The organism is Streptomyces sp. NPDC089919 (genome assembly GCF_040684615.1).
Classification (GTDB): domain Bacteria; phylum Actinomycetota; class Actinomycetes; order Streptomycetales; family Streptomycetaceae; genus Streptomyces.
Genome location: NZ_JBFBGK010000070.1, coordinates 1 through 46,034 on the forward strand (window position 1 = coordinate 1; position 46,034 = coordinate 46,034).

Genomic DNA, 46,034 nt, shown 5'->3' on the forward strand with positions numbered 1-46,034 from the left:
CTCACGCGACTCCGCCTACCAGCTCGACATGTGGCTCGAGCCTCTTGCGGCACTCCCGGACGCGCGCCCCCTGGTCCTGCTGCGCGAACTGCACCGGGCTCACAGCGGTTGGCGGGCTTCTTCCGGTACGCCCATCTCCTCGAAGAGCCGCACCGCGCGGGCACGGCACTCCTCGGCTCTGGCCGCGTCGCCCAGAGCTGCCGAAACCCGCGCGATGCCCGCCAGGGAACGGGCCTTCTCGATGCCGTACTCCGCTGCCATGGCGCGGTCGAGCGCACTCTCGTAGAACTCCAGGGCACGTGCGAGGTCGCCACGCTGCATGTGTACGCCACCCAGGAGCCGTTCCACGAGCATGTGGCGGACGGAGCGCTGCCGGCTCAGCAGTTCCAGCGCCTGTTCCTCGCACCGGACAGCCTGGTCCACTTGTCCGAAGTGCTGCCGTACCGCGGCCATCAGGGCCAGGGACAGCGCGAAGTTGTCAGGGCGCCGGGACTCGTCGAAGAGGGTGAGCGCCTGGGTGAGGTACTTCTCGGCCTCGCCCGGGGCACCGCGTTCCAGATGTGCACCCGCCAGGCAGTTCAGTGCGGAGACTTCGCTGTCCGCGCTGCCGAGCTGCCGGGAGCGGGCGAGGGCCCGTTCGGCCGCCGACACCGCCTCGGGCAGCCTCCCGAGGTAGGAGTACGTGCTGCAGAGCGAGCACAGCACGTTGATCTCAAGCTGTACGACACCGGTCTCCTGGAGCACGGAGACGGCCAGCTCCTGGTAGCGCAGCCCTTCGGCCAGCTGTCCCAAGCAGCTGTGCAGCAGGCCGAGGGCTTCGAGGCAGGCGCCCTCGCCGCTCCGCTCGCCCGCGGCGCGGGCTTGTTCCAATGCCTCCTCGGAGAGGGGGATCGCATCCCTGAAACGCCCCAGTCTCCACAGCGCGGACACCTGGTTGGTGAGGGTCATCCGGAGCGCCACCGGGTCGTTCAGCCGGCGGGCAGCAGCAATGGCGATCTCGCCGATCTTCCGGTACCGCTCCATGTAACTGCGCATGTTGAGGAAGAACATGAGGTTCCGGCCCGTGTAGACGGCGTGCCGGGGCAGGCCCTGGGGAGTGGCCGAGCCGATCGCCGCGGCCAGTGCATCGGCCTCGTGGTCGAACCACGAGGCGGCCTGCTCGGCATCCTTCAGAGGCGGAAGCACCACGTCCCTGCTGGTCAGCCCAGTGTCGTACTGCAGTCGGCCGGGGAACAGCAGGGCACAGGCGGCATCGGACGCCGCGTAGAAGTAGTCCAGCAGCCGTTCCAGCGACTCCCGGTCCTCCGCCGCCGTCTCGGCGTTGCGCAGGCTCTGGGCGAAGCTGCGGACCAGGTCGTGGAAGGCGTAGAAGCCCAGCTCGTGCTGTTGCACCAGGTGCATGTCGAGCAGGTCCTCGAGCAGGTCCTCGGCGTCCCGCGGGTCCGTGCCCAGCAGCGCGCCGGCCGAGTAGACGTCGACCTCCGCGCCCGGATGCAGGCTCAGCAGCCGGAAGGCGCTGCGGTGCTCCTCGTCCATGGCCTGGTACGACAGGCGCAGGGTGGCGGCCACGCTCCGCTCCCCGGAGCTGAGCTCGTCCAGCAGCCGGGTCTCGTCCCGCAGCCGGTCCACCAGGTGCTGCACCGTCCAGCGGGAACGATTGCGCAGCCGGGCGGTGGCGATCCGCAGGGCCAGCGGCAGGTGCCCGCAGAGCACGGCCAGTTCGTCGGCGGCCGCCGGTTCCCGCTCGGTGCGCTCCCGGCCCAGGGTCTCGGTGATCAGGGCCCGGCTGTCGTCGGGGGACATCACCCCCAGCGAGATCCACTCCGCGCCGTCCAGCTCCACCAGCCGCGCCCGGCTGGTGACCAGGACCAGGCAGCCCGGCGAGGCGGGCAGCAGCGGGCGCACCTGGGCGGCGTCCGAGGCGTTGTCGAAGAGCAGCAGCAGCCGTCTGCCGACCAGGGTGGTGCGCCACAGCGCCGCCCGGCCGAAGGCGTCCTCGGGTATCTGGTCACCGGAGACACCGAGGGTGCGCAGCAGGCTGGCCAGGACCGCCCCCGGCTCCAGCGGGTGCTCGCCGGGGGTGTACCCGCGCAGGTCGATGTGGAGCTGGCCGTCCGGGTACTGCACCGCCAGCAGGTGGGAGGCCCGGACCGCGAGGGAGGTCTTGCCGGTGCCGCCCATGCCGTCGACGGCCAGGATCCGGGTACCGGCATCGGCCGCGTCGCCGGCCGTGGCCAGGAGGGCCTTCAGCTCCTGCTCGCGGCCGGTGAAGTCGGTGAGGTCGTACGGGAGGGTGCAGGGGACACCGGCGGTCCCGGATGTTTCACGTGAAACGACGGCGGGTGCCGCGGGTGCGGGGGGAGGCTCAACGGGCGTCCGGGGAGCGGGTGTCGGTGTGGGCGGTCGTGCGTGGGCAGCCTGCGCAGGCCGCGGTCCGGCCAGCTCGGGGCCGTCCCGCAGGATGGCCTCGTAGAGCCCGGACAGTGCCGGGCCCGGGTCCACCCCCAGCTCCTCGACCAGCAACTCCCGTACCCGGCCGAACTCTTCGAGCGCCTCGGCCTGCCGCCCCGAGCGGTACAGGGCCAGCATCAGGTGCCCGCGCAGGGTCTCCCGCAGCGGGTGCGCCGCCACTGACTCGCGTAGATCGCCGATCAGTTCGGCCGCCTGGCCGCGTTCCAGCAGCAGTTCGTAGAGCTGCTCCGCCGCCGCCATCCGGCGCTCTTCCAGGGCGGTGGACGCCGAGCCGATCACCGGGCCGCCGGCACCGGACAGCACGGGGCCCCGCCACAGCTCCAGTGCGGACCTCAACGCGGCCTCGGCGCGATCGGATTGCTCGGCGGCCAGTGCCTCGCGGGCGGCTTGGAGGTGGCGGGTGAAGAGGACCAGGTCGAGTTCGGTGCCCTCGGTGAGCACGGCGCGGTAGCCGGCCCCGTCGGTGACGAGCAGGGCCCGGCCGCCGGGGATGCGCTGGCGGAGGTCGGCGACGGCCTTGCGGATCTGGTGGGAGGCGGTGTCCGGGGGTTCGTCCTCCCAGGCGGCCTCGACCAGGCGGGGCACCGGGACGACCCGCCCCGGCTCGAGCAGCAGCGTGACCAGGACGCGTTCCTGGATCGGGCCGCCCAGCCGCAGTCTGCTGTCGTCCGCCCAGGCTTCCAGTGAACCCAGCACGTTGAACCGCACGCCGGGCCCGTCGCGCTCCGCCATGGTCCCCCACCTGTCGTCGCGTGCAAAACCCCAGGCGGGGGCCTGCCAGGGAAGAGAGTAAAGCTTTGGCCGGATGGGCGGTACTGGATGACTCCAGGCCAATCAGGTCGGGCCACACAGGGCTCGATATCGGCCAGATCGTTCCCGTACGAGCCCCCGGTGGGCGGGTGGGCCGGGCTGCCGGCGGATGCCCGGGCATGGGCCGGGGCCCGGATCCTCCATCAGGATCCGGGCCCCGGGGCTCGGGCGGGACGTGCGGCTCAGGGCACGTCGGGGTGCGGTGTCACTGCTCGTCGGACTCCGCGTGGGCGCCGTTCTGCGGGTTGCCCGAGGCGGCCGGACCGCTGCCGTCCACCGAGCCCAGGGCCGGGTCGGGGACCTCCGTGGCGGCCGGCGGCTCCACCAGCCAGTCCGGGTTCGACTGCTGGTCCCACCACCGCCAGGCGCAGAAGGCACCCCCGGCGAGCAGCCCGATCAGGGCGATGCCCTTGAAGGCGCGCGCCCCCTTGGACCGGCGCTCGTGCTTGCGCACCAGCTTCTCGATCTCCCGGGGGGAGACCTGGCCCTTCAGTGCGGCCAGCGCGGCGACCGAGCGGCTGGCGGCCTCGGCGGCCACCGGCCGGCTCGCGGCCATCGCGCTCTCGAAGCGGGGCGCGGTGTACTCCGCGGCCTGGTGCGCGGCCCGGCGGGTGCCGGCCACGGCCCGGGTCGCGGCCTGGTCCACCTGCGGTGGCAGCGCACCGCGGGCCTGCTGCATGCGGGGGTGGAGGTGCACGTCGTACTGGACGCGCGCCTGCTGGGCGGCGTCCGAGAGCAGCGGAGCCACCCGGACGCGCGCTTCCTGTGTGTAGTGCGCGGCGGCGTCCTTGGCGGTCCCTGCGTACGGCGCCACCACTTCCGCGGCGTGCCGCACGCTGTCCCTGGCCGAACTTCCGGCGGCGCGCACGCTGTCCATGCGGGTCACGAGATCCTCCTCCTCGGTGGCGGACACAGTTCACCTTTCCACCCTTTCCCGGATCATGCCCGCCATAGCGGCCCGCGTCATGCGCGCAGCGGCATCCGGGTGTCCGCTCCCGGCTTTTATCCACCCCTTGGCCCGACCGTGCGAGGATCGGAGGACGTCAGCGAGGACTATGGAAGGCAGATTCGTGGCCGAGAAGCTTTACGCCACCCTCAGGACCAACCGTGGCGACATCGAGATCCTGCTCCTTCCGGATTTCGCGCCCAAGACGGTCCGCAACTTCGTCGAGCTCGCCCAGGGCGAGCGGGAGTGGGTGAACCCGGAAACGGGCGCGAAGAGCACGGCCCCCCTCTATGACGGCACCGTCTTCCACCGCGTGATCAGCGGTTTCATGATCCAGGGCGGCGACCCGCTGGGCAACGGCACCGGCGGTCCCGGCTACACCTTCGCCGACGAGTTCCACCCGGACCTGAACTTCACCAAGCCCTACCTGCTGGCCATGGCCAACGCCGGCCCGGGGACCAACGGCTCCCAGTTCTTCATCACGGTCGCCCCCACCGCGTGGCTGACCCGCAAGCACAGCATCTTCGGCGAGGTCGTCGACGAGGCCAGCCGCAAGGTGGTCGACGCGATCGCGGGCAGCCAGACCAACCCGCGCACCGAGCGTCCCGTCGAGGACGTCGTGATCGAGTCGGTCGTCGTCGAGAAGCGCTGAGCCCGGAATCCGGAGGGGGACGACCGATGGACACCCAGCGGCTGCCGCACTGCTACCGCCATCCCGATCGCGAGACGGGGGTCCGCTGCACCCGCTGCGAGCGGCCGATCTGCCCGGAGTGCATGGTCGACGCCTCGGTCGGCTTCCAGTGCCCGGAGTGCGTGCGCACCGGCTCGGGCACCGGGCACCCGGCCGCGGCCAACCAGCCGCGCACGGTCGGCGGCGGCCCGGTGGCCACCGGCGACCGGGCCCTGGTCACGAAGATCCTCATCGGGCTGAACGTCGCGATGTTCATCGCGGTGTACGCGGCCGGGGGCGACGCCCTCGACAACGCCGTGGTCAACCGGCTGGCGATGCTCGGCCAGGCCGTCGAGTACTGGGGCGCGCCCTCCGAGGGCGTGGCGGCCGGTGAGTGGTACCGCCTGCTGACCTCGATGTTCCTGCACCAGCAGATCTGGCACATCGGCTTCAACATGCTCAGCCTGTGGTTCCTGGGCCCGCCGCTGGAGCAGGCCCTGGGCCGGGCCCGCTACCTGGCGCTCTACCTGATCTCCGGGCTGGCCGGCAGCGCGCTGGTCTACCTGCTGGTCGAGCCGAACGTCCAGACGCTCGGCGCCTCCGGCGCGATCTACGGCCTCTTCGGTGCCACCGCCGTCTTCATGCGGCGGATGCGCGCGGACATGCGGCCGGTGATCGCCCTGCTGGTGATCAACCTGGTGATCACCTTCGGCTGGGGCGGCATCTCCTGGCAGGCCCACATCGGCGGCCTGGTCGCCGGCGTGGTCATCGCCATAGGGATGGTGCACGCCCCCCGGCAGCACCGCGCGCTGGTCCAGTGGGGGAGCTGTGCACTGGTCCTTCTGGCCGTGTGCGTGACCGTGCTGCTGAGGACCGCCGCGCTCACCTGAGCAGGACTTGTCCACAGTCCGTGGTGGATCTTGTGCACCATGTGGAAAGTGCCCCGAGGACCAAGAAGACCCAGGTCGGCGGCCGGATCAATCACACCGGCGTCAACCTGGGTCCAAGTTATCCACAGATCTTCTGTCTTTTCCTCAGGTGTGGATAGCGCTGTGGATAACTCTGGTGAGAGCTTGACTTACTTCCACTGGGTGGATACGCCGAAGCCCGCCGCGATGAAGCCGAAACCGACCACGATGTTCCAGTTGCCCAGGGCCTCGACCGGCAGCCGGGTATCGGTCACGTAGAAGGTGACGATCCACGCCAGACCGATGAGGAACATGGCCAGCATCACCGGGGCGACCCAGCTGCGGTTGCCCAGCTTGATGACCTGCGCCTGCTTGGCGGCGGGCGGCGGCGTGTAGTCGGCCTTCTTGCGGATACGTGACTTCGGCACGAGGGTCTCTCCTGTCGATGCGCTGGGGACGAGCCTCCCCCGGGCGTCCGTTAGCGTAGTGGGTCAGGGGCGCTGAAGGAGAAGGGTACGTTGACCAATTCCCGGGGCCACAAGCCGGTCCGGCTGCTGACGGCGGCCGTCTTCGCCCTCGCCGGGCTGATCTTCGTCACCAGCTTCAACACGTCCAAGGGTACGAACATCCGCACGGACACCTCGCTGCTCAAGCTTTCGGACCTGATCCACGAGCGCAGCCAGGACAACGCGGACCTCGAAGAGCGCACCGCGACCGTCCGCCGCCAGGTCGACGCCCTCGCCGAGCGCGACGACGGCAGCACCTCCGCGGAGGACGCCAAGCTCCAGGCCCTCCAGCGGGCCGCCGGCACCGACCCGCTCTCCGGACCGGCCGTCACCGTCACCCTCAACGACGCCCCGCCCGGCGCCACCGCCCGCATCCCCAACGTCCCCGAGCCCCAGCCCAACGACCTGGTCATCCACCAGCAGGACCTCCAGGCCGTGGTGAACGCCCTGTGGCAGGGCGGCGCCAAGGGCATCCGGGTCATGGACCAGCGGCTGATCTCCACCAGCGCGGTGCGTTGCGTGGGCAACACCCTGATCCTCCAGGGCCGGGTCTACTCGCCCCCGTACAAGGTCACCGCCGTCGGCGAGGTCGGCGCCCTGCGCCGGGCGCTGACCGCCTCGCCCGCGATCCAGAACTACCAGCTCTACGTCAACGCCTACGGGCTGGGCTGGAAAGTCGAGGACCACAAGGCGCTGACTCTGGACGGCTATTCCGGCACAGTGGACCTCCACTATGCGAAGCCCGTGGCGTGACCTCGACGGACCGGCCGTCCTGCGGCTGACCATCAGGACGTTCAGCGAGCTGTGCCTGACCGTGGGCACCCTGATCGTCCTCTTCGTCGCATACCTGCTCTTCTGGACCGGGGTGAAGGCCGACCGGGCCATGGACGACGAGATCGACCGGCTCCGGGCCCGCTGGCGGGCCGCCCCGGCCGCGGCCCCCGCCCCCGCTCCGGAGACGGCGCCCGACACCCTCCCCGCCGGCCGCGCCTTCGCCGAGATCTACATCCCCCGGCTCGGCGCCGACTGGCGCAAACCCGTCCTCGAAGGCACCGGCACCGACGTCCTCAAGAGGGGCCTGGGGCACTACGCGGGCACCGCCCCGCCCGGCGGCACCGGCAACTTCGCCGTGGCCGGCCACCGCCGCACCTACGGCGACCCCCTCAAGGACTTCCCCCGGCTGCGGCCCGGCGACACCGTCCTGGTCGGTGACGGCCGCACCTGGTACACGTACACGATCCGGAACCGGCCGCTGCGCACCCTGCCGGACGACGTGCACGTCCTGGACCCCGTCCCGGCGAAGTCCGGCTTCACCGCACCGGGCCGCTACCTGACCCTCACCACCTGCGATCCCGAGTGGGGCCACAGCCACCGTCTCATCGTCTGGGCGGAACTCACCGACACCCGCTCCGCGGGGCACCCCAGCGCTTAATCTGTTCCCGGACACGGAACGGAAGGGACGGCATGTACGGCTGGATCTGGCGCCATCTGCCGGGAAACGCGTGGGTACGCGCGCTGATCTCCCTGGTCCTCGTCCTCGCGGTGGTCTTCGTGCTCTTCCAGTACGTCTTCCCCTGGGCCGAGCCGCTGCTCCCGTTCAACGATGTGACCGTCGACGAAGGATTGAGGACCACCGGGTGAGCGCGCGCATTCTGGTCGTGGACAACTACGACAGCTTCGTTTTCAACCTGGTCCAGTACCTGTACCAGCTCGGCGCCGAGTGCGAGGTGCTGCGCAACGACGAGGTCGCCCTCGGCCACGCCCAGGACGGCTTCGACGGCGTCCTGCTCTCCCCCGGCCCGGGCACCCCCGAGGAGGCCGGGGTCTGCGTGGACATGGTCCGGCACTGCGCCGACACCGGCGTCCCGGTCTTCGGCGTCTGCCTGGGCATGCAGTCCATGGCCGTCGCGTACGGCGGGGTGGTCGGCCGCGCTCCCGAGCTGCTGCACGGCAAGACCTCGCCGGTCAGCCACCAGGGCACCGGCGTCTTCCGGGGCCTGCCCTCGCCCTTCACCGCCACCCGCTACCACTCCCTCGCCGCCGAGCCGCAGACCCTCCCCGAGGTCCTGGAGGTCACCGCGCGCACCGAGGACGGGATCATCATGGGCCTGCGGCACCGCGAACACCTCGTCGAGGGCGTGCAGTTCCACCCCGAGTCGGTGCTCACCGAGTGGGGCCACCGGATGCTCGCCAACTGGCTCACCGACTGCGGGGACGCCGGCGCCGTCGAGCGGTCCGCGGGACTCGCCCCGGTGGTGGGCAAGGCCGTCGCATGACGGCCGTCGCGCCGCCCGTGCCCACCGGGGGCCGGGCCGCGCGGCGCAGGGCCGCGGAGGAAGCCGCCCGCCGGGAGCGCCGCAGGCGCCGGGGCGGCCCCCTGGTGGTGGCGAGCCGCGCGGCCGGGGAGCTGTTCATCACCCTCGGCGTGCTCATGCTGCTCTTCGTCACCTACCAGCTCTGGTACACCAACGTGCTGGCCGGGCGGCTGGCCGACGAGCGGGCCGGCAAGCTCCAGAAGGGCTGGGAGCAGGCCGGACCGGCCCCCGCCCCCACCGCCTTCGAACCCGGCCAGGGCTTCGCGATCATGTACATCCCGAAGCTGGACGTGGTCGTGCCGATCGCCCAGGGCACCGGCAAGCAGAAGGTGCTCGACAAGGGCATGGTCGGCCACTACTCCGACGGCCCGCTGGCCTCGGCCATGCCCGGCGACGAGCAGGGCAACTTCGCCCTCGCCGGCCACCGCAACACCCACGGCGAACCCTTCCGGTACATCAACCGGCTGGTCCCCGGCGACCCGATCGTCGTCGAGACCCGGGACGCCTACTACACGTACCGGATGACGAGCCTGCTGCCGCAGACCTCGCCCGCCAACGTCGCGGTGATCAAACCGGTGCCGGCCGGCTCCGGCTTCACCGGACCCGGCCGCTACATCACCCTGACCACCTGCACCCCCGAGTTCACCAGCACCTACCGGATGGTGGTCTGGGGCAAGATGGTCGACGAACGCCCGCGCAGCAAGGGCGTCCCGCCCGCGCTGGCCGGCCTCCGCTCCTAGACGGGCCCGGCCGTCCCCGACGGCCACGAGACGAACGAGGAAACCGAACGCGGTGTCACGAGCCCGGAACCGGATCGCCGGCGCGCTCAGCGTCCTCGGCGAACTGCTGATCACCACGGGCCTGGTGCTGGGCCTCTTCGTCGTCTACTCGCTGTGGTGGACCAACGTGCTGGCCGACCGCTCGGCCGCCGAGCGCGGCGACCAGGTCCGCAAGACCTGGCGCAGCACCCCCGCCGCGGCCGGCCCCGGCGCCCTCGACACCCGCGACGGCATCGGCTTCCTGCACGTCCCCGCCATGGGCGGCGGCGAGGTGCTGGTCAAGCGCGGCACCTCCGCCGACGTCCTCGACGACGGCGTGGCCGGCTACTACACGGACCCGGTCGCCTCCGCGCTGCCCTGGGACAAGAGCGGCAACTTCACCCTGGCCGCCCACCGCGACGGCCACGGCGCCCGCTTCCACAACATCCACAAGCTGCGCACCGGCGACGCGATCGTCTTCGAGACCCGCGACACCTGGTACGTCTACCGGGTCTACGCCGAGCTGAAGCAGACCTCGAAGTACGACACGGGCGTGCTGGCCGCGGTACCCGCCGAGTCCGGCAAGACCGTCCCCGGCCGCTACATCACGCTCACCACCTGCACGCCGATGTACACCTCGAAGTACCGCTACATCGTCTGGGGGCAGCTGCTGCGCACCGAAAAGGTCGACGCACGGCGCACCCTCCCCGCCGAACTGCGCTGACGGCCCCCGTCAGGGGCCCTGGACGGCCCGGAGAACGCCCAGGGGCCCCGGCAGGACCCGTGAGGGTCAGCCGGGGCCCCTGGGGCTCCTGAGGTCAGTGGCGGCGGCCGCTCAGGCCCCCGAAGATCCCGCCGTTGTTGTTCCCGCCCTGCTGCTGACCCCCGTCGACCGTGGTCACGTTCACCACGGTGCCGGCCGGGACCTGCTGGCCGGCCTGCGGGTCGGTCGTCAGGACCAGGGCGTTGTCGTCCTGCGGGCCCTGGAGGACCGTGCCGAAGGACAGGTTGTTCTGCTGGAGGATCGTCCGCGCCTCGGCGACGGTCTTGCCGAGCAGCGACGGCACCGGGACGTTCGACGACGCCCGGGCCTTGGCGATCTTCACGTTGACCGTGGAGCCGGGCTCGACCTCGGTGCCGGCCGTCAGGCTCTGCTCGATGATCGTGCCGGCCTCGGCGTCCGACTCGACCTCTTCCTTGGTGCCCAGCTGGAGGTCGGCGTCCGACAGGAGCTGCTTCGCGTCCGAGGGCTTCTTGCCCAGCAGGTCCGGGACCGTGGACTTCTGCGCTTCCTTGGCCACGGTCAGCGTGACCTTGGTGTTGGCCTCGACCGACGAGTCGCCCTTGGGGTCCTGCGCGATCACGGTGCCCGGCTTGCGGTCGGACTCCTCGTTCTTCCGCTCGACCTGGAGGCCCTTGTCCAGCATCGCCTGCTCGGCGTTGTCGAAGGACATGCCGGTCACGTCGGGGACGGAGACCTTCGGGGCGCCGGTGGAGATCACGACGCGGATCGTGTCGCCCTTGGACATGTCGGTGCCCTTGACCGGGTCCTGGCTGCACACCAGGCCCTTGGCCTGGTCCTTGCAGGTGTCTTCCTTGTCCTTGACCACTTCCAGGCCGACGTTGCTCGCGTTGGTGGTGGCGTCCGCGAGGGTCCGGCCGACCAGGTTCGGCGCGCTGACGTCGCCCGCGCCCGACCCGCCGACCAGCGCCTTGCCGATCAGGATCGCGCCGACCAGCACCAGCACCGCGGCCACGACCAGCAGGACCGTGGAGAGGCTGGACTTCTTCTGCCGCCGCCGCGGGCCCCGGTCCTCGTAGCCGTTCAGGTCGTACGCCCGGTCGCCCGGGGGCATCGGGGGCATCATCGCCGTCTGGCCCGGGTCGGTGGTGCGCAGCGCCGTGGTGGGCTGGTCCGGGTAGCCGTAGCCGTTCTGGTCGTAGCCGCCGTAGCCCACCGAGCCCATCGCGGCGGTGGCCGCGACCGGCTGCCCGTCGAGGCAGGCCTCGATGTCGGCGCGCATCTCGTCGGCCGACTGGTAGCGGTAGTCGGGGTCCTTGACCAGGGCCCGCAGGACGATGGCGTCCATCTCGGGCGTGATCTCGGGGTCGAAGTTGCTCGGCGGCTGCGGCTCCTCGCGGACGTGCTGGTACGCCACGGCCACCGGGGAGTCGCCGACGAACGGCGGCCGCACGGTCAGCAGCTCGTACAGCAGGCAGCCGGTGGAGTAGAGGTCGGAGCGCGCGTCCACCTGCTCGCCCTTGGCCTGCTCCGGGGAGAGGTACTGGGCGGTGCCGATGACGGCCGCGGTCTGCGTCATGGTCATGCCGGAGTCGCCCATCGCGCGGGCGATGCCGAAGTCCATGACCTTGACCTGGCCGGTGCGCGTCAGCATGACGTTCGCCGGCTTGATGTCGCGGTGCACGATGCCGGCCCGGTGCGAGTACTCCAGGGCCTGCAGGATGCCGACGGTCATCTCGAGGGTGCGCTCGGGCAGCAGCTTGCGCCCGGAGTGCAGCAGCTCACGCAGCGTGGAACCGTCGACGTACTCCATCACGATGTACGGGATGGAGATGTTGTCGACGTAGTCCTCGCCGGTGTCGTAGACGGCGACGATCGCCGGGTGGTTGAGCGAGGCGGCGGACTGGGCCTCCCGGCGGAACCGGGCCTGGAAGGACGGGTCGCGGGCGAGGTCCGCCCGGAGCGTCTTCACGGCCACGGTGCGGCCGAGCCGGGTGTCCTGGGCGAGATAGACCTCGGCCATGCCACCACGGCCGAGCACCGAGCCCAGCTCGTACCGGCCGCCGAGGCGACGCGGCTCTTCCATAGCTACTACCAGCCCTCTCCGTCAGTCCCGACCGCACCCGTGTGTGGTCCGGCGGTGTGCTGTTCGCGCAAAGGCTACCGGCCGCGGCCGGGGAAGCCGCCCGCAGCGGCAGGCCGATACCCGACCGGTACCGTCCGCACCGCCCGGCCCGGTGGGTGACCTCCGTCACGTCCGGGCCGGCCCGGGCGTCATCCCTGGCTCTTGAGCACCGCCTGCATCACGGCTCGGGCGATCGGTCCGGCCAGGCCGCCACCGGTGATGTCCTCGCGGTTCACGCCCGAGGCGTCCTCGACGACCACGGCCACCGCCACCGGCGAGCCCTTGTCGGTCTTCGCGTACGAGATGAACCAGGCGTAGGGGCGCTTGGCGTTGTGCTCGCCGTGCTGGGCGGTACCGGTCTTGCCGCCGACCGTCACGCCGTCGATCTTGGCACTGCCACCGGTGCCGTTCTCGACGACGTTGACCATCATCTCCTGGACCTTCTGGGCGTTCTCGGCGGAGAGCGGGCGGCTCATCTCCGAGGGCTCGGTCTTCTCCAGGACGTCCAGGTTCGGCGCGGTGAGCTGGTCGACCATGTACGGCTTCATCAGCTTGCCGTCGTTGGCCACGGCGGCCGCGACCATGGCCATCTGCAGCGGGGTGGCGGCGGTGTTGAACTGGCCGATGGACGAAAGGGCGTTGCCGCCGCGGTCCATCTCCTTGTCGTAGACGCTGGCGTACGCGCGGACCGGGGTGTCGATCTTCTCGTTGTTGAAGCCGAACTTCTCCGCGGTCTCCAGCATCTTGTCGCGGGTGACCTTGTCGCCCATGTTCGCGAACACGGAGTTGCAGGAGACCTCGAGCGCCTTCATCAGGCTGGCGTGCTCGCAGCCGCTGGCGTGGTTGACCATCGGCTTGGTCGACAGCGGCAGGATGTACGGCTCGGGGGTGTCGGTCGGCGCGTTGACGTCCGTGACCACGCCGTGCTCCAGCGCCGCCGAGGCGGTGACCACCTTGAACGTCGAACCGGGCGGGTAGGTCTCCCGCAGGGCGCGGTTGACCAGCGCCTTGTCCTTGCTGTCCTTCAGCGACACCCAGGCCTTCTCGTCGGCCTTGGAGTTGCCGGCGAAGGAGGACGGGTCGTAGGACGGGGTGCTGACCAGCGCCAGGATCTTGCCGGTGCGCGGGTCCAGCGCGGCCACCGCGCCCTTCTTCTCGCCCAGCCCCTTGAAGGCGGCCAGCTGCGCGGCGCGGTTCAGGGTGGTGACGACGTTGCCGCCCTGCTTCTTCGCGCCGGTGAACATCCCGATGGTGCGGTCGAAGAAGAGCCGGTCGTCGCTGCCGGTCAGGATGCCGTCCTCGAGCTTCTCCAGCTGCGTGGAGCCGAAGGCCTGCGAGGCGAAGCCGGTGACCGGCGCCCACATCGGGCCGTCGAGGTAGGTCCGCTTGTACTTGTAGTCGCTGCCGTTGGTGACGGCCGAGCCGGTGATGGCCTTGTCGCCGACGATGATGTTGCCGCGCTCGGAGGCGTACTGGGCGATCTGGACCCGCCGGTTCTCCTTGCGGGTGCTCAGGTCCTCGGCCTGCACGTACTGGAGCCAGTTGGCGCGCAGCAGCAGGGTCAGGACCAGCAGGCCGCAGAAGATCGCGATGCGACGCAGGGGCTTGTTCATGACGGACGGACCACCTGGGTCAGCTCGGCGTCGGGGGACGGGGCGGGGGCCGGGGCCGGGCGGCGCGCGGTGTCGCTGATGCGGATCAGGATGCCGATCAGGGCCCAGTTGGCGATGACCGAGGAGCCGCCGTTCGCCAGGAACGGCATGGTCATGCCGGTGAGCGGGATCAGGCCCATGACGCCGCCGGCGACCACGAACACCTGGATCGCGAACGCGCCGGTCAGGCCGATCGCGAACATCTTGCCGAAGGGGTCCCGGGAGGCCAGTGCGGTGCGCGCGCCCCGCTCGATGATGAGCGCGTACAGCAGCAGGAAGGCCATCACACCGGCGAGCCCGAGCTCCTCGCCGACGGTGGTGAAGATGAAGTCGGAGTTGGCCGCGAAGAGGATCAGGTCCGAGTGGCCCTGGCCCCAGCCGGTGCCCAGCACGCCGCCGGAGCCGAAGGACATCACGGCCTGGCCGACCTGCTCGCAGGCGCCCGAGGTGGTGTAGCAGGAGAACGGGTCCAGGAAGGCGTTGACGCGGGCCTCGACGTGAGAGGACACGGAGGCCACGCCGACCGCGCCGACCGCCGACATCAGCAGGCCGATGACGATCCAGCTGGTCCGCTCGGTGGCCACGTACAGCATGATCACGAACATGCCGAAGAACAGCAGGGAGGTACCGAGGTCGGTCTCGAAGATGAGGATCAGCAGGCTCATCGCCCAGATCATCAGGATCGGTCCCAGGTCCCGGCCGCGCGGCAGGTACAGGCCCATGAAGCGGCGGCTGGCCAGCGCCAGCGCGTCCCGCTTGACCATCAGGTAGCCGGCGAAGAAGACCGCGATCACGATCTTCGCGAACTCACCGGGCTGGATGGAGAAGCCGCCGACCGAGATCCAGATCTTCGCGCCGAAGACGTCGGCGCCCAGGCCCGGGACCATCGGCAGGAGCAGCAGGACCAGCGCCGCGGCGCCGGAGATGTACGTGAACCGCTGGAGGGCGCGGTGGTCCTTGAGGACCAGCAGCACCACGACGAAGAGCGTGATGCCCACCGCCGTGTAGAAGAGCTGGTTGGGTGCCGCCGGGGAGAAGCCGCCCCAGGACCGCTTCGCCAGGTTCTGCAGCCGCTCCGACTGGTCCAGGCGCCAGATCAGCACCAGGCCCAGGCCGTTGAGCAGGGTGGCCAGCGGCAGCAGCAGCGGGTCCGCGTACTTGGCGTAGCGGCGGACGACGATGTGCCCGATGCCGGCCAGCAGCCCGAGGCCCAGGCCGTACGCGAGCATGCCGGGCGGCAGCTTGCCGTTGATGGCCAGGCCCACGTTGGCGTACGCGAAAACCGGGATGACCACGGCGAACGCGAGCAGCAGGAGCTCGGTGTTGCGCCGGCTCGGCAGCTCGATGGCGCCGATGGTGGTCGTGTTGGTGACAACGCTCATGGTGTGACGGGCCCCCTGCGCCCGCTTACTGCGACTGCTAGCTGCTGCACTGGCCGACGAGCTTCTGCTCGTCCTCGCTCAGCGTCGGACCGGGCGACGGCGTCGGGCCCTTCTGGACCACGGTGGGGGAGGTCGCCGGCGGCTTCTTCGCCGCCTCGGCCTGCTCCCGCTCCTCCTGCTTGCGGCAGGCGGAGGCCTGGAGAGCCAGGTCCTTGATCTTCGCGTCGGCCTTGCCCCGGTCGCCCGCGCTGATCGTGTCGCGGACCAGCTTCTGCTTGAAGTCGGGCAGGTACTTGAGTTCGATCTCGGGGTGGTCCTTCTCGACCTTCGAGAGCTTGATCCAGGCCAGGTCCTGGCTGATGCCCCGGTACAGCGCCACGTGGTCGTCGTTGACACCGACGTAGTACTGGGTCTGGGTCCAGCGCCAGCCGCCGTAGAGGCCGCCGCCGATCACGCCGAGCGCCAGCAGCAAGATCACGGACCGCTTGGCCCACTTCGCCCCACCGCGGCGGCGGGGCTTGAACTCGTCCTCGTAGCCGTCCGCGTCGCCGTACTCGCCGAAGGAGCCGTACTGCTCCGGGACCGCGCCGTAGCCCGGCGCCTCGCCGGACCCGGGCGGGCCGAAGCTGCCCGGCGCCGGCGGCGGGGCCTGCCGGCCCAGCCCGGAGGCGCGGCCGGCCGGGGTCTGCATGGCGCCGCCGTCGAACAGCTGGTGCTGCGTCTCGGCGACCGCGCCGACCACCACGGGGGTGTCGTTGAACTGGGCGGCCAGGGTGTCGCCGGTGTCGTTGTCCAGGACGTCCGCGACGATGCAGGTGATGTTGTCGGGACCGCCGCCGCGCAGCGCGAGCTGGATCAGCTCCTGCACCGTCTCGTGCGGGCCCTGGTACCCGGCAAGGGTCTCCTCCAGGGTCTGGTGGGAGACCACGCCGGAGAGGCCGTCGGAGCAGATCAGGTACCGGTCGCCGGCCCGCACCTCGCGGATCGACAGGTCGGGCTCGACGTGCTCGCCACTGCCCAGCGCGCGCATCAGCAGGGAGCGCTGCGGGTGGGTGGTGGCCTCCTCCTCGGTGATCCGGCCCTCGTCCACGAGCCGCTGCACCCAGGTGTGGTCCTGCGTGATCTGCGTCAGGACGCCGTCGCGCAGCAGGTACGCGCGGCTGTCGCCGACGTGCACCAGGCCCAGCCGCTGGCCGGTCCACAGGAGCGCGGTGAGGGTGGTGCCCATGCCCTCGAGCTGGGGGTCCTCCTCGACCATGACGCGGAGCTGGTCGTTGGCCCGCTGCACGGCCAGGCCGAGCGCGGTGAGGATGTCGGAGCCGGGCACGTCGTCGTCGAGCTGCACGAGGGTGGAGATCACCTCGGAGCTGGCGACCTCGCCGGCGGCCTGGCCGCCCATGCCGTCGGCGATCGCGAGGAGCCGGGGACCGGCGTAGCCGGAGTCCTCGTTGCCCTCGCGGATCATGCCCTTGTGCGAACCGGCGGCGAACCGCAGGGACAGACTCATGCGCACCTGCCCACTCGACACGTCCTCCGGGTACAACCGGTCTCGAGCCACACTGCCCACCCTCCGGTCGGGAGCGCGCTCGGGTCCGCTGTCGGGACCGCCGCGGCTCGCTCGCTCCGCTCGCTCATTCTCGTACTACTTCCGCAGCTCGATGACGGTCTTGCCGATGCGGATCGGGGCGCCCAGCGGAATGGGTGTCGCGACGGTGAGCCGGGCCCGGTCGAGATACGTGCCGTTGGTGGACCCGAGGTCCTCGACGATCCAGTTGCCGTCGCGGTCGGGGTAGATCCTGGCATGGCGGCTGGAGGCGTAGTCGTCGTCCAGCACGATCGTGGAGTCGTGCGCCCGGCCCAGGGTGATGGTCTGGCCCTGCAGAGCGACGGTGGTGCCCGTCAGGGTGCCCTCGGAGACGACCAGCTTGGTCGGGGCGCCCCGGCGCTGGCGCTGCTGCGGCGGCTGCGCCTGGCGGCCCTGCTGGGCGGGTGGCCGCGCCTCGGCGGCGGCGTTCCCGCGGCGGGAGCCCCGCTGGGTCACGCGCGTACCGAAGAGGTCGCTGCGGATGACCTGGACGGCCACGATGACGAACAGCCACAGAACGGCCAGGAAACCCAACCGCATGACCGTCAGGGTCAGCTCTGACATTGCCCCCGCTTCACCCTTCGGCTTGCCGGTAAATGATGGTGGTGCTGCCCACGACGATCCGCGAGCCGTCGCGGAGCGTAGCGCGGGTGGTGTGCTGCCCGTCCACCACGATGCCGTTGGTGGACCCGAGATCCTGGATCGTCGAGGGCGTTCCGGTCCGGATCTCACAGTGCCGGCGCGAGACGCCGGGGTCGTCGATCCGCACGTCGGCTTCGGTGCTGCGGCCCAGCACCAGCGTCGGGCGGGAGATCTGATGGCGGGTGCCGTTGATCTCGATCCAGCGGCGGGTCTGGCCGCCGCCGGTCGGTGCCGGACCGGCCGGCCCGGGACGTCGCTGGCCCGCACCGGGCGGGGGCGACGAAGGCATGGGGGGTGCGGCGGCCGGCGGGTAGCCGTATCCGCCGCGCTGCGGGCCGCCCTGGGCGGGGCCGACGTGGCCGCCGGCCGCCCGCGGGTCCTCCGCCGCGCGCTCGGGCTGCGCCTGGGAGGTGCTGGCCGCGAGGGTGCGGCTGCGGACCCGGTACAGGCCGGTGTCCAGGTCCTCGGCCTTCTCCAGGTGGACCTTGATCGGTCCCATGAAGCTGTAGCGCTGCTGCTTGGCGTAGTCGCGGACCAGGCCCGCGAGCTCGTCGCCGAGCTGGCCGGAGTAGGGGCTCAGGCGGTCGTAGTCGCCGGCGCTGAGCTCCACGATGAAGTCGTTGGGGACGACGGTCCGCTCGCGGTTCCAGATGGTCGCGTTGTTGTCGCACTCGCGCTGCAGCGCGCCCGCGATCTCGACCGGCTGGACCTCGGACTTGAAGACCTTGGCGAAGGTGCCGTTCACCAGACCTTCGAGCCGCTGCTCAAAACGCTTCAGGACTCCCACCGGGCACCTCCTCCGTCGTTGTCGCCCTGTACTGCTTACTGATCGTATCCACGCGTAGGGAAATCGGCTGGTTCCCCTTGTCGGCTCCGCAGATGAGTGTTGGTCCTCACAAGGGATCGTAGAGGCGGCCCGGGGACAGTGTCCCGCACCCGGGGAGGACGACGGGTTCGCGGCCCGGGGTCCCTCTTCGGGTGCCCGCCGGAAGCGATGTGAATCCACCCCCTCCGACGTGCTAATGTTCCACGTGTCGCCAAGGGAACGGCCCGCAAGGGAAGTCCTCAGGTAGCTACTCGGGCGAGTGGCGGAACGGCAGACGCGCTGGCTTCAGGTGCCAGTGTCCTTCGGGACGTGGGGGTTCAAATCCCCCCTCGCCCACCGAGAGAAGCCCCTCGGACCTCATGGTCCGGGGGGCTTCTTCGTGTCCGCGGGACTTCTTCGCGTACCCGGGACTTCTTCGCGTACCCGGGGTGCGACGACTTTCGTCGCGGGGCGCGCGACGAAAGAGAGCGGCCGTATCCCGGGTCGGCTGCCTAGGGTCGGGGCGTGGACGTGAAGGCGAAGCTCCGGGACGGCTGGACCTGGCTCAGGGGCCCCGAGCCGTGGTCGCGGCGGCGGGTGGCGGGCGAGGGCGTGCTCGCGGTCGTGCTGGGGCTGATGGCGGCCGGGGTCGAGGACGTCGTCGGACAGGACTGGCTCCAGCAGCTCGGAGTCGGCGCGGGTGTGGCGTTGCTCTCCTTGCTGCGGCGCCGGCTGCCGGCCGTGGTGCTGGTGCTCTCGGCCGTGCTCGGCGCCGTCCTCGCCGGGCTGGCCCCGATGACCATCGTGGCGGGCTGGTCGGCGGGCCGCCGGATCGTGGGCGCCGGACGGGCGCTGGGCGCGTTCACGCTGGCGTACGTGCTCGGCGTGGTGATCTCGGTCGCCGACCAGTGGTCCCTCCAGCGGCCGTTGCTCATGATCCTGCTCGCCACCTTGCTGTACCTGGCGACCGTGGTGGTCCCGGGTCTCACCGGCCGGTACTGGCACCAGCGGCGGACCCTGCTGCACGCCCTCCAGGAGCGCAACGCGCAGCTGCTGCGCGAGCGGGAGATGATCGCGGGCCAGGCGCGGCTGCGTGAACGCCAGCGGATCGCCCAGGACATGCACGACAGCCTCGGCCACCAGCTCGCGCTGATCTCGGTGCACACCGGCGCCCTCGAGGTGGACCCGGCGCTGACGGACCGCCAGCGGGAGGCCGTCGGGGTGCTGCGGGGGGCCTCGGTGGCCGCGATGCACGAACTGCGCGAGGTGGTCGGGATCCTGCGGGACGGGGTCGAGGCGCCGGTGCAGGACGAGGCGCAGGCGGCGGCCCGCGGGGTGGCGGGCATCGAGGGCGTGGTCGAGGCGGCCCGGGGGGCCGGCACAGACGTCCGGCTGACCCGCTCCGGCGAGGTCCGGCCGCTGGCGGCGGCCTGCGACCACGCCGCGTACCGGATCGTCCAGGAGGCGCTGACCAACGCCTACAAGCACGCGCCGGGTGCGCCGATCACGGTGGAACTGCGGTACGAGGACGACTCCCTGGTCGTGGAGATCGCGAACGGGCCGGTGGCCGGGCCCCGGCCGGGCGAGGTGGTCAGCGGCGGCCAGGGCCTGACCGGGCTGCGCGAACGCGCCCGGCTGGTCGGCGGGATGGTGCACGCCGGGACGACGGAGGACGGCGGCTTCCGGGTGGCCGGGGTGCTGCCGTACGGCGCCGAGCCGGCCGGGGTCGTGGCGGACGTGGCCGACGACTTCCGCCAGCAGGCGGTGGGCGGCGGGGCGCCGGCGGCCTGGGCGGACGTGGACCGGCCGGTGGGCCGCCGGAGCCGGTTCGGCGGGGTGGCGCTGGGCTGCGGGATCGTGCTGGCGGCGGTGGCGCTGCTGGTGGCCGTGGGGGTGGCCTCGATGGTCTTCCTGGTGGGCTCGGCGAGCGAGACGATGATCGGCCGGTCCGAGTACGACCAGGTGCACGTGGGCGAGGCGGAGCGGAGCGTGCGCGACCGGCTGCCCGAGGGCAACAGCCTGCTGGCGACCGGGCTCGACAAGGGCGGCCCGCCGCGGCCGGCGGGGGCCTCGTGCCTGGTGCTGATGTCGACCGAGCCGGAGAGCGGGGACGACGGGGCGGAGCCGGTGTTCCGGTTCTGCTTCAAGGACGGCAAGCTGATCCAGAAGCAGTCCTATGAGGTCAAGCGGTAGGTGGGCGTGAGTCAGCAGGGAAGCGGACGGGCACCGGCGGGCGCGGCCGGGAGCGGCGCCGCGGGCCGGGGGATCCGGGTGGTGATCGCCGACGACGAGCCGCTGATCCGGGCCGGGATCCGGATGATCCTCACCTCGGACCCGGCCATCGAGGTGGTCGCGGAGGCGGCGAACGGCCGCGAGGCGGTGGAGCTGGCGCGGGCGCACGTCCCGGACGTGGTGCTGCTCGACATCCAGATGCCGGTGATGGACGGGCTGACGGCGCTGGCCGAGCTGCGCCGGGCGGTGCCGCAGGCGCGGTCGCTGGTCCTGACGACCTTCGGGGAGAAGGAGAACGTCCTGCGGGCCCTCGGGGAGGGCGGCGCCGGCTTCCTCCTCAAGGACTCGGCGCCGGCCGAGCTGATCGGCGCGGTCCGGGCCGCCGCGGCGGGGGACGCGTACCTCTCGCCGGCCGCGACCCGGCACGTGGTGGACCAGCTGGCGGTCGGCGGGGCCACCGGGCGGGCCGCGGCGCGGGACGAGGAGGCCCGGCGGCGGGTGGGGCAGTTGAGCGAGCGGGAGCGCGGGGTGCTGGCGCTGCTGGGCGAGGGGCTTTCCAACGCGGAGGCCGGCCGGCGGCTGCACATGAGCGAGGCGACGGTGAAGACGTACGTCAGCCGGATCCTGGCCAAGCTGGAGTGCGAGAACCGGGTGCAGGCCGCGCTGCTGGCGCGGGACGCGGGGTTGTAGCGGACCGGTCCCCTCCGCCCTCGTACGGGTGACGGGGTTTTCCCCAGGGCGCGGACCGTCCACAGGGGGGAGACGGGGCCGGGGGGCGACGGTACGGTCGGTCGCGGTTGATGTTGGTTCGCGGTGGGGGCGTCGGGTGCGCCCGGTGTGCGCCGTGTCCGGGAGCGGGGGGAAGCAGTGATGGCCGAGCGGATTCCGGTGGTGGCCGGGTTCGGGCCGCGGGTGGCCCAGGGGTCGCCGCGCGAGGAGGGCAAGGCGTTGCGCGGGCGGGTGCCCCGGGCGGCGCACGCACAGCTGGTGCCGGTGGCGGGCCGGCCGGACGCGGTGCGGGCGGTCGAGGAGTCCAACGCCGGCCGGGTGCCGGAGCTGACGCCGATACGGGTCGGCCGGATGGCGGCCTCGCCGTTCGCGTTCCTGCGGGGCGCGGCCGGGCTGATGGCGCACGACCTGGAGGGCACCCCGGTCACCGGCGTGGGGGCGCAGATCTGCGGTGACGCCCACGCGGCGAACTTCGGACTGTACGGCGACGCCCGCGGGCGGCTGGTGATCGACCTCAACGACTTCGACGAGACGGTCTTCGGCCCCTGGGAGTGGGACCTGAAGCGGCTGGCGACCTCGCTGGTGCTGGCCGGCCGGGTGGCGGGCGCGGACGAGGACGTGTGCCTGGCCGCCGCGCGGGACACGGTCGGCGCCTACCGGCGCACGATGCGGCTGCTGGCCAAGCTCCCCGTGCTGGACTCGTGGAACGCCATCGCCGACGAGGAACTGGTCTCGCACACCGACGCCCGGGACCTGCTGGGGACCCTGGAGCGGGTCTCGGAGAAGGCCCGGAACAACACCAGCGCCCGGTTCGCGGCCAAGTCCACGGAGACGACCGAGGACGGCGCGCGGCGGTTCGTCGACGCCCTGCCGGTGCTCCGGCGGGTGGGGGACGCGGAGGCGGCGGCGGTGGCCGCGGCCCTGGAGGACTACGTCCGGACCCTGCCGGGCGACCGGCTGCCGCTGCTGGCGCGGTACGCCATCCACGACGTGGCCTTCCGGGTGGTGGGCACCGGCAGTGTCGGTACCCGCTCCTATGTGGTGCTGCTGCTGGACCACCGCGGGGAGCCGCTGGTGCTCCAGGTGAAGGAGGCCCGGCCCTCGGTACTGATACCGCACCTGCGGGCGGTGGGCTTCGAGGCGCCGGACGCGGACCACGAGGGGCGCCGGGTGGTGACCGGACAGAAGCGGATGCAGGTGGTCAGCGACATCCTGCTCGGCTGGACCACGGTCGAGGGCCGGCCCTTCCAGGTCCGGCAGTTCCGCAACCGCAAGGGCAGCGTGGACCCGGCGGCGCTGTCGGCCGACCAGATCGACGACTACGGCCGGATGACCGGGGCGCTGCTGGCCCGGGCGCACGCGCACAGCGCGGACCCGCGGCTGATATCCGGCTACTGCGGGAAGAACGAAGAGCTCGACGAGGCGATGGGCGCCTTCGCGGTGGCCTACGCGGACCGGACCGAGGCGGACCACGCCGACCTGGTGGCGGCGGTCCGCTCGGGGCGGATCGCGGCGGAGGAGGGCGTATGAGCCCTCGTGGGGCGGGCCGTAGGCTGGGCGGGTGAGCCAGGAAACAGCCGGGGCCAGCGACCCCGACGAGAGCGAGCGGCCCGAGGCGCGGCTGGAGCGGGCCGTGCGGGCGGCCGAGCAGGCGCTGATCGAGTTCGAGATCGCGGTGGAGACGTTCCGGGTGGAGGTCGAGAACTTCTCCCGGCTGCACCACCAGAAGCTGGGCCCGATGTACGCGCGGCTCGACGAGCTCGACGCGCAGATCGCGGAGGCGCGGGCGGCCCGGACCGGCGATCCGGAGGACCTGCGCCGGGCGCGGGACCTGCGGGCGCTGGTGATGCCCATGCCGGGGGTGGACGAGCTGTTCCACGACTGGCTGGACTCGGACGGCCTCTCCGACGCGGCGGGCGCGATGCTCACCGAGCAGCCGGTCCGGCCGCCGGAGCGGGTACGGCCCTCGGAGGAGGTCCGCAAGCTCTACCGCGAGCTGGTCCGCCGGGCCCATCCGGACCTGGCGCAGGACGAGCCGGAGCGGGTTCGCCGGGACGGCTTCATCGCCCGGGTCAACGCCGCGTACGGCCGCGGGGACGCGGCCCTGCTGCGGGAGCTGGCCGAGGAGTGGGCGGCCGGGCCCGCGGTGGCCGAGGCTCCGCTGCCGGAGAGCGAGGAGCTCTACGCGCGGCTGGAGTGGCTGGCGCGGCGCAAGGAGCTGCTGACGGTCGTCGCCGGCGAACTGGAGGAGAGCGCCATCGGCTCCATGCTGCGGATGGCGCCGGACGACCCGGACCGGCTGCTCGAGCAGATCGCCGAGCAGCTGCTGGCGGACGTCGCGGCGCGCGAGGCGGAGCTGGCCGGGCTGGTCGGCCAGGGCTGACCGGCCGGGGCCGGTTTGTCGGGCGGGTCCGTCGGTTAGGTTCGGGGAAGACAGCTGCTGTGAAAGAAGAGGCGTAATGAACTTTGGTCCGCTTCCCTCGGTGGACGTCGCCGGGATTCCCGCCGACGCGCTGGTCCTGGACGTCCGGGAGGACGAGGAATGGGCCGCCGGGCACGTCGACGGCGCCCTGCACGTCCCGATGAGCGAGTTCGTGGCCCGCTTCGGTGAGGTCACCGAGGCGGTGGCGGACGGCCGCCGGGCGTATGTGATGTGCCGGGTCGGCGGCCGGTCCGCGCAGGTCACGCAGTACCTGCTCCAGCAGGGCATCGACGCGGTCAACGTGGACGGCGGGATGCTCGCCTGGGACGGCGCCGGCCGCCCGATGGTGGGCGACGGCGGCGCCGCGGCGACCGTGCTGTAGGTCCTGCGCTCAGGCCAGCGGGTGGGCGGCCAGGAGGTCGCCGAGGGCTTCCTCGTGGGCCGCGGCCGGGCCCAGGGAGAGCTCCAGCTGCTTGGCCCAGGCGTGGTAGCGGTGCAGCGGGTAGTCGGTGTCCGCGCCGAAGCCGCCGTGCAGGTGCTGGGCGGTCTGGACGACCCGGCGGACGCCCTCGGAGGCCCAGATCTTGGCCACCGCGACGTCCCCGGCGACGGGCAGCGGGCCGCCGGAGCCGCTGTCCAGGCGCCAGGCGGCCTGCCAGAGGGTGACCTCCATGGCGCGCAGGTCGATGTAGCGGTCGGCGGCCTGGACGGCCACCGCCTGGAAGGTGGCCACCGGGTGCCCGAACTGCTCGCGCTTGCTGGTGTAGGAGCTGGTCATGGCGAGGACGCCCTCGCCGAGCCCGAGGGCCAGCGCGCAGGTGCCGGTGGCGAGCAGGTGGTGCAGCCGGGGCCAGGCGTCCGGGGCGTCGATGAGGTGGCCGGCGGGGACCCGGACGCCGTCCAGGGTCAGCTCGGCCAGCCGCTCGCCGGTGGTGGAGAACTGCTCGGCCAGGCCCAGCCCCTCCGTGAGGCGGGGCAGCAGGGCGAGCACCGACCCGCCCGAGCCGGTGTGCGCGGGGAGGGCGATCAGGTCGGCGTCGTACGCCCAGGGCACGGCCGTGTGGGTGCCGTCCAGGATCCACTCCGCGCCGTCCTGCCGGGCGAGGACGGCCAGTTCGGCGGGGTCGTGGCCGGTGCGGCCGTTGGCCGCGGCGGTGAGCACCAGCTCGCCCCGGCCGGCCGCCGGGAGGAGCCCGGCCAGGGCCGGGCCGCCGTACTCCTGGAGCACCATCGCGGTGGCGCAGTGCTCCAGCAGCGGCACCCGGGCCAGCACCTTCGCCGATTCGCGCAGCACCAGGCAGAGGGCGATGACGTCGAGTCCGGCGCCGCCGTGCTCGGGGGCCAGCACCAGCGAGATCAGGTCCGAGCCGGCGAGCTTGGCCCAGAGGGGGCGGTCGAACTCGTCGGCCACCGCGCCCGGTGAGAGCGCGGGGCTGGGCACCCCGTCGGGGGCGACGTCCGCGAAGACGGCCTTCGCCGCTTCGACGGCGGCCTGCTGCTCCTCGGTGAAGGTGAAGTCCACTGCCGGTCCTCCCGCGCACGCAACCAGAACCTGTTCTATCTGACGGTGCGTCAAGATAGAACAGGTTCCGGGAATTGCACAGAGTGCGGGCGCCCGCGGTCCCGGCGCTACCGGTCGAAGTCCAGCTCGACCTCGTCGGTGACCGGGTGGGACTGGCAGGCCAGGACGAAACCGGCCTCCGTCTCCTCCTCCTCGAGGGCGAAGTTCCGGTCCATCCGCACCTCGCCGCGGACCAGGAAGGCCCGGCAGGTGCCGCAGACCCCGCCCTTGCAGGCGTAGGGGGCGTCGGCGCGGTTGCGCAGCACGGTCTCCAGGACGCTCTCGCCGTCCTGCACCGGCCAGGTGCCGGCCCGGCCGTCCAGCCGGGCGGTCACCCTGCTGTGCGCCGGGGCCGCCGCCCGCGGGGGCCTGGGGCCGGTCTCGTCCTCGACGTGGAAGATCTCTTCGTGGATCCGGGACCGGGGCACGCCCAGCTCCTTGAGGGCCTGCTCGGCGCCCTGCACCAGCCCGTAGGGGCCGCACAGGAACCAGCCGGCCACCTCGCCGACCGGCAGCAGCGCGGGCAGCAGCCCGGTCAGCCGCTCCCGGTCGAGCCGGCCCGAGCCGAGCCCGGCGTCCTGCTCCTCGCGGGAGAGCACGGTCACCAGCTGGAAGCGCTCCGGGTAGCGGTCCTTGAGGTCCGCGACCTCCTCCAGGAACATCGTCGAGGCGGCCGTCCGGTCGCTGCGGACCAGGCAGAAGCGGGCGTCCGGGCGCTCGGCCAGCAGCGTGGCGGCGATCGAGAGGACCGGGGTGATGCCGCTGCCGCCGACCACCGCGGCGTAGTGCCCGGCGGCCGGCTCCAGGACGAACCGCCCGGCCGGGGTCATGACCTCCACGACGTCGCCCGGGGCGATCTCCTTGTGGGCGTACGTGGAGAACTCCCCGCCCTCCACCAGCCGCACGCCCACCGTCAGCCGGGCGGGGCCCTGCTCACCGCGCGGGGCGGGCGAGCAGATCGAGTACGTCCGCCGGACCTCCGCGCCGCCGTCCGTGACCCGCCGCAGCGCCAGGTGCTGGCCCGGGGCGTGCCGGTACTCCGCGCGCAGCGCCTCGGGCACCTCGAAGGTGAGCGCCACCGCGTCGTCGGTGAGCCGCTCGACCGCCGCCACCCTCAGCGGGTGGAAGGCGCCGTGGCGGGATGCGGTGGCGGCCATCTAGAGCTCCTTGAAGTGGTCGAACGGTTCGCGGCAGCTGACGCAGCGCCGCAGCGCCTTGCAGGCGGTGGAGGAGAAGCGGCTCAGCAGCTCGGTGTCGGTGGAGCCGCAGTGCGGGCAGCGCACCGACAGCGAGACCGGCACCGGCCCCTCGGCGGAGTGCGACCGGGGCGGGGCGATGCCGAACTCGGCGAGCTTGCGCCGGCCTTCGGCGCTGATGTCGTCGGTGGACCAGGCCGGGGCGAGGACCGTGCGCACCGACACCTCGCGGATGCCGTGCGCCCGCAGGGCCCGCACGATGTCGGCCGACATGGCCTCGATCGCCGGGCAGCCGGTGTACGTCGGGGTGAGCACGACCTCCGCCGCGCCGTCCGGTGCGACGGTGACCCCGCGCAGCACGCCCAGCTCGGCCAGGGTCAGCACCGGCAGCTCCGGGTCCGGGACCTGTCCGGCGAGCTCGGCCAGTTCCTCCTCGAGCCGGGTCGGGGTGGTCACCACGACGCACCCGGGTGGCTGCGGTGCAGGTGCTGCATCTCGGCGAGCATCCGCCCGAAGGGCTCGGTGTGCAGGCCCTGCCGGCCCGCGCCCGCCGCCCAGGCGCCGGTGCGGGGGCCCTCCGGCAGCGTCAGTCCGGCCTGCGCCAGCACCGCACCGACGTCCGCCAGCCAGCGGGCCTCCAGGCCGGTCCGGTCGAGGTCGAGCCCGGGCACCGGCTGGAAGGGCTCGCTGGTGAACCGCCAGAGCGCGTCCAGGCCGGCGCGGAGCCGGGCCCGGCTCTCCTCGGTGCCGTCGCCCAGCCGGAGCGTCCACTGCACGGCGTGGTCGCGGTGGTAGGCGGTCTCCTTCACGGCCTTGGCCGCGAGCGGGGCGAACTCACCCGACCCGGCGGCCAGTTCGCCGTAGAGGAGGTGCTGGTAGGAGGAGAAGTAGAGCTGGCGCGCGATGGTGTGCGCGAAGTCGCCGTTGGGCTGCTCGACCAGCTGGAGGTTGCGGAACTCCCGCTCCTCGCGCAGGAAGGCGAGCTCGTCCTCGTCGCCCGCCATGGAGAGCAGCAGCCGGGCCTGGCCGAGGAGGTCCAGGGCGATGTTCGCCAGCGCCACCTCCTCCTCCAGGACGGGGGCGTGCCCGGCCCACTCGCCCAGCCGCTGGGCGAGGACGAGGGCGTCGTCCCCCAGTGCGAGGGCGGCGGCGGTCGCGGTGGCGGTGGTGTCGGTCCCGGTCACAGGTTCTTCACCCCGTCCGGTACCTCGTAGAAGGTGGGGTGGCGGTAGGGCTTGTCCGCGGACGGCGCGAAGAACGGGTCCCGCTCGTCCGGCGAGGAGGCGGTCACCGCGGCGGAGGGCACCACCCAGATCGAGACGCCCTCATTGCGCCGCGTGTACAGGTCGCGGGCGTTGCGCAGCGCCATCTCGGCGTCCGGGGCGTGCAGGCTCCCGGCGTGGGTGTGCGAGAGCCCCCGGCGGGAGCGCACGAACACCTCCCACAGCGGCCAGTTCTGCGTCATGCCCGTGCCTCCCCTTGCTCTTCCTGCGTCGGTGCGGTGTGCGTGTGCTTGGCCGCGTAGGCCGCGGCGGCCTCGCGGACCCAGGCGCCGTCCTCATGGGCCTTGCGGCGCTGGGTGATGCGCTGGTCGTTGCACGGGCCGTTGCCCTTGAGGACGTCCCAGAACTCGGTCCAGTCGATGGCGCCGAAGTCGTGGTGCCCGCGGTCCTCGTTCCACTTGAGGTCCGGGTCCGGCAGGGTCAGCCCCAGCGCCTGAGCCTGCGGGACGGCGATGTCGACGAAGCGCTGGCGGAGCTCGTCATTGGAATGGCGCTTGATCTTCCAGGCCATCGCCTGCGCGCTGTGCACCGACTCGTCGTCCGGCGGGCCGAACATCATCAGCGAGGGCCACCACCAGCGGTCCACCGCGTCCTGCGCCATGGCGTGCTGCGCCTCGGTGCCCTGCGACAGGGCCAGCAGCAGCTCGAAGCCCTGGCGCTGGTGGAAGGACTCCTCCTTGCAGATGCGGACCATCGCGCGGGCGTACGGGCCGTAGGAGCAGCGGCAGATCGGGACCTGGTTGGTGATCGCCGCGCCGTCCACCAGCCACCCGATGGCACCGACGTCGGCCCAGGTCAGGGTGGGGTAGTTGAAGATCGAGGAGTACTTCTGCTTGCCGGAGTGGAGCTTGTCCAGCAGCTCGTCCCGGCTGGTGCCGAGGGTCTCCGCGGCGCTGTAGAGGTACAGGCCGTGGCCCGCCTCGTCCTGCACCTTGGCCATCAGGATCGCCTTGCGGCGCAGCGAGGGCGCGCGGGTGATCCAGTTGGCCTCGGGCTGCATGCCGATGATCTCGGAGTGGGCGTGCTGCGCCATCTGGCGGACCAGCGAGGCGCGGTACCCCTCCGGCATCCAGTCCCGGGGCTCGACGCGCTCGTCGGCCGCCACGGCCGCCTCGAACGCGGCCGCGAGCGCCGGGTCGGGCACCTGCCCCGCCGCCGCGTCCTGGGTCACTGCAACCATCCTGGCCCCCTGTCCGGGTCCCGACCGACCGATCGTTCGGTTCGTCCTCTTCAATGGTGAGACGGCGGCCCGTAGGGTGTCAACCTCTGTGGACTCTGAGGATGGCGCGCAGGACGGCCGAGGAGCGGGGCGGGATGGACACGAACGAACGCGAGGCCCCGCCGGAGGGCCCCGCGGAAGCACCCGCGCCGGGACCGGAGGCCGTGCTGCCGGCCCCGGCCGGCCCGCCGCCCGAGCCGCCCGCGGACCGGCCGTCCGATCCGGCGCCGGAGCCCGTGCCCGGCCCGCCGCCGCTGCCGTCCCCGGACCGGCCGTCCGATCCGCCGCCCGAGCCGCCCGCGGCGGACTCCCCCGACGGCCCGGTGCCGCCGGAGGGCATAGCCGGCGGGCGGGCGCCCGGGATCGCCGGGCTGTCCCGGCCGTACCGGGTCCTGGCCGCGCTGGCCCTGGCGGCGGTCGCGGTGACCACCGGCTGGCACCTCGCGATGGTCTTCCTGCACGTGGCCCCCGCCAACACGGTCAGCAAGCGGCACTCGCAGGTGGTGGACGACTGGATCTACCCCGAGTTCGAGCAGAACTGGAAGCTCTTCGCCCCCAACCCGCTCCAGCAGAACATCGCCGTGCAGGTGCGGGCCGAGCTGCGCACGCCCAGCGGCGAGCGGGTCACCACCGGCTGGCGGGACCTGTCCGCCGACGACGGCGCGGCCATCGAGCACAACCCGCTGCCCAGCCACGTCGACCAGAACGAGCTGCGGCGCGCCTGGGACTTCTTCACCGGCTCGCACGACGACCAGAACAAGCCCAGCGGTGAGCGCGGCACCCTCTCCGAGGCCTACCTGCGGCGGATCGCGGTCCGGCGGCTGTACGCGCACGACCCCGCGGGCATCCTCCTGAAGGTCCAGCTCCGCTCGGCCACCCGGTCGGTGGCCGCGCCGCCCTTCGGGGACGAGAAGACCGACACCCAGGCCTTCTACCGGGAGCTGCCCTGGTGGAAGGTGACCCGGACCGACCTCCCCGCCTCGGCGAGCGGAGCCCAGCGCGAGGAGACCGCCCCGTGAGCCCCCGTACCCGGGCCGCCGACGCGCTCGGCAAGGTGACCGGCCGGGCCCTGGGCCCGTACCAGAGCGCCGTGATCCGGATCGGCTTCGCCGGGACCTGGCTGCTCTTCCTGCTGCGGGAGTTCCCGAACCGGCACGAGCTGTACGGGCCCGAGGGCCCCTGGAGCTGGCCGCTGGCCGAGCGGCTGGTCGCCGGCAACCACGCCTTCACGGCGCTGCTGTGGACCGACGGGAACCTCTGGTTCGAGCTGGTCTACGCGCTGGCGGTGCTCTCCGGCGTGGCGCTGCTGGTGGGCTGGCACGCGCGGGCCGCGTCGGCGGTGTTCATGATCGGCGTGCTGTCGCTGCAGAACCGCAGCGTCTTCATGGGGGACGGCGGGGACAACGTCATCCACCTGATGGCGATGTACCTGGTGCTGACCCGGTGCGCGCAGGTCTGGTCGCTGGACGCGCGCCGGTCCGCCCGGGCCCGGGCGGCGGGCGCCCCGCTGCCGGCCGGGCGGGCCGGTCCCTGGCTGTGGGCGGTGCTGGGGGCCGCCCTGCTGGCCGCCACCGCGGCCGGGAAGCTCACCGACGGCTGGCTGGCGGTCTTCGCCGTGCTGTGGGCCGTGCAGGGGCTGTGGTGGCTGGCCGAGCGGTACGACCCGCGGGGGGAGGGCCGGGCGCTGCTGGACGTGGTCGCCAACCTGCTGCACAACGCGGGCATGCTGGTGATCATGGCGGAGGTCTGCCTGATCTACGCGACGGCCGGCTGGTACAAGATCCAGGGCTCGCGGTGGCAGGACGGGACGGCGCTGTACTACCCGCTGAACCTCGACTACTTCTCGCCGTGGCCGGCGCTGTCCTCGCTGCTGGGGTCCAGCGGGGTGGTGGTGCTGCTGCTGACGTACGGGACGGTGGCGGTGCAGGTCGCCTTCCCCTTCACGCTCTTCAACCGGCGGGTCAAGAACGTCCTGCTGGCGGTGATGATGCTGGAGCACGCGGGGATCGCGGTGCTGCTGGGCCTGCCGTTCTTCTCTCTCGCGATGATCGCCGCCGACGCGGTCTTCCTCCCGACCGCCTTCCTGGTGTGGACCGCCGCCCGCCTGCCGCGCCTCTCCGGCCGCGCCGGGACCGAGCGCACCGGCGCGGGGCGTCGGTGGCGGGGCGACGTGCCGGCGCCGGGTGCATAGGGTGGGGGGATGGGTGAGAGCGGGGCCGCGGTGGCGGAGGCGGTGGCGGGGTGGCAGGCCGCGCGGGACGAGGGCGTGCTGCTCGACGGGTTCCACGCGCTGAAGCACGCGCTGCGCTTCGGGGCGGACGTCAGGGCCGGGCTCACCGACGACCGCACCGCCCTGCTGCGGCTCGCGGAGCAACTGGCCCCGGACGTCGCCCCCGCCCTGCAGGACGTGGTCCGCGAGGTCCCGGCGCAGGTGCTGCACGAGCTGCTGCTGAAGGTGCACCCCACCGGTGTGGCCGCGCTCGCCGCCCGCCCCGACCGCGCCGCGCACCTCGCCGCGCTCGCGGGGCCGCGTACCGCGCCGGTCGTGGTCCTGGACAACCCCCGCCACCTCGGCAACGTCGGCGCCGTGGTCCGGCTCGCGGCAGGCTTCGGGGCCACCGGGGTGGTCACCACCGGCGACATGGACCCCTGGCACCCCAATGTGGTGCGGGCCGGCGCCGGGCTGCACTACGCCACCGCGGTCGAGCGGCTGGCGCTGGCCGAGCTGCCGGCCGGGCCCCTCTACGCGCTCGACCCGGAGGGCGAGGACATCCGTGCCCTCACCCTCCCGGACGACGCGCTGCTGGCCTTCGGCTCCGAGCGGCACGGGATCTCGCCCGAGCTGCGCGCCCGGGCGGACCACCTCGTGTCCCTGCCGATGCGGCCGCTGGTGTCCAGCTACAACCTGGCCACCAGCGTCGCCATGACCCTCTTCCACTGGGGCGGGCCGCACCCCGCCTGATCAGGCCTGGCGGCGGACCTCCACCACCCGGAAGCGGTTGGCGACGAACGCGCCGTCGCACAGCGCGGCGTTGGCGGCCGGGTTGCCGCCGGAGCCGTGGAAGTCGGAGAAGGCCGCGGTCTGGTTGACGTACACCCCGCCCGTGAGGTTCAGCGAGAGCTGCGCCGACTCCTCCAGGCAGACCTCCTCCAGCGCCCGCTCGGTGTCGGCGGAGGTGGTGTACGCGCCGACCGTCATGGCGCCCTTCTCGCGGACCGTGCGCCGCAGCAGCTCCAGGGCGTCGGCCGTGGAGTCCACGGCCACCGCGAAGGAGACCGGGCCGAAGCACTCGGAGAGGTAGGCGGCCTCCGGGTCCGGCTTCGAGCCGTCCAGCTTGACCATGACCGGGGTGCGGACCACCGCGTCCGGGAACTCCGGGTTGGCGACCTCGCGGGAGGCCAGCGCGACCTCGCCGAGCCCGGCCGCCGCCTCCAGGCGGGCCTTGACGTCCGGGTTGACCAGGGCGCCCAGCAGGGCGTTGGCCCGGGCGTCGTCGCCCAGCAGGCCGCTCACCGCGCCGGCCAGGTCCGCGACCACCTCGTCGTACGACTTGGCGCCGAGGTCGGTGGCGATGCCCTCGCGGGGGATGAGGAGGTTCTGCGGGGTGGTGCACATCTGGCCGCTGTACAGGGACAGCGAGAAGGCCAGGTTGGAGAGCATGCCCTTGTAGTCGTCGGTGGAGTCGATGACGACGGTGTTGACGCCGGCCTTCTCGGTGTAGACCTGCGCCTGGCGGGCGTTGGTCTCCAGCCAGTCGCCGAAGGAGGTCGAGCCGGTGTAGTCGATGATCCTGATCTCGGGGCGCAGCGCCAGTTCCTTGGCGATGCCCTCGCCGGGCCGCTCGGCGGCCAGTGCGACCAGGTTGGGGTCGAAGCCGGCCTCGGCCAGCACCTCGCGCGCGACCTGGACGGTCAGCGCGAGCGGCAGCACGGCGCGCGGGTGCGGCTTGACCAGGACCGGGTTGCCGGTGGCCAGGGAGGCGAACAGGCCGGGGTAGCCGTTCCACGTGGGGAAGGTGTTGCAGCCGATCATGAGCGCGATGCCGCGGGCCACCGGCGTGAAGGTCTTGCCGAGCTGGAGCGGGTCGCGCTTGCCCTGGGGCTTGGACCAGTCGGCCTGGCCGGGCACCCGGGTCTGCTCCTCGTACGCGTAGGCCACCGCCTCCAGGCCGCGGTCCTGGGCGTGCGGGCCGCCGGCCTGGAAGGCCATCATGAAGGCCTGGCCGCTGGTGTGCATGACCGCGTGGGCGAACTCGTGCGTCCGGGCGCCGATCCGGGCCAGGATCTCGATGCAGACCAGCGCGCGGGCCTCTGGCCCGGCCTCGCGCCAGGCCGCCATGCCGACCTTCATCGCGGGCAGCAGGACGTCCGCGTCGACGTGCGGGTACTCGACGCCCAGCTCGATGCCGTACGGGGACACCTCGCCGCCCGCCCAGCCGTCGGTGCCGGGCTGGCCCAGGTCGAAGCGGGTGCCGCGGAGGGCGTCGAAGGCCGCCTGGCCGTCGGCGGGGGCACTCTCGCCGTAGGCCTTGGGGTGCTCGGGGTGCGGGGACCAGTAGGCACGGCTGCGGATCGCCTCGAGCGCCTGGTCGAGGGTGGGCCGGTGCTTCTCGGAAAGCTGGGGGACGGTGAGGTCGGCGGGCATCAGGGACCAACTCCTCGTTGAGCCGGGCGGATCGCGCGAAGGCAGGGAGAGAAGAGCAGACTGGAGTTAGAGTAACCGAACGATCGGTCGGGACAAGAGGGCCCGGGGTCCGGTCCTGGACGGCTTATGCGGGAGGATCGGGGTCATGACAGGAATCGAGAGGTCCCGCCCGGTGGCGGTCGTCGGCGCGGGCACGATGGGCCAGGGCATCGCCCAGGTGGCCCTCCTCGCAGGTCACCCCGTGGTCCTCTTCGACGCCTTGGCCGGCCGGGCCGAGGTGGCCGTGACGGCCGTCCGGGAGCGGGTGGAGCGGCTGTGCGCCAAGGGGCGCCTGGACCGCGCCGCGGCGGACGCCGCGATCGGCCGGATCACCGCCGCCGGGGAGCTGGCCGGGCTGGCCGAGGCCGCCCTGGTGGTCGAGGCGATCCTGGAGGACACCGCCGTCAAGTGCGAGCTGTTCGCCGCGCTCGAGGCCGTGGTCGCGCCGGACTGCCTGCTGGCCACCAACACCTCCTCGCTCTCCGTCACCGAGCTGGGCGCCGCCCTCAAGCACCCGGGCCGCTTCGTCGGCCTGCACTTCTTCAACCCGGCGCCGCTGCTCCCGCTGGTCGAGGTGGTCCGGGGCCACGCCACCGACGACACCGCCGTCGAGCTGGCCCACGACACGGCCCTGGCCTGGGGGAAGACCCCGGTGCGCTGCTCCGACACCCCCGGGTTCATCGTCAACCGGATCGCCCGCCCCTTCTACGCCGAGGCCTTCGCGGTGTACGAGGAGCAGGGCGCGGACCCGGCCACCATCGACGCCGTGCTCCGCGAGAGCGGCGGCTTCAAGATGGGCCCCTTCGAGCTGACCGACCTGATCGGCCAGGACGTCAACGAAGCGGTGACCCGCTCGGTGTGGGAGTCCTTCTTCCGCAGCCCCAAGTTCCTGCCCTCGCTCGCCCAGCGCCGGCTGGTCCAGTCGGGCCGGCTCGGCCGCAAGTCGGGCCGGGGCTGGTTCTCGTACGAGGACGGCGCCGCGGCCCCGGAGCCGCACACGGCCGGTCCCGAGGAGGCCCCGGCGCAGGTGACCGTGGTCGGCGACCTCGGCCCGGCCGCGGAGCTGGTGGCGCTCATGGAGGAGGCGGGCGTCGAGGTGGCGACCGCGGACGCCGGGGGCCCCTACATCCAGCTGCCCGGCGAGGGACAGCTGGTCCTCGCGGACGGCAAGACCTCGGTGGAGTTCGCGGACGTCGTCTACTTCGACCTCGCCCTCGACTACCGCACGGCCGGCCGGATCGCCCTCTCCGCCTCGCCGGACACCTCCGAGCGGACCCTGGCCGAGGCCGTCGGCCTCTTCCAGAAGCTCGGCAAGCGGGTCAGCGTGATCGGGGACGTCCCCGGCATGATCGTCGCACGGACCGTCGCGATGCTGATCGACCTGGCCGCCGACGCGGTGGCCAAGGGCGCGGCGACCGCCGAGGACATCGACACCGCGATGCGCCGGGGCGTCAACTACCCCCTCGGGCCCGGCGAGTGGCACGAGCGGCTCGGCCAGGACTGGGCCTACGAACTGCTCCAGAACCTCGACGGGCGGTGCCCGGGTGGCCGGTACGCCCCCTCGCTGGCCCTCTTCAAGTTGTCCTACGCCGAGGACGGCTCGCAGGACGCCGACGCGGAGGCCGTCGAGGACGGGGAGGACGCGTGACCACCGTCCGGCGGGACACCTACACTCCCGAGACGCTGCTCTCGGTCGCGGTGCAGGTCTTCAACGAACGCGGCTACGACGGCACCTCGATGGAGCACCTGTCCAAGGCCGCCGGCATCTCGAAGTCCTCGATCTACCACCACGTCGCGGGCAAGGAGGAGCTGCTGCGCCGGGCCGTGAGCCGGGCGCTGGACGGCCTCTTCGGGATCCTCGAGGAGCCGGGCGCGCTGCGCGGCCGCGCGGTGGAGCGGGTCGAGTACGTCACCCGGCGGACGGTGGAGGTGCTGGTCGCCGAACTGCCCTACGTCACGCTGCTGCTGCGGGTGCGCGGCAACACCCGCACCGAGCGGTGGGCGCTGGAGCGGCGCCGCGAGTTCGACCACCGGGTCGCCGAACTCCTGGGCGCCGCGCAGGCCGACGGCGACCTGCGGGCGGACGTGGACACCCGGCTGGCCACCCGGCTGCTCTTCGGCATGGTCAACTCCCTGGTGGAGTGGTACCGGCCGCAGGCGGGCGGGGGCGTGGACCCGGAACAGGTCGCGGCCGCGGTGGCGCACCTGGCCTTCGACGGGCTGCGCACGGCCCCGGGGCGCTAGTACCGGCTCGTCCCGACGGCCCGGGCCCGCCGGATGCGGCGGCCGGGCCGTCGGTGTCGTCCGGTCCGGGGACCCGGCAGCCGGATCCGGCCTCCGAAAAGGGCTCCGCCGGACCGGGCGGCCCCTGCGCGCTCGGCCCGGCGGAGCGTTCCGCCACCCATGGGTCATGCCGCGCCGCGTGCGGACATGCCCGCGGGCCGTCGCCGGGTACGGGGGTCCCGGCGACGGCCCACTCCCCCCTTGGGCAGGCGGTTCAGGGGGAGTCGTTGATTCCCGAGGCGTGCAGCGGCACCGCGGGGGAATCCGCCCGGACGCCGGAGCGCCCGCGCCAGCTGAACCGGCCACGTAGTTGCGACACGTTTCCTCCTGACTGGAAACGACCGAAACCGTCTGTCTGGCTACTTTCTTGACGGTCTTGAAGTTAGCGAGATCCACTGAGAGCGGGGTACCCGCCCTTTCAGGGGGGTGTGTTCACGGCGGAGGCTGTGGTGAGGATCGGCTCGGGGCTACAGCGCGCGCAGCGCTTCCTGATCCTGGCGACCGGACTGTACCGGGCCAGTCACCTCGCCGTGGGCGCGGCCGCGGTGGCCCGGCGGCCGCCTGGCACGACCGGCGGACCCGCCCCCTGGGTCATCCTCGGCACCGCCCTCGCCCTGAGCCTGATGCTCTACGGCGGCGCGCACTCCCGGGGCTGGTTCGACCGCCGCTGGGTGTGGGCGGACGTGCTGATCACCGGCTGCGCGCTGCCCTTCCTGGGCACCACGGCCCTCGGCGACGAGGCGGTCGCCCCCAAGGGCTGGCTGATGCTGCTGGGCGGGTCCGCGACCGGGACGGCCGGGGTGGCGCTGAGCCTGCGGGGCGGCACGACGGCCGTGGTGCTGGTGGTGTGCGCCCACGCCTGGGCCCGGGGCCACGTCTCGGGCGAACTCATCGGGCACTCCATCTCGGTGGTCTCCTCGGCCGTGATGACCGCGGTCTTCTGGTGGTACCTGCGCCGCCAGGGGGCGCTGCTGGACGACGCGCAGCAGCGGGCGGTGACCGCGGAGGCCCGGCGGGCCCGGGAGGCGGAGCGGCTGGCCCACCACCGGGCCCTGCACGACACCGTGCTCGCCACCCTGACGGCCATCGCCGCGGGCGTGGTGGACGCCAACACCCCCCAGGTGCGGGAGCGGTGCGCCCGCGAGGCGGCGTACCTGCGGCGGCTGGTGCAGCGGGACGACGAGCCCCGGCCGGGCGGTGCCGAGCTGCCGGTCCCGGTGGGGGCGGCGCTGGAGGAGGCGGTCCGGTCCGCCGAGTGCCTGGGCCTGAAGGTCAGTGCGCAGTACCACGCGCTGCCGGAGGTGCCCGGGCCGGTGGCCACCGCGCTGTCCGCGGCGGCGGCCGAGGCGCTGAACAACGTCCGGGTGCACGCCGGCACCGGGCGGGCCTACCTGACCGCGGTGGGCGGCGGCGGCCCGGCAGGCCCCGCGGCCGGGGACGGGCCGCAGGTGGTGGTGACCGTGGTGGACCGGGGCGCGGGCTTCGATCCGGAGCCGGCCGGCCCGCCCGGCGCGGCCGGGACCGTCACGGCCGCCGGGACCGGGACGGGACTGCGGCGGTCCGTGCACGCCAGGATGGCGGCGGTGGGCGGTCTCGCCCTGGTGGAGAGCGCCCCCGGAGAGGGCACCCGAGTGGAACTGAGGTGGCCCGCGTGATCACGGTGGCGGTGGTGGACGACGACCGGATGCTCCGGGACGGGCTGCGCTCCTGGCTGGCCGGTACCGACCGGCTGCGGCTGCTGGCGACCGTGCCGACCGTGGGGGCGCTGCTGGCGGCCCCGGCGGCCGACCGGGCCCCGGGAGGGCCCGTGGGGGCGCCGGGAGCCCCCCAGGAGCCGTCGGGGCCGCCGGACCCGCCCGCCGACGTGGTGCTGCTGGACCTGGTCCTCGGCGACGGCTCGGTCCCCGAGGAGAACGTCCGCCGGCTGCGCGCGGCCGGCAGCCGGGTCCTGATGATCAGCACGGTCACCGACCGGGAGCGGATCGTCGCCACCATCGCCGCCGGGGCGGACGGCTACCTCACCAAGGACCAGCCGCTGGAGGCGCTGGTGGAGGCGGTCGAGGCGATCGCCGCCGGCGGCACCGGGCACAGCCCCGAACTGGCCTTCGCCTGGGCCTACGACACCGGCCCGGCCCGGCCGCGGCTGGCGCCCCGGGAGCTCCAGGTGCTGCTCGACTACGCCTCCGGGCTCACCCTCAAGGCCACCGCGCGGCGGGCCGCCATCAGCCCGAACACCGCCAAGTACTACCTCGACCGGGTCAAGGAGAAGTACCAGCAGGCCGGCCGGCCCACCTACACCAAGATCGACCTGGCGCTGCGGGTCCGGGAGGACGGGCTGGCCGACCCGGCCCCCTGACCGGGGGGCTCGGGCGGGCGGGGCTACGCCCCACCTCGGGCGGGGCTACGCCCCGCCCGAGGTGAACGGGTCGAGGTCGGTCTCCTCGAAGACCAGCAGCGTCCGCGTCGACAGCACCTCGGGGATGGACTGCAGCCGGGTGAGGACCAGCTCCCGCAGCGAGCGGTTGTCGGGGGTGTGCACCAGCAGCAGGACGTCGAAGTCGCCGCTGACCAGCGCGATGTGCGCGGCCCCCGGCAGCTCCTGCAGCTGCTCGCGGACCGTCCGCCAGGAGTTCTGCACGATCCGCAGGGTGATGTAGGCCGAGGCGCCCTGCCCGGCCCGCTCGTGGTCGACCCTGGCCGAGAACCCCCGGATGACCCCGTCGTCGATGAGCCGGTTGATCCGGGAGTAGGCGTTGGCGCGGGAGACGTGCACCCGCTCGGCGACCGACCGTATCGAGGCGCGGCCGTCCGTCTGGAGCATCTGGAGGATCGAGCGGTCGATGGCGTCCAGCGGACGGGCCGGGGCGGCGGGGACGGGGGTCTCCGGGGCCGGCACGGGCAGCGGGGCCTCGGGGCCCTCCTGGGCCGGCTCGGCCATTTGTTCATCCGCCATCGCCTGCGGCTCCCCTCTCCTGGACGTCCTGCGTCCATCCCAGGCTCTGCGGGCACTTTTGTCCACAGCCTCCGGTGGCCTGTAGCCAAAATGCGTCCACGACCGAACAATCGGTAGGTGAGGCACCTCACAGCCGAGGCTGCCCTATGCCCGCTTCCTACGAGGAGGTGCCTGCCGACATGACGGTCCAAGAGCTGCCCGGTGCGGACTACCGTCCCACCCCGCCGCCGGCCTGGAGGCCCCGTACCGACGCCGCCCCGCTGCTTCCGGACGCCGAGCCCCACCGGGTCCTCGGCACGCCCGCCGCGGACCGTCTCGACCCCGAGCTGATGCGCCGCTGCTACGCCGAGCTGGTCCGCGGCCGGCGGTACAACGCCCAGGCCACCGCCCTCACCCGGCAGGGCCGGCTCGCGGTCTACCCGTCCACGGTCGGCCAGGAGGCCTGCGAGATCGCGGCCGCGCTGGTGCTGGAGGAGCAGGACTGGCTCTTCCCGAGCTACCGCGACACCCTCGCGGCCGTCGCCCGGGGCCTGGACCCGGTCCAGGCGCTGACGCTGCTGCGCGGCGACTGGCACACCGGCTACGACCCGCACGAGCACCGGATAGCCCCGCTGAGCACCCCGCTCGCCACCCAGCTGCCGCACGCGGTCGGCCTGGCCCACGCGGCCCGGCTGCGCGGCGACGACGTGGTCGCGCTCGCCATGGTCGGCGACGGCGGCACCAGCGAGGGCGACTTCCACGAAGCCCTGAACTTCGCCGCCGTCTGGCAGGCCCCGGTGGTCTTCCTGGTCCAGAACAACGGCTTCGCCATCTCCGTGCCGCTCGCCAAGCAGACCGCCGCGCCCTCCCTGGCCCACAAGGCCGTCGGGTACGGCATGCCCGGCCGGCTGGTCGACGGCAACGACATCGCCGCCGTCCACGACGTCCTCTCCGAGGCCGTCCACCGCGCCCGGTCCGGCGGCGGGCCGACCCTGATCGAGGCCGTCACCTACCGCATGGAAGCGCACACCAACGCCGACGACGCCACCCGCTACCGCGGCGACGCCGAGGTCGAGGCCTGGAAGGGGCACGACCCCATCCTGCTGCTGGAGCGCGAGCTGACCGCCCGCGGGCTGCTCGACGAGGCCGGCATCGAGGCCGCGAAGGAGTCCGCGGAGACGATGGCCGCGGCCCTGCGCGAGCGGATGAACGCCGAGCCGGTGCTGGACCCGATGGACCTCTTCACGCACGTCTACGCCGAGCAGACGGACCAGCTGCGCGAGCAGGCGGCCGTGCTCCGCGCCGAACTGGAAGCCGAGGCCGAGTGATGGCCACCGTGGCGCAGACCGCGACCCCCGCGCAGACCCGCAAGCCCGCCACCATGGCGCAGGCGCTGACCCGCGCCATGCGCGACGCGATGGCCGAGGACCCGACCGTCCACGTGATGGGCGAGGACGTCGGCGCCCTGGGCGGGGTCTTCCGGATCACCGACGGGCTCGCCAAGGAGTTCGGCGAGGACCGGGTCACCGACACCCCGCTCGCCGAGGCGGGCATCCTCGGCACGGCCGTGGGCATGGCGATGTACGGGCTGCGCCCGGTGGTCGAGATGCAGTTCGACGCCTTCGCCTACCCGGCGATGGAGCAGCTGTTCAGCCACGTCGCGAAGATGCGCAACCGCACCCGCGGGGCGATGTCGCTGCCGATCACCATCCGCATCCCGTACGGCGGTGGCATCGGCGGCGTCGAGCACCACTGCGACTCCTCCGAGGCCTACTACATGGCCACCCCGGGGCTGCACGTGGTCACCCCGGCCACGGTCGAGGACGCGTACGGCCTGCTGCGGGCCTCGATCGCCTCCGACGACCCGGTGATCTTCCTGGAGCCCAAGCGGCTGTACTGGTCCAAGGCGGACTGGTCGCCCGAGGCGCCGGCGGCGGTGGCGCCGATCGGCCGCGCCGTGGTGCGGCGGCCCGGCACCAGCGCCACCCTGATCACCTACGGTCCGTCCCTGCCGGTCTGCCTGGAGGCCGCCGAGGCCGCCACGGCCGAGGGCTGGGACCTCGAAGTCCTCGACCTGCGCTCGCTGGTGCCCTTCGACGACGAGACGGTCGCCGCCTCGGTGCGCCGCACCGGCCGCGCGGTGGTGGTCCACGAGTCCACCGGCTTCGGCGGCCCCGGCGGCGAGATCGCCGCGCGCGTCACGGAGCGGTGCTTCCACCACCTGGAGGCGCCGGTGCTGCGGGTGGCGGGCTTCGACATCCCGTACCCGCCGCCGATGCTGGAGAAGCACCACCTGCCCGGCGTGGACCGGATCCTTGACACGGTCGCCCGACTCCAGTGGGAGAACTGATGCCACAGGTACTGGAGTTCAAGCTGCCGGACCTCGGCGAAGGCCTCACCGAGGCCGAGATCGTCCGCTGGCTGGTGGCCGTGGGCGACGTGGTCGCCGTCGACCAGCCGGTGGTCGAGGTGGAGACCGCCAAGGCGATGGTCGAGGTGCCCTGCCCGTACGGCGGCGTGGTGACGGCCCGCTTCGGCGAGGAGGGCACCGAACTCCCGGTCGGCGCCCCGCTGCTGACGGTGGCGGTCGGCTCGGGCACCACGCCCGCGGACGAGCCGGCCCCGGCCGAGAGCGGTTCGGGCAACGTCCTCGTCGGCTACGGCACCGACCACTCCCGGCCGGCCCGGCGCCGGCGGGTGCGGCCGGCCGGCCCGGCGGCTCCGGCGGCCGCGCCTGTCGCGCCGGCTCCGGTGGCGGTCGCCGCTCCGGTGGCCGCGCCGGCGCCCGCCGGCCCGGTGCCCGTCATCTCCCCGCTGGTCCGCAAGCTCGCCAAGGACCACGGCGTCGACCTGCGCTCGCTGGCGGGCAGCGGGCCCGAGGGCCTGATCCTGCGCGCCGACGTCGAGGCCGCGCTGCGCCCGGCCCCGGCGGTCGCCGCCACCCCCGCCCCGGCCGGGGAGCGGATCCCGCTCAAGGGGCTCCGCGGCGCGGTGGCCGACAAGCTCTCCCGCAGCCGCCGGGAGATCCCGGACGCGACCTGCTGGGTGGACGCGGACGCCACCGAACTCATGGCCGCGCGGGCCGCGATGAACGCCGCGGGCGGTCCCAAGATCTCCGTGCTGGCGCTGCTGGCCCGGATCTGCACGGCCGCGCTGGCCCGGTACCCGGAGCTCAACTCCACCGTCGACCTGGCGGCCGGCGAGATCGTCCGGCTGCCCTCGGTGCACCTGGGCTTCGCGGCCCAGACCGAGCGCGGGCTGGTCGTGCCGGTGGTCCGGGACGCCGGCCGGCTCGGCGCGGAGGGCCTGACGGCCGAGTTCACCCGGCTGACCGAGCTGGGCCGGGCGGGGCGGCTGTCCCCGGCGGACCTCACCGGCGGGACGTTCACGCTCAACAACTACGGCGTGTTCGGGGTGGACGGCTCGACGCCGATCATCAACCACCCGGAGGCGGCCATGCTGGGGGTCGGGCGGATCGTCCCCAAGCCGTGGGTGCACGCCGGGGAGCTGGCGGTCCGCCAGGTGGTCCAGCTGTCGCTGACCTTCGACCACCGGGTCTGCGACGGCGGCACGGCCGGCGGCTTCCTCCGGTACGTCGCCGACTGCGTGGAGTCCCCCTCGGTGCTCCTGCGCACGCTCTAGCCGGCGACCGGCGGGCCCGCCCCCGCCGGCCCGCTCGCCGCCGGGTGCGACCCGGCAGCGGGCCGGCCGACGGGGGCCGCCGCATCCGCTAGCGGACCAGCAGGACCTTGCCCACCGGGGCGCCGGACTCGAGCGCCGCGTGCGCCTCGGAGGCCTCGGCGAGGGGGAAGCGCCGGTCCACGACCGGGTGCAGGCGGCCGGCCTCGATCAGGGGCCAGACGTGCTCGCGGACGGCCGCCACGATCGCGGCCTTCTCGTCCACCGGCCGCCCCCGCAGCGTCGTACCGGCCACCGCCGCCCGCTTGGCCAGCAGCGCGCCCAGGTTGAGCTCGGCCTTGACCCCGCCCTGGAGCCCGATGATCACCAGGCGGCCGTTGACCGCCAGCGCGTCGACGTTCCGGGACAGGTACTTGGCGCCCATGATGTCCAGGATCACGTCCGCCCCGGCACCCCCGGTGGCCTCCTTCACCTCGGCCACGAAGTCCTGCTCGCGGTAGTCGATCAGCACGTCCGCGCCCAGTTCCTTGCAGCGCGCCAGCTTCTCCGCGCTGCCGGCCGTCACGGCCACGCGCGCCCCCACCGCCTTAGCCAGCTGGATGGCCATGGTCCCGATCCCGCTGCCCCCGCCGTGCACCAGCAGCGTCTCCCCCGGCCGCAGCCGGGCCAGCATGAACACGTTGGCCCAAACGGTACAGACCACCTCAGGCAAGGCCGCGGCGGTGATCGGGTCCACGCCCGCCGGTACCGGCAGCAGCTGTCCGGCCGGGACCGCGACCTGCTCGGCGTACCCGCCGCCGGTCAGCAGGGCGCAGACCTCGTCGCCCACCGACCAGCCGGTGACGCCCGGGCCCAGGGCCGTGATGCGGCCCGCGCATTCGAGGCCGGGGTAGGGGGAGGTGCCCGGGGGCGGGTCGTAGAAGCCCTGGCGCTGGAGCAGGTCCGCCCGGTTCACGGCACTGGCGGCGACCTCCACGAGGACTTCGCCCTCGCCGGGTACGGGATCGGGGACTTCGGCCCACACCAGGGCCTCGGGTCCGCCGGGCTGGGGGATCGTGATCGCATGCATGGCCGCGAGGCTACTCGGCCCCGGCCCCCGCGGCCCGGCCCCGGACTAGTCCGCGTCCGCGCCGTGCGGCTTCGCGCGGACGATGACGATCAGGCGGTCGGTCAGCTCCAGCGGGCTGGCGTGCGGGTCGTCGTACGCCAGCAGCCGGTGCCCGCGCACCACGCTGACCACCAGGTCGTCGGTCTCCCGGACGCCCTTGCCCACCTCGGCCCTGGTCACCGGGCGCTCCAGCAGGTCCAACCCGCTGCCCTGCTGGATCAGGTCCTCCATGACCGTGCCCGCGCTCGGGCTGAGCACCGACAGGCCCAGCAGGCGGCCGGCCGCGCTGGCGCTGGTGATCACCGCGTCCGCACCCGACTGGCGCAGCAGCGGGGCGTTCTCCTCCTCACGGACCGCCGCCACGATCTTCGCCCCGCGGTTGAGCTGCCGGGCCGTCAGGGTGACCAGTACCGCAGTGTCGTCCCGCTGGGTGGCGACCACCACCTGCCGGGCCTTGTGGAGTTCGGCGCGCAGCAGCACGTCGGTGCGGGTCGCGTCGCCCACCACCCCGGTGAACCCTTCGGAGTTGGCCATGTCGATGACCTTGGCGCTGGGGTCGACGACCACCACCTGCTCCTTGCGCAGGCCGGTGGCCAGCAGCGTCTGGAGTGCGGAGCGGCCCTTCGTGCCGAATCCGACGACGACGGTGTGCTCGCGCAACTGGGCCCTCCAGCGGTTCAGTCGCCACTCCTCGCGGGTCCGCTCGGTGAGGACTTCGAGAGTGGTGCCGACCAGGATGATCAGGAACAGCACGCGCAGCGGCGTGATGAGCAGGACGTTGGCCAGCCGGGCCGAGTCGCCGTACGGGACGATGTCGCCGTAGCCGGTGGTCGACAGGGTCACGGTGGCGTAGTAGACGGAGTCGAGCAGGTCGACCTTGCCGTCGGCGTTGTCGTGGTACCCGGCCCGGTCGATCCAGACGATGAACACGGTCAGGACCAGCACGGTCAGGGCCATCAGCAGCCGCTTGCCGACCTGTCGCAGCGGGCGCTCCACCACCCGCTTGGGCAGCTTCACCCGGCGGGTGACCAGGCTCTCGTCGGCCCCGCGGGCCATGGCGTCGTGGCCTGGTTGTTTCACGTGAAACAACGCCCGTGGGGCCACGGCAGGTCGAGGAGTTCGAGCTCCTGTCCCGCCCGCGCGCCGTGCGGCGGTACCACCGCCAATGCGTCCGCGGCCGCGATCCCGCGCAGCATGGCCGGGCCGTTGTAGCGCAGCGGTACGGCGTGCTCGCCGCGCAGCACCACCGGCACCAGCCGGGTGTCGTACGGGTGCCCCTGGACCTCGTCCCGGACGGGGACGGTGTACAGCGGCGCGGGGCCGTGCCCGGCCAGGGCCCGCAGCAGCGGCTCGGCCAGGGTCAGCAGCCCGGAGACGGCGGCCAGCGGATTGCCCGGCAGGCCCACCAGGTGCCGTCCGGAGGCGAGCCGGGCCAGCAGCATGGGGTGCCCGGGGCGTACCGCCACCCCGTCGACCAGCAGCTCGGCGCCGGCCCGGTGGAGGACCGGGTGGACGTGGTCCACCGGGCCGGCGGCCGTGCCGCCGGTGGTCAGCACCAGATCGGCGGTGGAGCCGGTGACGGCCGCGTACAGGGCCTCGGCGTCGTCACCGAGCCGCCGGGTCCCGACGACCTCGGCACCGAGGGCGGTGAGCCAGGGGCCGAGCAGCGGACCGAGGGCATCGCGGATCAGCCCCTCACGGGGCAGCCCCGAGGACAGCAGCTCGTCGCCGAGGACCAGCACCTCCACCCGGGGGCGGGCCACGGTGGTGAGCTCGTCGTACCCGGCCGCGGCCGCCAGCCCGAGCACGGCGGGGGTGACCGGCACCCCGGCGGGCAGCAGCAGGTCCCCGGAGCGGCACTCCTGGCCGCGCGGGCGGATGTCCTGGCCGGTGTGCACCTCGCGCTCGGCGTACAGCCGGGCCTTGGCCGGGTCGTGGTGGGCGTGCTCGCTGCGGATCACGGCGGTGGTGTCGGCGGGGATCCGGGCGCCGGTGGCGATCCGGACGGCCTCGCCGTCGGCCAGCGGGGCGGCGGGCGCGGAGCCCGCGAGCACGCCCCCGGGGTCCCCGGCCGCCGCGTCGTCGGTACCGCGGACCCGCCAGGGGCCCGGGCCGGCCACGGCCCAGCCGTCCATGGCGGAGGTGTCGAAGGAGGGCAGGTCGGTCAGGGCCTCCAGGGGCCCGGCCAGTACCTCGCCCAGGGCATCGGCCAGCGGGGTCCGGTGGCTGCGGGAGCCGGCGGCGGCGCCCGCCCGGGCGGCGGTGGCCCGGGCCCGCTCCCAGGGGGTGGCGGTGTGCCGGTGGCCGCCCGCCGCGGTGTCGTGCGAGGGGCCGGCGGCCGGTCCGGAGCCGGCCGCGGCCGGGGGCCGGGCCGAGGCGGCCGGTGCCCGGCTGACCAGGGCCGCGCCTCGGCCACGGCCTTCTCGGC

The 46,034-nt window shown here is 73.2% G+C and carries 42 protein-coding genes, 1 tRNA gene and 1 pseudogene; 24 read left to right on the forward strand and 20 right to left on the reverse strand.

Annotated features, from left to right (window positions below; genetic code table 11):
* Positions 1 to 99: 99 nt before the first annotated feature.
* On the reverse strand, positions 100 to 3,204 hold the full coding sequence (locus AB0O40_RS25010) for a BTAD domain-containing putative transcriptional regulator (protein ID WP_365045819.1): 3,105 nt from the start codon (positions 3,202 to 3,204) through the stop codon (positions 100 to 102).
* Between the two features lie 283 nt (positions 3,205 to 3,487).
* Positions 3,488 to 4,168, reverse strand: coding sequence for a DUF5324 family protein (locus tag AB0O40_RS25015; RefSeq protein WP_365045822.1), 681 nt, complete (start codon positions 4,166 to 4,168; stop codon positions 3,488 to 3,490).
* Between the two features lie 184 nt (positions 4,169 to 4,352).
* Here AB0O40_RS25015 and AB0O40_RS25020 point away from each other — a divergent pair, with 184 nt between their 5' ends.
* Complete coding sequence (locus AB0O40_RS25020; protein WP_365045825.1) at positions 4,353 to 4,880, forward strand: peptidylprolyl isomerase; 528 nt, start codon at positions 4,353 to 4,355, stop codon at positions 4,878 to 4,880.
* Between the two features lie 26 nt (positions 4,881 to 4,906).
* Positions 4,907 to 5,788, forward strand: a complete 882-nt coding sequence (locus tag AB0O40_RS25025; protein ID WP_365045828.1) for a rhomboid family intramembrane serine protease — start codon at positions 4,907 to 4,909, stop codon at positions 5,786 to 5,788.
* 188 nt (positions 5,789 to 5,976) lie between these two features.
* Here the strand turns inward: AB0O40_RS25025 and crgA are convergent, their stop codons facing one another.
* On the reverse strand, positions 5,977 to 6,234 hold the full coding sequence (gene crgA / locus AB0O40_RS25030; RefSeq protein WP_365045831.1) for a cell division protein CrgA: 258 nt from the start codon (positions 6,232 to 6,234) through the stop codon (positions 5,977 to 5,979).
* 90 nt (positions 6,235 to 6,324) lie between these two features.
* Between crgA and AB0O40_RS25035 the strand changes: the two genes are divergently transcribed.
* From AB0O40_RS25035 to AB0O40_RS25060, 6 genes and pseudogenes are all read left to right on the forward strand, one after another.
* On the forward strand, positions 6,325 to 7,065 hold the full coding sequence (locus tag AB0O40_RS25035; protein WP_365045834.1) for a DUF881 domain-containing protein: 741 nt from the start codon (positions 6,325 to 6,327) through the stop codon (positions 7,063 to 7,065).
* Positions 7,046 to 7,744, forward strand: a complete 699-nt coding sequence (locus AB0O40_RS25040; protein WP_365045837.1) for a class E sortase — start codon at positions 7,046 to 7,048, stop codon at positions 7,742 to 7,744. The genes AB0O40_RS25035 and AB0O40_RS25040 overlap by 20 nt, the downstream gene beginning before the upstream one ends.
* 32 nt (positions 7,745 to 7,776) lie before the next feature.
* Positions 7,777 to 7,953 (forward strand): hypothetical protein, encoded by a 177-nt coding sequence (locus tag AB0O40_RS25045; protein ID WP_365045840.1) that lies wholly within the window; start codon positions 7,777 to 7,779, stop codon positions 7,951 to 7,953.
* Entirely contained in the window at positions 7,950 to 8,588 is a 639-nt protein-coding gene (locus AB0O40_RS25050; protein WP_365045843.1) for an aminodeoxychorismate/anthranilate synthase component II, read from the forward strand. Before AB0O40_RS25045 ends, AB0O40_RS25050 begins: the two co-directional genes overlap by 4 nt.
* 98 nt (positions 8,589 to 8,686) lie before the next feature.
* Positions 8,687 to 9,367, forward strand: a pseudogene (locus AB0O40_RS25055) (class E sortase); the annotation flags it as partial.
* 52 nt (positions 9,368 to 9,419) lie between these two features.
* Complete coding sequence (locus AB0O40_RS25060; protein ID WP_365045846.1) at positions 9,420 to 10,109, forward strand: class E sortase; 690 nt, start codon at positions 9,420 to 9,422, stop codon at positions 10,107 to 10,109.
* 94 nt (positions 10,110 to 10,203) lie between these two features.
* On the opposite strand, the gene pknB is transcribed toward AB0O40_RS25060, so the two are convergent.
* The 6 genes from pknB to AB0O40_RS25090 all read right to left on the reverse strand — a co-directional run bounded on the left by pknB (position 10,204) and on the right by AB0O40_RS25090 (position 18,300).
* Positions 10,204 to 12,213: a Stk1 family PASTA domain-containing Ser/Thr kinase gene (pknB, locus tag AB0O40_RS25065; RefSeq protein WP_365045849.1), complete on the reverse strand. Its 2,010-nt coding sequence runs from the start codon at positions 12,211 to 12,213 to the stop codon at positions 10,204 to 10,206.
* Positions 12,214 to 12,401: 188 nt separating this feature from the next.
* Positions 12,402 to 13,865: a penicillin-binding transpeptidase domain-containing protein gene (locus AB0O40_RS25070; RefSeq protein WP_365045852.1), complete on the reverse strand. Its 1,464-nt coding sequence runs from the start codon at positions 13,863 to 13,865 to the stop codon at positions 12,402 to 12,404.
* A complete protein-coding gene (locus AB0O40_RS25075) occupies positions 13,862 to 15,286 on the reverse strand; it encodes an FtsW/RodA/SpoVE family cell cycle protein (RefSeq protein ID WP_365045854.1) in 1,425 nt (474 codons plus the stop codon). The genes AB0O40_RS25070 and AB0O40_RS25075 overlap by 4 nt, the downstream gene beginning before the upstream one ends.
* Before the next feature lie 37 nt (positions 15,287 to 15,323).
* Positions 15,324 to 16,793: a PP2C family serine/threonine-protein phosphatase gene (locus tag AB0O40_RS25080; protein ID WP_365045857.1), complete on the reverse strand. Its 1,470-nt coding sequence runs from the start codon at positions 16,791 to 16,793 to the stop codon at positions 15,324 to 15,326.
* Between the two features lie 135 nt (positions 16,794 to 16,928).
* Positions 16,929 to 17,435, reverse strand: coding sequence for an FHA domain-containing protein (locus AB0O40_RS25085; RefSeq protein WP_365045861.1), 507 nt, complete (start codon positions 17,433 to 17,435; stop codon positions 16,929 to 16,931).
* A gap of 10 nt (positions 17,436 to 17,445) precedes the next feature.
* Entirely contained in the window at positions 17,446 to 18,300 is an 855-nt protein-coding gene (locus AB0O40_RS25090; RefSeq protein WP_365045864.1) for a DUF3662 and FHA domain-containing protein, read from the reverse strand.
* A 292-nt stretch (positions 18,301 to 18,592) separates the two neighbouring features.
* Here AB0O40_RS25090 and AB0O40_RS25095 point away from each other — a divergent pair.
* The 6 genes from AB0O40_RS25095 to AB0O40_RS25120 all read left to right on the forward strand — a co-directional run bounded on the left by AB0O40_RS25095 (position 18,593) and on the right by AB0O40_RS25120 (position 24,083).
* A tRNA-Leu gene (locus AB0O40_RS25095) sits at positions 18,593 to 18,675 on the forward strand.
* A gap of 168 nt (positions 18,676 to 18,843) precedes the next feature.
* Entirely contained in the window at positions 18,844 to 20,511 is a 1,668-nt protein-coding gene (locus AB0O40_RS25100) for a histidine kinase (RefSeq protein ID WP_365045867.1), read from the forward strand.
* Positions 20,512 to 20,592: 81 nt separating this feature from the next.
* Positions 20,593 to 21,240, forward strand: a complete 648-nt coding sequence (locus tag AB0O40_RS25105; protein ID WP_365045932.1) for a response regulator transcription factor — start codon at positions 20,593 to 20,595, stop codon at positions 21,238 to 21,240.
* Positions 21,241 to 21,420: 180 nt separating this feature from the next.
* On the forward strand, positions 21,421 to 22,809 hold the full coding sequence (locus AB0O40_RS25110) for a DUF2252 domain-containing protein (RefSeq protein WP_365045870.1): 1,389 nt from the start codon (positions 21,421 to 21,423) through the stop codon (positions 22,807 to 22,809).
* Positions 22,810 to 22,840: 31 nt separating this feature from the next.
* Positions 22,841 to 23,662: a J domain-containing protein gene (locus tag AB0O40_RS25115; RefSeq protein WP_365045873.1), complete on the forward strand. Its 822-nt coding sequence runs from the start codon at positions 22,841 to 22,843 to the stop codon at positions 23,660 to 23,662.
* A gap of 76 nt (positions 23,663 to 23,738) precedes the next feature.
* On the forward strand, positions 23,739 to 24,083 hold the full coding sequence (locus AB0O40_RS25120) for a rhodanese-like domain-containing protein (RefSeq protein ID WP_365045876.1): 345 nt from the start codon (positions 23,739 to 23,741) through the stop codon (positions 24,081 to 24,083).
* Positions 24,084 to 24,092: 9 nt separating this feature from the next.
* Here AB0O40_RS25120 and AB0O40_RS25125 read toward each other — a convergent pair whose 3' ends face one another.
* The 6 genes from AB0O40_RS25125 to paaA form a co-directional block, all read right to left on the reverse strand.
* Positions 24,093 to 25,223, reverse strand: coding sequence for an acyl-CoA dehydrogenase family protein (locus AB0O40_RS25125; protein WP_365045879.1), 1,131 nt, complete (start codon positions 25,221 to 25,223; stop codon positions 24,093 to 24,095).
* A gap of 107 nt (positions 25,224 to 25,330) precedes the next feature.
* Positions 25,331 to 26,419 carry a 1,2-phenylacetyl-CoA epoxidase subunit PaaE gene (paaE, locus tag AB0O40_RS25130; RefSeq protein WP_365045882.1) on the reverse strand — a complete coding sequence of 363 codons (1,089 nt, stop codon included), beginning with the start codon at positions 26,417 to 26,419 and terminating at the stop codon, positions 25,331 to 25,333.
* Positions 26,420 to 26,914 carry a 1,2-phenylacetyl-CoA epoxidase subunit PaaD gene (gene paaD / locus AB0O40_RS25135; protein WP_365045885.1) on the reverse strand — a complete coding sequence of 165 codons (495 nt, stop codon included), beginning with the start codon at positions 26,912 to 26,914 and terminating at the stop codon, positions 26,420 to 26,422.
* On the reverse strand, positions 26,911 to 27,642 hold the full coding sequence (paaC, locus tag AB0O40_RS25140; RefSeq protein ID WP_365045888.1) for a 1,2-phenylacetyl-CoA epoxidase subunit PaaC: 732 nt from the start codon (positions 27,640 to 27,642) through the stop codon (positions 26,911 to 26,913). The genes paaD and paaC overlap by 4 nt, the downstream gene beginning before the upstream one ends.
* Positions 27,639 to 27,923: a 1,2-phenylacetyl-CoA epoxidase subunit PaaB gene (paaB, locus tag AB0O40_RS25145; RefSeq protein ID WP_365045891.1), complete on the reverse strand. Its 285-nt coding sequence runs from the start codon at positions 27,921 to 27,923 to the stop codon at positions 27,639 to 27,641. The genes paaC and paaB overlap by 4 nt, the downstream gene beginning before the upstream one ends.
* Positions 27,920 to 28,921, reverse strand: a complete 1,002-nt coding sequence (gene paaA / locus AB0O40_RS25150) for a 1,2-phenylacetyl-CoA epoxidase subunit PaaA (protein ID WP_365045894.1) — start codon at positions 28,919 to 28,921, stop codon at positions 27,920 to 27,922. The genes paaB and paaA overlap by 4 nt, the downstream gene beginning before the upstream one ends.
* Positions 28,922 to 29,055: 134 nt before the next feature.
* Here paaA and AB0O40_RS25155 point away from each other — a divergent pair, with 134 nt between their 5' ends.
* From AB0O40_RS25155 to AB0O40_RS25165, 3 genes are read left to right on the forward strand one after another with little or no spacing between them, the layout of a single operon-like run.
* Positions 29,056 to 29,979, forward strand: coding sequence for a DUF5819 family protein (locus tag AB0O40_RS25155; RefSeq protein ID WP_365045897.1), 924 nt, complete (start codon positions 29,056 to 29,058; stop codon positions 29,977 to 29,979).
* Positions 29,976 to 31,151, forward strand: coding sequence for an HTTM domain-containing protein (locus AB0O40_RS25160; protein WP_365045899.1), 1,176 nt, complete (start codon positions 29,976 to 29,978; stop codon positions 31,149 to 31,151). Before AB0O40_RS25155 ends, AB0O40_RS25160 begins: the two co-directional genes overlap by 4 nt.
* Positions 31,152 to 31,160: 9 nt before the next feature.
* Positions 31,161 to 31,922, forward strand: a complete 762-nt coding sequence (locus AB0O40_RS25165) for a TrmH family RNA methyltransferase (protein ID WP_365045902.1) — start codon at positions 31,161 to 31,163, stop codon at positions 31,920 to 31,922.
* Here the strand turns inward: AB0O40_RS25165 and paaN are convergent, their stop codons facing one another.
* Entirely contained in the window at positions 31,923 to 33,605 is a 1,683-nt protein-coding gene (gene paaN, locus AB0O40_RS25170) for a phenylacetic acid degradation protein PaaN (RefSeq protein WP_365045904.1), read from the reverse strand.
* A 145-nt stretch (positions 33,606 to 33,750) separates the two neighbouring features.
* On the opposite strand from paaN, the gene AB0O40_RS25175 reads away from it, so the two are divergent.
* The 4 genes from AB0O40_RS25175 to AB0O40_RS25190 all read left to right on the forward strand — a co-directional run bounded on the left by AB0O40_RS25175 (position 33,751) and on the right by AB0O40_RS25190 (position 38,283).
* On the forward strand, positions 33,751 to 35,292 hold the full coding sequence (locus AB0O40_RS25175; RefSeq protein WP_365045907.1) for a 3-hydroxyacyl-CoA dehydrogenase: 1,542 nt from the start codon (positions 33,751 to 33,753) through the stop codon (positions 35,290 to 35,292).
* A complete protein-coding gene (locus AB0O40_RS25180) occupies positions 35,289 to 35,888 on the forward strand; it encodes a TetR/AcrR family transcriptional regulator (protein ID WP_365045910.1) in 600 nt (199 codons plus the stop codon). Before AB0O40_RS25175 ends, AB0O40_RS25180 begins: the two co-directional genes overlap by 4 nt.
* Positions 35,889 to 36,376: 488 nt before the next feature.
* The gene (locus AB0O40_RS25185; protein ID WP_365045913.1) at positions 36,377 to 37,582 is read left to right on the forward strand and encodes a hypothetical protein; all 1,206 of its coding nucleotides are present in this window, start codon (positions 36,377 to 36,379) and stop codon (positions 37,580 to 37,582) included.
* The gene (locus AB0O40_RS25190) at positions 37,579 to 38,283 is read left to right on the forward strand and encodes a response regulator transcription factor (RefSeq protein WP_365045916.1); all 705 of its coding nucleotides are present in this window, start codon (positions 37,579 to 37,581) and stop codon (positions 38,281 to 38,283) included. Before AB0O40_RS25185 ends, AB0O40_RS25190 begins: the two co-directional genes overlap by 4 nt.
* Positions 38,284 to 38,328: 45 nt before the next feature.
* Here the strand turns inward: AB0O40_RS25190 and AB0O40_RS25195 are convergent, their stop codons facing one another.
* Positions 38,329 to 38,880, reverse strand: a complete 552-nt coding sequence (locus AB0O40_RS25195; RefSeq protein ID WP_365045919.1) for an Lrp/AsnC family transcriptional regulator — start codon at positions 38,878 to 38,880, stop codon at positions 38,329 to 38,331.
* Between the two features lie 179 nt (positions 38,881 to 39,059).
* On the opposite strand from AB0O40_RS25195, the gene pdhA reads away from it, so the two are divergent.
* The 3 genes from pdhA to AB0O40_RS25210 are packed head-to-tail and all read left to right on the forward strand — an operon-like array spanning position 39,060 to position 42,501.
* On the forward strand, positions 39,060 to 40,187 hold the full coding sequence (pdhA, locus tag AB0O40_RS25200; RefSeq protein ID WP_365045921.1) for a pyruvate dehydrogenase (acetyl-transferring) E1 component subunit alpha: 1,128 nt from the start codon (positions 39,060 to 39,062) through the stop codon (positions 40,185 to 40,187).
* A 53-nt stretch (positions 40,188 to 40,240) separates the two neighbouring features.
* Positions 40,241 to 41,209 (forward strand): alpha-ketoacid dehydrogenase subunit beta, encoded by a 969-nt coding sequence (locus tag AB0O40_RS25205; RefSeq protein ID WP_365045935.1) that lies wholly within the window; start codon positions 40,241 to 40,243, stop codon positions 41,207 to 41,209.
* On the forward strand, positions 41,209 to 42,501 hold the full coding sequence (locus tag AB0O40_RS25210) for a dihydrolipoamide acetyltransferase family protein (protein WP_365045924.1): 1,293 nt from the start codon (positions 41,209 to 41,211) through the stop codon (positions 42,499 to 42,501). Before AB0O40_RS25205 ends, AB0O40_RS25210 begins: the two co-directional genes overlap by 1 nt.
* Before the next feature lie 88 nt (positions 42,502 to 42,589).
* Here the strand turns inward: AB0O40_RS25210 and AB0O40_RS25215 are convergent, their stop codons facing one another.
* The 3 genes from AB0O40_RS25215 to AB0O40_RS25225 all read right to left on the reverse strand — a co-directional run.
* Entirely contained in the window at positions 42,590 to 43,567 is a 978-nt protein-coding gene (locus tag AB0O40_RS25215; protein WP_365045927.1) for an NAD(P)H-quinone oxidoreductase, read from the reverse strand.
* A gap of 45 nt (positions 43,568 to 43,612) precedes the next feature.
* Positions 43,613 to 44,662 carry a potassium channel family protein gene (locus tag AB0O40_RS25220; protein WP_365045938.1) on the reverse strand — a complete coding sequence of 350 codons (1,050 nt, stop codon included), beginning with the start codon at positions 44,660 to 44,662 and terminating at the stop codon, positions 43,613 to 43,615.
* A gap of 20 nt (positions 44,663 to 44,682) precedes the next feature.
* Positions 44,683 to 46,034 (reverse strand): molybdopterin molybdotransferase MoeA (locus AB0O40_RS25225; RefSeq protein ID WP_365045930.1); only part of this gene is annotated, 1,352 nt, incomplete at its 5' end.

Bases quoted from the DNA above. Each gene is read 5' to 3' on its own strand.
- AB0O40_RS25195 (WP_365045919.1), bottom strand. From the start codon at position 38,880: ATGGCGGATGAACAAATGGCCGAGCCGGCCCAGGAGGGCCCCGAGGCC.
- AB0O40_RS25165 (WP_365045902.1), top strand. From the start codon at position 31,161: ATGGGTGAGAGCGGGGCCGCGGTGGCGGAGGCGGTGGCGGGGTGGCAG.
- AB0O40_RS25110 (WP_365045870.1), top strand. From the start codon at position 21,421: ATGGCCGAGCGGATTCCGGTGGTGGCCGGGTTCGGGCCGCGGGTGGCC.
- AB0O40_RS25025 (WP_365045828.1), top strand. From the start codon at position 4,907: ATGGACACCCAGCGGCTGCCGCACTGCTACCGCCATCCCGATCGCGAG.
- AB0O40_RS25215 (WP_365045927.1), bottom strand. From the start codon at position 43,567: ATGCATGCGATCACGATCCCCCAGCCCGGCGGACCCGAGGCCCTGGTG.
- AB0O40_RS25120 (WP_365045876.1), top strand. From the start codon at position 23,739: ATGAACTTTGGTCCGCTTCCCTCGGTGGACGTCGCCGGGATTCCCGCC.
- AB0O40_RS25045 (WP_365045840.1), top strand. From the start codon at position 7,777: ATGTACGGCTGGATCTGGCGCCATCTGCCGGGAAACGCGTGGGTACGC.
- AB0O40_RS25070 (WP_365045852.1), bottom strand. From the start codon at position 13,865: ATGAACAAGCCCCTGCGTCGCATCGCGATCTTCTGCGGCCTGCTGGTC.
- AB0O40_RS25040 (WP_365045837.1), top strand. From the start codon at position 7,046: ATGCGAAGCCCGTGGCGTGACCTCGACGGACCGGCCGTCCTGCGGCTG.
- pdhA (WP_365045921.1), top strand. From the start codon at position 39,060: ATGACGGTCCAAGAGCTGCCCGGTGCGGACTACCGTCCCACCCCGCCG.
- pknB (WP_365045849.1), bottom strand. From the start codon at position 12,213: ATGGAAGAGCCGCGTCGCCTCGGCGGCCGGTACGAGCTGGGCTCGGTG.
- AB0O40_RS25075 (WP_365045854.1), bottom strand. From the start codon at position 15,286: ATGAGCGTTGTCACCAACACGACCACCATCGGCGCCATCGAGCTGCCG.
- AB0O40_RS25205 (WP_365045935.1), top strand. From the start codon at position 40,241: ATGGCGCAGGCGCTGACCCGCGCCATGCGCGACGCGATGGCCGAGGAC.
- AB0O40_RS25210 (WP_365045924.1), top strand. From the start codon at position 41,209: ATGCCACAGGTACTGGAGTTCAAGCTGCCGGACCTCGGCGAAGGCCTC.
- paaB (WP_365045891.1), bottom strand. From the start codon at position 27,923: ATGACGCAGAACTGGCCGCTGTGGGAGGTGTTCGTGCGCTCCCGCCGG.
- paaA (WP_365045894.1), bottom strand. From the start codon at position 28,921: ATGGTTGCAGTGACCCAGGACGCGGCGGCGGGGCAGGTGCCCGACCCG.
- AB0O40_RS25155 (WP_365045897.1), top strand. From the start codon at position 29,056: ATGGACACGAACGAACGCGAGGCCCCGCCGGAGGGCCCCGCGGAAGCA.
- AB0O40_RS25010 (WP_365045819.1), bottom strand. From the start codon at position 3,204: ATGGCGGAGCGCGACGGGCCCGGCGTGCGGTTCAACGTGCTGGGTTCA.
- AB0O40_RS25080 (WP_365045857.1), bottom strand. From the start codon at position 16,793: ATGAGTCTGTCCCTGCGGTTCGCCGCCGGTTCGCACAAGGGCATGATC.
- AB0O40_RS25085 (WP_365045861.1), bottom strand. From the start codon at position 17,435: ATGTCAGAGCTGACCCTGACGGTCATGCGGTTGGGTTTCCTGGCCGTT.
- AB0O40_RS25220 (WP_365045938.1), bottom strand. From the start codon at position 44,662: ATGGCCCGCGGGGCCGACGAGAGCCTGGTCACCCGCCGGGTGAAGCTG.
- paaE (WP_365045882.1), bottom strand. From the start codon at position 26,419: ATGGCCGCCACCGCATCCCGCCACGGCGCCTTCCACCCGCTGAGGGTG.
- AB0O40_RS25175 (WP_365045907.1), top strand. From the start codon at position 33,751: ATGACAGGAATCGAGAGGTCCCGCCCGGTGGCGGTCGTCGGCGCGGGC.
- paaN (WP_365045904.1), bottom strand. From the start codon at position 33,605: ATGCCCGCCGACCTCACCGTCCCCCAGCTTTCCGAGAAGCACCGGCCC.